This is a genomic window from Massilia sp. CMS3.1 (assembly GCF_051262535.1).
GTDB lineage: Bacteria > Pseudomonadota > Gammaproteobacteria > Burkholderiales > Burkholderiaceae_D > Telluria.
The window spans coordinates 168,787-210,524 of sequence record NZ_JBIMES010000010.1 but is presented as its reverse complement, the minus strand read 5'-3'; the positions used below and the strand labels follow the sequence as shown (position 1 = coordinate 210,524).

Genomic DNA, 41,738 nt, shown 5'->3' with positions numbered 1-41,738 from the left:
CGTAGATATGGTTCAGAGTACGGACACAGGTGTTGAGTTCTTCAATACGCTCCGACGGAAGCGTGACCAAGAGGGAAAATAATTCTGAATTGGCCCAAGCCTTGTAACCAAACAGCGAAATGAGGGTAGAAGTAGACATGGTAATGGAGAAGTCCTGAGGTTTCATCAGCAAAATTTGCAGGGGGCGAAAAACGCCGGTGTGACATCTGACGTTAGGGTCCCGTCTTGGCCTGTTGCGGACCTATTTAAGCGTCCGCTAACGACCGACCCAAACCGGTCACTCGGGCCTGTGAATGCTCTCGCCAGCCTGTTCCCTTAGTCGGGAGTTAACGATATCAGGAGGTCGGCAACGACATCACCCCGAAGTGGGCCATCTACAAGTTCAGAGAATTCACGCATCTGATTTCGCAGCTCGACCATGCGTGCAGTAGGCTCGGGCTGTGTGGCCCAGAAGAGTTCGGACGGCCATTGGGCATACGCAAAATAGTGGCCGTCGGCGCACCGATGCAAACGCGACCCTAGACCGCCTCGCTCATCGCGTATAAGTTTGGTTAGTTCCAGCCAGGCGTGCTCAAAGTCTGGCTCACGACCAGAGGCTACTTTCCATCTAAAGTAAATCGCGTACATAGAATCTTGTCGGGTTGTGGCCGATCTCGGGCGTTTGCGAAGGACCGCTTGTGGCCGATTGCGGGCCTATTGTAGCGTCAGCTAACGGCCCCAAAGCGGACGGCGTTGTAGAGTGCTCCAGTGCATTAGGTCAATCAATATTATGTGGAGTTCAAAAAACGAGCGACTGTTTCGGTCGCCCACTATGACAGGCCGTGCGCGTTCTCAAGACTCTGTCCAATTCTCCAGCGAGCAATGTCTATTATACGTAACTAACGAGTTTTCCTGAATAACGAAGGTTCTATACGCTTGATCTTTGGCCATAGCCGCCACGACCATTTGATACTAAGTGCCGGAAAAACCCGTGAAGCTAATCCTCATTACCACTGAGCCACTTGCTCCGTATACAGCCTGTTGACGCCACGGTGCCCCTAAAACAGAAACTCCTCGAAAACGGGCGCTTTTGTGGTAGCAGTTTAAGGTCTGCATGGCAAGTCCGCGAGACTTGAACGCAACTGTTGTATGTCAACTTGTCCCGGTTCGTTATACTGCTTGACCGCTTCTGCAGTTGCCTGCGGATTCTTCAACGCAAGCGCTAAAATCATTGATACGGGGTCCATTGGCTATTAACCGTCTTTATGAGCGTGGCTGAAAAACCGTCAGACTTCGGTTTTAGGAAGATGAAGCATCAGAGCCGAGCGAATCGCGTCGGAATGATTGTAGAGGTCTTCAACTTGCGATAGGGGAAACCGCTCCTCATCCTTATTTTCGTTAAACAAGCCAACCGCCAACTTTTCAGTATTGTTGAAACGCAAGCGACAAATCGGCTTACGATTGTTATCGTCCAGAAGAATGGCGCAGTAGGTTTGTGCATCGCGCATATGGATACGCTTCAGGGGCACACAGTCTCGGAGGATAGCCCGGACAATGTGGAATCCCTCGATCTCTTCCGCAGTAGTAACGATCTGGTCCCCGTCCTTTCCCTTTACTACTGCCGGGGAAGGAGCTGAAGGTGGTTCTTGGGTTAACGATAGCTCTGGGGTCATCGCTCCCTTCAAACGTTCATTGATGCGTTCACTTATCAGAGATTCGAATGCGCGTTTAGTAATCAAAGTAAACTGGTCTTTAACCACCGGCGTGAAACGCTTCCCACCAAGCAGGTCACCCGAGAGGAGTCGAACTAGTTCCTCGGACGGGTTAGTCATCCATTCAGCTAACCGCGACTGAATGATTCGGGTGAACTTAAGATCACTGGCGGTAGTCAGGATCGTATCAACGTTAAATAGCGCTTTCGCAAATTTCTTGAGTTCGTCTACATCTCGATCTTTGAAGTCAAGGATGTTGAACTCGAAGAATGGCTTCTCGTCCATCTTGTTAGGCTGCTCTAAATCGGTAAAGAAGCGGTAGACCAGCCCATTGGTCAAGACGCCAAATCTCGCCTCAGTAACATGGAAGTACCGAAAAAGTTGGCCCGCGTGGTTGATGCTGAGGTCACCACCGCTCTTCTTGCACTCGAACAAAATGATGGGCTGCCCACCCTTGAGGATGGCATAGTCGACCTTCTCGCCCTTTTTTGTTCCCACATCCGCGACAAGCTCCGGCGTGACCTCTGTCGGGTCAAAAACGTTGTATCCAAGTGCTTGGATAAACGGCATGACCATCGCGTTTTTGGTAGCTTCTTCGGTACTGACCATATCTTTCGTCAAAGCGATGCGCGACGAAAGCGCTCGAAGCTGATCAACTAAATCCATTTGTTCTACCCTCAAATCTCATTTGTCGGCTCTGACCGTTTCGTGATGGACGGAAGATTCTTTCACTATTGACCACAGTTTTGCACGAAATGCATCCAAAAAGCAACTTTTGTAGAGCCTTAACTCCGGCTTGTGCAGCAGCTTACGAAGTACGAGGTGACACGTCAGTGAATTGCCACGGGTTTTATGGACACGGCTCAGTTCGGACGCGTGTTCTGATGTGGCCGATATTAGTCTGGACGCTGATTAATTAGCCTGCCTCCCACCGATGAGAACGACGCCGCCCACTGTCAAGCTCGGTAGCATGCTTGTGCTGGCAGCATGTGGGACCGCACTGCTCGTTTATTGCATCCCGAGCGATTGCGTGCGCCTGCGTGGGTCGCGTTCACGGTGCTTGGGGTGTTCGGACTTGATGGGGTGTGCGTGATTGCGCGGGCCTTGCGGTTCGATGGAGTGGTGCGCTGGCTGGTCTGTGGTTTGTTGGGGATGATGAGCTTTGTTTCGGGCTGGATTGCGTTTGGGGAGGGTGCGCGGCGGTGTGGTTTGATTCGTTGGGGGGAGGGTGGCGGTGTCGGATCTTGGTGCCGCGGGCCTTCTGGGATGGGGGCGGCGGTGTTGGTTGTGATGTTTGGGGTTGCGGTTTGGGTGGAAATAGATCAGAGGGAGCGCGCGCGCCCTCGGCGCGCGGGGCCGTCGCCCTTGGGCGACGGCAGATGGACGATTCGCCCACGTCCCGCGAGCCCGCCGCGCCCTGCAGGGCGACGGCTTTCGAATCCCCCGCGCAGAGCCCGCAGGGCTCTGCTTCTCTCCGCCATGAAACAATAAAAAAAGCCACCCGAGGGTGGCTTTTTTATTGTATTCCTGGCGGAGAGAGGGGGATTCGAACCCCCGGTAGGCTATGAACCTACACACGCTTTCCAGGCGTGCGACTTAAACCACTCATCCATCTCTCCTGCATGCATCGCTTTCGCGAAGCCGCCTATTATAGCAACAAATCTCGGCAGTTCAAGCACATTCCCCGCACTCCCCGCCTCACCACCTCTACAAACACCAACTGGCAAATAGTTGATCTTGTCATTTTGTTGTCATCGAACGGTAGTTTTTGGCTGTTGTAATGAATGCATCCCCGCTGCGCAGCAGGGCGATACCGCACCTCAGACCCGACACCCGCCGGATCGACCGGCACGAACTACCTACTCGAAGGATGCCCAGCATGACTAACAAAGAACTCTCGCCGTCGCGGCGCAATCTGCTCAAGGGCGTCGCCGGCGCTTCCGCTTTGCCGTTCGTGGGCGCGTTCATGGCGCTGCAGTCGCAGCAGGCGCGCGCTGCGAATGGCGCGACCGCGCTGATCGACAGCCCCTACGGCGCGATCCGCCCGGTGGCCGACATGACGACCGGCCTGCCGCTGCTGCAGCTGCCGCCTGGCTTCACCTATAAAAGCTTCGGCTGGCGCGGCGATACGATGGCCAACGGCCTGCCGTGTCCGGGCGGGCATGACGGCATGGGTGTCGTCGTCTCGCGCAAGGTCGGGCGCAGCACCGAGCTGGTGCTCGTGCGGAACCACGAAATCGGCGGCACCTCGGCGGGCAACTTCATCAATGCGCCAGGCGTCTACGACAATGGCACAACCAGCACCACCTCCGCCAACAAGTTCGGCGGCGGCACGACCAACCTGATCTTCCGCGATGGTAACTGGCTCAGCATGACGCCGAGCCTGGGCGGCACGCAAACCAACTGCGCCGGCGGCATCACGCCCTGGGGTACCTGGCTGACCTGCGAGGAAGTGAGCTCGGATGCGGTCAGTTCCTCCGGCCGCAAGCATGGCTATGTGTTCGAAGTGAGTGCCGACCCGGCGCGCACCACGGGCCTGCCGATCATCGGCATGGGCCGCTTCGGCCATGAAGCGGCGGCGGTCGATCCGGCCAACGGCAACGTCTACCAGACCGAGGACAGCTCGGGCAAATCGGGCTTTTACCGCTATGTGCCGGACGTCAAGAACGGTGCCCTTGGTTCGCTGGCGATGGGCGGCGTGCTGCAGATGGCGAAGGTCAAGGGCATGCCGAACGTGAACCTGGGCACGGCGCCTTTAAACGCGCGCTATGAGCTGGAATGGGTGCCGGTCGCCGATCCCGACGCGAACCGCGGCAACGCCGTCGGCCAGACTGGTGTCGCCATCACGAACGCGGCAGGTCCGTTTGTGCAGGGCTGGCAGCTGGGCGCGCTGCGCATGAACCGCGGCGAAGGCATCTGGTATGCGCAGGGCAAGATGTATGTGATGGATACGTCGGGCGGGGCGGTCTCGCGCGGTGCGATCTGGGAACTCGACCTGGCAAGCCAGGTGCTGACCTGCATCTATTCGAGCCCGAGCCAGCTGGTCGGCAACATGGGCGACAACCTGACGGTCAGCCCGCGCAACGCGATCCTGATCTGCGAAGACGCCTCGACCGCCGCCACCGACCCGTTCGGCTTCGGCCAGCGCCTGATGGGGATCACGGGGCAGGGCGATGCCTATATCTTCGCCAAGAACAACGTCAATCTGAGCGCAACCCAGCTGCAGGGTGCGGGCAAAGCGGCGGGTCTGGCGGGTGACCACCGCGCCAACGAATTCGCCGGCGCCTGTTTCGATCCGACCGGACGCTACCTCTTCGTGAACATCCAGACGCCCGGCATCACCTTCGCGATCGCCGGCCCATGGGCCAACGGCCCACTGTAAGCAACAACCACCAAGGGGAATCGAATGCATCTCGCCAAATTTACCGCCGCGCTCGTCGCCGCGCTCGCCCTGTCGTTCACCAGTGCCGGCCCGGCCAACGCCGCGCTCCTGTTGAACACCAGCGGTTCGTCCGCCAATACGGTGACCGACTACAGCGCACCGGGCGCCGTCTCGTTCGACCTCGACCTGCAGAATTTCAATGCGACCAAGCTGCGCTTTGAAATCCAGGCCGAAGACCTGCTCGGGCCACTCAGCCTGAACGCTATTGTGCGTAACCTGAGCGGCGTCCCGCTGAACCATTTTCACGTCAACCTGACCGGCATTTCCTTCCTGTCGGCAGGCAGCGCCACCCCGATCTTCGGTACGCTGGGCGGGGTCAACAGCGGCCTCGACTACGCCGCGATCACCTTCGCCTTGCCGGAGCCGGCCGAGTTCCACTTCGGTAACCCGCTGGCGCTGGCCGACAAGACCGACTGGTTCCTCGACACCCGCGGCCTGGCCGTCGGCGACACCTTCGTCATCAGCGCCGACGTTCCCGAGCCGTCGAGCCTGGCGCTATTGCTGCCGGCCCTGTGCATGGCCGGCCTGATGGCGCGCCGCCGCAAGAAGGGGTAAGCCGATTAATCTGGTTCAATCGGCATACGGTGTCACCAGCTGGAGCTGGTGACACCTGTAAAGTTTCCTGCGAAATTGGAAGTCCCGACCGACACCCCGATGCGCCATCGTCCTACCAGACCACGGGCATTGCTTAGTGGTCAGCCGGGTCCGCGATGACTAGGATGGTCCTGTCTCAGCCGACACAGGCGAGCACTTCACTTGATAACAGGAGGCACCTATGGCATCAAATAATCAGGGCGGAAACAAGGGTGGAAGCAAGGGCGCTAACGAGGGCGGCAATCAGGGAGGCCAGGGCAGCAAGCAGAGCGGTAATGCCAGCAATCGCGGCTTCGCGTCGATGGATCCACAACGCCAGCGCGAGATCGCCAGCGAAGGCGGCCGTGCCGCGCACGCATCGGGCAATGCCCACGAATTCACGTCGGAAGAAGCACGCCGTGCTGGCTCGATGAGCCACAAGAACGACGGCAGCAAGCAGTCCGGTGGCGGCGGCAGCCAGGGCGGCACCGAGGGTGATGGCGGCAAGCAGAGCACCCGCGGCGGCACGCTAGAACAGCACGCGAAAGCGGGCGCACAGAGCCGCAAGAACGACGGCAAGTAAGTATTCGTCTTGCGGCGCTTCGTCTTTCGACGGGGCGACTCTGGCACAATCGTGGTTTCGCGGCACGCCACGGGGCACCGCATGGGCATGGGAAGCGATTGTGTTGACTGGAGTGTTGTGCGGCGTGCTGGCGGGCGCCTTGTGGGGCATGGTGTTCATCGTGCCGGAACTGTTGCCGAATTTTTCCCCGGTCGAGCTGGCCGTGGGACGCTACACGGCCTATGGCGCGATCTCGCTCGGCCTGATGCTGCCAGGCTTGCGCCATCTGCTGCGTCGCCTGGCGCCGCGCGACTACCTGGCCCTGCTGCGCCAAGCCCTCTCCGGCAACCTGGTGTATTACATGCTGCTCGCCCTCGGCGTGAAGCTGGCCGGGGTGGCGCCGACCTCGCTCATCATCGGCCTGATTCCGGTTGCGGTCACCTTGCTGGGCCGGCGCGACCAGGGCGCGGTGCCGCTCAGGCGCCTTGCGGCGCCCCTCCTGGTGGTCGCGATCGCCATCGCCTGCATCAATGTCGACGCCTTCCGTCATGCGCAGTCTGGCGGGGCGCCGCTGTCGTCGACCGTGCTCGGACTTGCTTGCGCGGCCGGCGCGCTCGCCTGCTGGACCTGGTACGCGCTCGACAATGCGCGTTACCTGAAGCGCAATCCCCAGTTCAGCGGCGGCCAGTGGTCCTCGCTCTACGGCCTGGCCAGTGGCCTGGTGGCACTGCCGATCGGCGCGCTGGCGATGCTGCTCGCGCACACGGGCGTCGCCGAAGCCGCGCCCGGGCGCGACTGGCTGCTCTTCTGGTTGTATAACGGCTTGCTGGCGCTGGGCGCTTCGGTGATCGGCAACCAGCTGTGGAACATCGCCAGCCGGCGCCTGCCGGTCACCCTGACCGGCCAGCTGATCCTGTTCGAGACGGTGTCGGCGATGCTCTACGGTTTCGTCTGGCGCGGGCAGGGGCCGCGCACGCTTGAGCTCATTGCCATCGTGCTGCTGGTGTGCGGGGTGACCTGGTCGGTGCACCTGCATGCCACACCCGCTACGCCGGCCGTGGCAGTCTGACGACAGAAGGGTACAATTTTAACTGGCGAAGTGTTTCAATCGCCGGATGGTTCCGTAACGCCGATTATTCCGGCGTACAATAATTTCTTTCGTTACGGCAACGTTAGAATATGGACAGATTCCCCGTTACGCCGCAGGCGCCGGCCGGCGCGCTCAAGCTTTCCGAGCTGATCGGGTCGCTCAGCTATGCCCTCGACCTGACCGAGGGCCAGCCGGCCGGCCATTGCGTACGTGTCTGCTGGATCGGCATGAAGATCGGGCGCGACGCCGGCATGAGCAGCGAGCAGCTGTGGGAACTGTATTACATGCTGCTGCTGAAAGACGTCGGCTGCAGCAGCAATGCCGCGCGCATCTGCGAGCTGTACATGACCGACGACCGCCTGTTCAAGCACGACTACAAGACGGTCGGCGACAGCCTGCCGCAGGCGCTGTCCTTCGTGTTCAAGCACGCCGGCATGAAGGCCGGCATGGCCGAGCGCTTTCGCACCGTCCTCACGGTCCTGCGCGACGGCCGCAAGACCGGCAAGGAATTCATCGCCACCCGTTGCCAGCGCGGCGCCGAGATCGCGCGCCTGCTGCGCTTTCCCGAGCGCGTCGCCACCGGCATCTACAGCCTGGACGAACACTTCAACGGCAAGGGCAGCCCGGCCGGCCTGAAGGGGGAAGCGATTCCGGTCTACGCACGCATCGCGCTGCTGGCGCAGGTGGTGGACGTCTTTCATACGGCCGAAGGACGCGCCGCCGCGCTGGCCGAAGTCCGCAGCCGCGCCGGTACCTGGTTCGATCCGCGCCTGGTGGCCGCCTTCGAACGGGTGTCGGCAAGCGACTCCTTCTGGAGTACGCTCAAGTCTTCCGAGATGGACCAGATCGTCTTCTCGATGGAGCCGGCTGAACACACCATCGAGATCGACGACGACTACCTCGACGACATCGCCACCGCTTTCGGCCAGGTAGTCGACTCGAAAAGTCCGTACACGAGTGGCCACAGCAGCCGCGTTGCGCTGTACACCGACATCATCGCCGAAGAGATGGGCCTCACGCCCGAGCGGCGGCGCTGGTTGCGGCGCGGCGCGATGCTGCATGACGTCGGTAAACTCGGCGTCAGCAACAGCGTGCTCGACAAGCCCGGCGCGCTCGACCGCGAGGAATGGGCGGCGGTGCGCCAGCATGCCGAGTTCACCGAATCGATCCTGTCGCGCATCGGCGCCTTCGCCGAACTGGCGCGTATCGCCGGCGCCCATCACGAGCGGCTCGACGGCGGGGGCTATCCGCGCGGCCTGAAGGGCGACCAGATCGACATCGAGACCCGCATCATCACCACCGCCGACATTTTCGATGCGATCACGGCCGAACGCCCGTACCGCGGCGCGATTCCAGTGCCGCAGGCACTCGAGATGATGGAAAAGACGGTCGGCAGCGCGATCGACGCGCGCTGCCTGGAAGCGCTCAAGCGTGGCCTGGAGCGGGTCCCGGATTAGCGCCGCACTGAGGTAACATGGGGCACTCCCCATCAACCGACGACGACCAATTCCGATGCGCTTTCGCCCCCTGATACCCGCAGCCTGCGCTGCCTTTTCCCTGTCCTGTTCAGCCCTGGCCCAGCAGGCGCCCGCCGTGTCGGAGGCGGCGCTGCGTGCGCATCTCTCCTTTCTTGCCGACGACCTGCTCGAAGGCCGCGGCACCGGCCAGCGTGGCGGCGCGCTCGCGGTGCGCTACCTCGAAACCCAGGCCGCCGCCATTGGGTTGAAGCCTGTCCAGGGGGGCCTCTATCGCCAGAAGGTCGCCATTGAAGGCTCGCGCCTGCTGCCGGGCAGCGAAGTAGTCTTCAATGTGGCGGGCAAACGCATCAACCCGAGAATCGGCCAGGGCATCGTCTTCGGCACCGGCAGCGGGCAAACCGCACTGTCTTTCGAGGCACCGCTGCTGTTTGTCGGCTACGGCGTCTCGGCGCTTGAAGAAAAATGGGACGACTACAAGGGCGTCGACGTCAAGGGCAAGATCCTCGTCATGATGGTCAACGACCCGCAGCCGACCCTTGAAGAGCCGAACCGCTTCAGCGGCAAGGCCTATACCTGGTACGGCCGCTGGCTGTATAAATTCGAGGAAGCGGTGCGCCGCGGCGCGGCCGGCGCGCTGCTGATCCACACCACGCCGTCCTCCTCGTATCCGTGGAGCGTGCCGGCGAACGGCTTTTCGCACGAGCGCTTCCACCTGGCCGGTCCCGGCAACCGGATCGAAGGCTGGCTGCACGAAGACACGGCGCGCGAACTGTTCGCGGCCGGCGGTTTTGACCTCGACACACTGCGCGCCCAAGCCGAGCGGCGCGACTTCGCCCCGGTCGACCTGAAGGCGGCCGCCCGCGTCGAACTCAAGTCAAGCATCCGCCAGGTCGAGGAGTTCAACGTGGTCGGCATCGTGCCGGGAACCGACCCGGCACTGAAGGACCAGGCGGTCGTGTACTCGTCGCACTGGGACCACCTCGGCATCGACGAGAACCTGCCGCAAGGGCGTGACCGCATCTTCAACGGCGCGGTCGATAACGCCACCGGCAGCGCTGCGCTGCTGGCGATGGCAGCCGAAGCGGTGAAAAGGCCGGCGCGCCGTACCCAGGTGTTCCTGTGGCCGGCGGCCGAAGAGCAGGGTCTGCTCGGCAGCGCGGCCTATGTCGCCAATCCGGTCGTCCCGCTGGCAAAAACAGCCGCGAACCTGAACCTGGACAGCCTGAACTTCGTCGGCCGCACAAAAGACATCGGCGTGCCGGGCGCCGAGCGCAGCAGCCTGTATGGCACCGCGGCGGCGGTGGCAAAGAAGATGGGTCTGAAGCTGGCCCCGACGATTCCCGATTTGTCGGGCGCTTACTTCCGCGCCGACCACTTCAATTTCGCCAAGGCGGGCGTGCCGGCCTTTAATGTCGGCTCGGCCGTGTTCTCGGGCGACGGCCATTTCGAGTTCGAGCATGCGCATTCGCATGCAAGCGCCAAGATGGTCGGCTTCAAGGGCGACTACCACCAGGTGACGGATGAATACCACGCGAACTGGGATCTGTCGGGCATGCTGCAGCAGACCCAGTTCACGCTGAACCTGGGCTATGCGGTGGCAAACGCCCCGGCCATGCCGGCCTGGCGTCAGGGGGATGCGTTCGGGCGCGTGAAGCGCTAAGTTAGATACAAGGGTCGGCCGCGTGATCCGGCAGGGGAAACACCTGTCCCTTGCCGGCCCGCTTGGCGGCATACATCTGGCGGTCCGCTTCCTTGATCAGCTCTTCCGCGCTGGCCTGCCCGTCCGGGGTGAAGATCGCCACGCCGATGCTCGCTCCCACGCTGGCAAGAGCGTCGCCGATGGCAACCGGACGGCCCAGCTCCTCGAGGATCTTGTGCGCCACCTGGTGCGCATCCATGAAGGTGTCGCTCATCGCCTCCAGCACCACCGTGAACTCGTCGCCGGCCAGGCGAAACACGCTGTCGGTCTTGCGCACCACGTCCAGCAGGCGCGCAGCCACGGCGCGCAGGACGGTATCACCGGCGTCGTGGCCGAGATCGTCATTCACCGCCTTGAAGCCGTCCAGGTCGATGAACAGCAGGGCCATGCTTTTTCCTGTGCGCGCCGTGCGTGACTGCGCGATCGGCAGGGTGTCGAGCAGGGCGCGCCGGTTCAGGAGGTTCGTCAACATGTCATGTCGGCTCTCGTATTCGCGCCTGGCCTCGGCTTCCTTGCGCGCCGAGATATCGTGCAGGAAGGCGGAAAACGTCTGCTGGCCATGCAGCTCGCGGGTGCTCAACCGCACTTCGACGATCAGCGATGACCCATCCTTGCGCACCGCCGGCAGTTCCAGGCGCCTGCCGAGCACCGTCGAGATCCCGGTTGTCAGGTAGCGCTGCATGCCGTTGCGGTGTGCGCTTGCCATCGCCTCGGGGATGATCAGGTCGTCGAGCGATTCCCCGATCGCTTCACCGGCGCTATAGCCGAAGGTCTGCTCGGCCGCGCGGTTCCATACCGTGACGACCCCGGCCTGGTCCAGGCCGATGTAGGCATCGTTCGCGTTCTCGATCACGCTGCGCAGTTCCTGCTCGCGTTCGCGCAGTTCGTGCGTGCGCGCGGCGACACGTGCCTCGAGGTCGGCATATAGGGCGCTGAGGGCGGTTTCCGCTTCTTTTTGGGGGCGAATGTCCTTGATTACCGAAATGTAGTATTCGAGCTCGCCGGCCTCGTTGAGCTTCTTGCTGACGCTCAAATTGACCCAGACCACCCCGCCATCTTTGCCGATATAGCGCTTTTCCATCTGGTACTGGTCCAGCTCCCCGTCGCGCAGCTTGCCCAGCAGGTCCAGGTCTCTGCCCAGGTCGTCCGGATGGGTCACGTCCTGGAAGGTCAGTCGCTGCAGTTCTTCCGGCGTATAGCCGAGCATCTTGCTGACTGCGCCATTGGCGCTGATCCAGCCGCCGCTTGGCGATACGAGCGCGATACCGATGCTGGCCAAGTCGAAAATCGAGCGAAACCGCGCCTCGCTGGCGCTGAGTACCGCTTCCGAGCGCAGCACGTGGCGTCCGGCGACGGCCAGCCGTTCGCGCAGCTGCACTTCCTGCTGCACGATGTCGGCCAGGTCCAGCATGATGCACAGCTCGTCGGCGCTGAGCATGCGCACCTGCTCGTCGATCGCGCACAGGGTGCCGATCGTCAACCCACCGCTGGTGCGGATCGGCACGCCGGCATAAAAACGGATGTGCGGATCGCCCGTGACGAGCGGATTGTCTGCAAAGCGCGCGTCGCTGGTGGCGTCGGTGACGACCAGCGGCGCGTCCTGCAGCAGCGCGTGGGCGCAGAAGGCATATTCGCGCGGCGCTTCACGCGCGTCGATGCCGACGTGCGACTTGAACCACTGGCGGTTTTCGTCGACCAGCGAAAACAGCGCAATTGGCACTTTCAGCAGCCGGCTCACCAGTCTGGTGACACGGTCGAAGACTTCCTCTTCGTCGGTGTCGAGCAGGTTCAACGCCTTGAGCAATTGCTGGCGTTCGAGTTCATCGGGTGGATTGAGGGCTGCTGGCATGGTTGCTGGTCCTGGTGCGACGTGTCCGCATGCGTGGTGCATGCGTTGTGCATGTTAACGGGTATCTGCATGACTGTAGCAGATCGAGGCGGGTGCTTCGTTCCGGTGCGGTTCGCCACAGCCATGGCGCAAGCGCGAGGGATGTCGCGTTTGCGCCAACATGGTGCGCGAATTCACATTTTTTTCGCCGGAGTTGACAAATGGCCATCGAGTTTTGTCTTTACGCGCCGTAACATACTTTCCATATGGCAATTGGCCATCCATCGTCATCAGCGGGACGCATCAAGCCCGGACCGCTTCCTGGAGTTAATGTGCTCGAGCAAACAAACAATACAGGCGACATCGAAGTACTGTCGTTCCGCCTGGGGTCGGAAGAGTATGGGATCAGCATCCTGACGGTGCAGGAGATTCGCGGCCATGAAGCCGTCACCCGCATCGCCAGCGCACCTGCCTGGTTAAAGGGCGTGATCAACCTGCGCGGCCAGATCGTGCCGATCGTCGACATGCGCCTGCGTTTCAAGCTCGGCAGCGCGCACGACGATGGCTTCACCGTCGTGATCATCCTGAACATCGGCCAGCAGGTGATCGGCATGGTCGTCGACAGCGTCTCGGACGTCGTCACCCTGACCCGGGAACAGGTGCGTCCGGCCCCTAGCCTGGGCGGCAGCATCGACGCCGACTGCCTGCATGGCCTGGGCACTGTGGGCGAACGCATGCTGATCCTGCTCGATATCGAGCGCCTGATGACCGCGCCCGAGATGGGGCTGGTGGGCGCCGAAGCACTGCCGCTGGCCGCCTGACGTTTTTCAACCCATCCTTCATCTTTCATCTTTCATCTTTCAAAGCATTCCATGAAACTCGCTAACCTGAAAATCGCCCAGCGCCTCGCGCTCGGTTTTGGCGCCCTGTGCGTCCTGCTCGTCGCCATCCAGGTGTTCGGCATCAACATGCTGGGCAAGGTGAACGAAGGCACGGCCGACCTTGCCTCGCGCCGCGTTCCGAACGTCGTCATCACCAGCGCCTTGCTGTCCGAAGTGAACGATGTCGCCATCGCGCTGCGCAACATGATCATCAGCGCCGATCCGGCCGACCGCCAGAAGCAGATCGAAGAGATTACCGCCTCGCGCCGCATGACCCAGGAAAATCTGGAGAAGCTGCGCGCCATGCTGGTGTCGGAGGCAGGACGGGCATTGCTGGACCGGATGACGAGTGCCAACGAGCGCTACGTCAAGGGGCAGGACGAGATGATCAAGCTGATCAACGCTGGCGACCAGGCCGAGATCGCGCGCTACATGAATGACGTGATGCGCCCGATCCTGCCCGAACTGAAACAGGCCGTGAGCGAGCAACTGGCGCTGCAGACCGAGATCGCGGGTAAAACTGCGGCAGACGCGAAAGCCACCTTCGAATCGACGCGACTGATGATGATCATCCTGGCTGTGGCCTCGCTGGCGCTGGCCGCCTTGATCGCATGGTGGATCACCCGCTCGATCACCCGCCCGATGGCGCGTGCGCTGGAAGTGGCCAATACCGTGGCCGCCGGCGACCTGACCAGTCGCATCGACGTCACCTCGAACGACGAAACCGGCCAGCTGCTGCAGGCCCTGAAAACCATGAACGAAAGCCTGGCGCAGACCGTCGTTGCCGTGCGCACCGGCACCGAGACGATCGCCACCGCGGCCAACGAAGTAGCGGCCGGTAACCTGGATCTCTCCAGCCGTACCGAGCAGCAAGCCGGCTCGCTCGAGGAAACCGCGTCCTCGATGGAAGAACTGACCTCGACGGTGAAACAGAACGCCGACAATGCGCGCCAGGCCAACACCCTGGCCGAAGCTGCCTCGCAGGTAGCCGAACGCGGCGGGCGCGTGATCGGCGACGTGGTCGGCACGATGGACCAGATCAACAGCTCGGCCGGCAAGATCTCCGACATCATCGGCGTGATCGACGGCATCGCTTTCCAGACCAACATCCTGGCGTTGAACGCGGCCGTGGAAGCGGCGCGGGCGGGCGAACAGGGACGTGGCTTCGCGGTCGTGGCGTCCGAAGTGCGCAACCTGGCCCAGCGTTCGGCTGCGGCGGCAAAGGAGATCAAGGGCCTGATCGGCCATTCGGCCGAGGCCGTGCAGGCCGGCAGCAAGCTGGTCGGCGAAGCCGGCGCGACGATGCAGGAAATCGTCGAGAGCGTGCGCCGCGTGACCGACATCATGGGCGAGATCACCGCCGCCAGTGCCGAGCAGACGGCCGGCATCGAGCAGATCAACGAAGCCATCAACCAGATGGACCAGGTGACCCAGCAGAACGCGGCGCTGGTCGAGGAAGCGGCCGCGGCGTCCGCCTCGATGCAGGAGCAGGCAGCGAACCTGACGCGCGCAGTGGGCGTGTTCCAGGTCGGGGGTGGCGAGCTTGCCGTCCCTGCCGGCGCGCCGCGTGCACGCGCTGCCGCACCGCTTGCACCGCGCACTGCGCTGGCCCGGCCAGCGGCGCCTGCCGCAGCTGCCGTGCGCAAGCCGGCCGCGAAACAGGCCAAGGCTGCCACCAACGAAGCGGAGTGGGAAGCGTTCTGACGGCCCGGGCAGGCCCCGCAAGGCTGCGGGGCCTGCCTCCATGCCCGTGCTAGGATCGGGCCGACAACGACAGATCACAAGGACACGACAAGGTGCACTGCGCAATCGAACAAGCTCCCTTCGCCCAACTGCCCGACGGCAGCCAGGTCAACATCTTCACACTGACGAACCGGTCCGGCATGACGGTCAGGATCCTCGACTTCGGCGGCGTCATCACCGAGATCCACGTGCCCGACCGCGAGGGCGTGTTCGGCGACGTGGCGCTCGGCTTCGACACATTGGCTCCCTACCGCGGCGACAGCCCGTATTTCGGCGCCCTGATCGGCCGCTACGGCAACCGCATCGCGCGCGGGCGCTTCACGCTCGACGGCCAGGCCTATACGCTGCCGGTCAACAACGGCGCGAACCACCTGCATGGCGGCGTGCCCGGTTTCGACCGCGTGCTGTGGCGCTCGCGCATCGAGGGCGAGGAACTGGTGCTTCAATACCGCAGCGCCGATGGCGAACAGGGCTACCCGGGCACGCTGGACGTCACGGTGCGTTATCGCGTGAGCGAGGACAACGACATCGTGGTGCGTTTCGAAGCCGTGACCGACCGCGCCACGCCCGTCAACCTGACCCAGCACAGCTATTTCAACCTGGCCGCCGGCGGCGATATCCTTGGCCATGAAGTGACGATCGATGCGGACAAGTTTGTCCCGATCGACGACGGCGCAATCCCGACAGGTGGCCTGGCGCCGGTCGCCGGCACGCCCTTCGACTTCCGTACGCCAGTCGCGATCGGGGCGCGCATCGGCGAGCCGCACGAACAGCTGCTGCACGGCGGCGGCTACGATCACTGCTTCGCGCTGAACGCGCCGGCTCCCGGCGTACTGGCGCGCGCGGCGCGCGTGCGCGATCCAGGCTCCGGGCGCGTGCTCGAGCTGTTCACGCAGGAGCCGGGCGTGCAGTTCTACAGTGGGAATTTCCTCGACGGTTCGCTCGAAGGCAAGGGCAAGGTCTACGCGCACCGCAGCGGCTTTTGCCTGGAGCCGCAACACTTTCCCGATTCGCCGAACCAGCCGGCCTTCCCGAACACGATCCTGCGTCCCGGCGAGCTTTATCAAACCGAGTCGCGTTTCCGGTTTTCAATCGAGGTGTGAGGCAGGGCGGTGCAGGCCGGGTGAGTGCGCGCCGCCACGTTTCTGATGCACTGCGCATGGATTGTATTCCCTGCGCATGATCCGGTCACGCCGGCGTGCATGCTGCTTTTTAGGCAAGCATTTGGCCGCTATAATCGGCAGATTCACCACCTGCGGACCAGCGTCCGGATCAGAATGAACCGAGCGATGCGCGCCTCTCCCCTCGACGCCGACAGCGATGGTGTGCGCGCGCTGCTGCGCACCGCCGTGCCGGCGGGCGGCAAGTCCTGGCCGCCCGCCATGCGCGTCACCGTCGACCTGATGCTCGGTTCGCGCTTTCCGATGTTCGCGGCCTGGGCGCCGGAGCTGCGCCTGGTCTACAACGACGCCTGCATCGACCTGCTGGGCGAGCGCCATCCGGCGGCCCTGGGACAGCCCCTGGCGCAGGCATTCACCGATGCCTGGGCCAGCGTGATGCCGGTCTTCGACGCCAGCCTGGCGGGCGAGGCGGCACTGGTCGAGGACCTGGCGCTCGAGGTCGCGCAGCATGGACAGGTGGAGCGCTGCTATGTCACGCTGTCGGCCTCGCCGCTGCGCGAAGGCGGCGAGGTGATCGGCGTGGTCTGCATGCTGACCGACACCACCGCACGCGTGCTGGCCGAACAGCAGCACCGCTTCCAGTTGAAACTCGGCGCGGTGCTGCGCGAACTGCTCGATCCGGTGGATGTCATGGAAGTGGCCAGCGCCCTGGTCGGGCGGCACCTGGCGGTGGGACGCGCCGGCTATGGCGAGATCGACCGGGACGGGCTCATGGTGACCGTCGGGCGCGACTGGACCGACGGCAAGCTTGCCAGCCTGGCAGGCGAGACGCGCGCGCTGGACAGCTTCGGGCCGGCGCTGATCGAGCGCCTGCGCCTCGGGGAAATGCTGCAGCTCGACGACACCAACGCCGATCCCCTGGCCGTACCGTACGCGCCCGGGTATGCGAGCATCGGCGCGCGCGCAATGATCGTGGTGCCGATCATCGAAGCCGGGCGCCTGGCCGCCATCTTCTACCTGCACGAGGCGGCGCCGCGCGACTGGACTGCGCGCGAGGTGGCGCTGGCCGAGGACGTGGCGCGTCAGACACGCGAGGCGGTGCGCCGCGCCCGCGTCGAGGAAACGCTGCGCGACGAGACGCGCATCCTCGAAGTCCTGCACCACACCGGCCAGGCGCTGGCCTCGACGCTCGATGGCGACATGCTGCTGCAGGCGATTACGGATGCCGGCACCCAGTTGAGCGGCGCCCAGTTCGGCGCGTTCTTCTACAGCGCCCAGGACGAACGCGGCGAGAACCTGCTGCACTACACCCTGTCGGGTGCGCCGCGCGAAGCATTCGAGAAGTTCGGCAAGCCGCGCCCGACCGCCATCTTCCACCCGACCTTCCACAACGACGGTATCGTGCGCAGCGACGACATCACGCTTGACGCGCGCTACGGCCAATCGCCGCCGCACTACGGCATGCCGCAAGGCCACCTGCCGGTGCGCAGCTACCTGGCCGTGCCGGTCGTGGCCCGCTCGGGGACCGTGCTCGGCAGCCTGTTCTTCGGCCATCCCGAGCCAGCCGTGTTCAACGAACGCACCGAACGCATCGTCGCCGGCGTGGCCGCGCAGGCGGCGGTGGCGCTGGACAACGCCCGCCTGTACGAGGTGGCGCGCAAGTCGGCGCTCGAGCGCGACGCGCTGCTGCAGAGCGAGCGCGCGGCGCGGGTCGAGGCCGAGCGCCTGTCCCGGATGAAGGACGAATTCCTGGCGATGCTGGCGCACGAGCTGCGCAACCCGCTGGCGCCGATCAGCAGCTCGTCGGCCCTGCTGGGCATCCAGTTTCGCGACGAGCCGCGCGTGCGCCAGGCGAGCGCCATCATCGCGCGCCAGGTCAAGCACATGAGCCGCCTGATCGACGACTTGCTCGACGTCTCGCGCGTCACGCGCGGGCTGGTGACGCTGCAGGTGGACGAGGTCGACCTGGTCGAGGTCGTGCGCAGCGCCCTCGACCAGACGCACCCGCTGATCGAGGAAAAATCGCACCGGGTCGAGGTCGACCTGCCGCATGGTCCCGTCTACATGCGCGGCGATGCGACGCGCCTGATCCAGGCCATCGCGAATATCCTCAACAACGCGGCGAAGTACACGCCGCCGGCCGGCACCATCCGCGTCGTGCTGGCGCTGCAGGACGCACGCGCGCGGCTGCAGGTGCGCGACAACGGCTCGGGCATGCCGCCCGACCTGCTGCCGAGCGTGTTCGAGCTGTTCACGCAAGGCGCCCGCACGCTGGCGCGCTCGCAGGGCGGGCTCGGACTTGGCCTCGCGCTGGTGAAGAAGCTGATCGAGCTGCATGGCGGCGAGGTGAGTGCGCACAGCGATGGCGTCGGGCTGGGCAGCGTGTTGACGATCGACCTGCCGTGCACCCGGACGATGGATCCGGCCTCGCCCCCGGCTTCCCTGCATGCGGCGGCCGCTGGCGCGCAGGCCTTCCGTCCGCTGCGTGTGATCGTGGTCGACGACAATGCGGACGGTGCCGACAGCCTGGCCATGCTGCTTCGGGCCCAGGGACACACGGTGACGGTCGAATACACGGGACGCGGCGCGCTGCGGCGCGCCATGCGCGAGGCGCCCGATGCAATGGTGGTCGATATCGGTTTGCCGGACATGGATGGCTACCAGCTGGCCTCGCTGCTGCGGGCGCAGCCCGAGACGCGTGCCGCGGTCCTGATCGCGGCCACCGGTTACGGCCAGGAGCGCGACCGCGAGCGGGCGCGCGAAGCCGGGTTTGTGCAGCACATGGTCAAGCCGGTCGATATCGCGGCGCTGGTGCGCATCCTGCAAACAGCGGCCAGCGCTTCATGAATTATCGGTCGCTGAGCGCGGCCATATGGGCCATCAAGGTCGACCTGGCGGCGTCGATCTGGCGCGCATTCGTGCGCGAAGACAGGGAAGCGCGTTCCTTGCGGCCCAGGAAATAAGCGACCCGTTCGGCATTCGCGCCGGACGGGTGGGGCAGGCCGTGCAGGATGCGGTCGCGCCGGATCACACCTTCGCGCACCAGCCAGTCGAGTCCCTCGGCAACGCTGCTGCCCATCGGGATGTAGAGCGCGTCGGGCAGCTGGGTCGCCTCGAGCGCGAAATAGCGCAACACCTGCTCGCGCAGGAAGGGAAGCTTGGCCATGCCCGGTGTGCCGCTGTAGTTGCGGCCGTCGACGAACACCGGATGGCGCAGGATCGCACTGATCTGCACCATGTGGGCATCGGCGTCGAACAGGGAAGCGCAACTGGCGATGCCGAGCCAGCGCTGCACGCCGATGGCGTCCAACAGGGCGACGAAGTTCGGCCGGATGGCGCCGCTGAAGGCGCCGGCCAGGCGCGCAGCGCGCAGTACCTCGGCCTGGTCGTCGCCGGCAGTCATCCGGCGCTGGGCCTCCGACATCGCATTCTTCCACTGCACAAAGCCCGGGGCGATGCCGACGACGACAATGCGCGCCTCGGTATTGACGTGCTCGAACGGAATGTAGTGCATGCTGATCCGGCCCTCGCGCGCCAGCAGGAAGTGTTCGGGCAGGGCGGCAGGCGAGGCGATCGCCGCCACGTCGAGTTCGCGGATCGCGTCCGCGTACGCGGGGAACAGCAGCGGGGTCATGAAACCGATCCGGTGTACATACAATTGAGCAAATACAGTTATATTTTTGAAAATTATAGTTCCTGCAAAAAATTCGGTAAAGAGGGAAATGTGAACTTTCGGTGTCACGCAATGCGACATCCTCCATGACCGCAGGGGCTGGTGGTAAGCTGGAGGTAGGAATCCGCTTCATTGATGAGGCCGTTTCTTACATCCATGGGAGGGCACCATGCCCCAGGTCGCACTGATCACGGTTCACGGAATGGGCGAGACGCCGCGCGATTACGCGGCCGGCGTGTTTGGCGAGATGCGGACCCGCCTCGGACCGGCGCTGCGCGAGCGGGTCGGCTTCTATTCGGTGTATTACCAGGACATCCTGCAAAAGAACGAGCAGACGGTCTGGGACCGCGTCGACGGCGCCAGCGAAGTCCGGTACGACGAACTGCGCAAGTTCATGCTGTTCGGCTTCGCCGATGCCGCCGGCCTGGAAAACCGCAAGGAAGACCCGGGCTCGGTCTACGAACTGGCGCAGAGCCAGATCGCCCGCGCGCTGCTGGCCGCGTGTCACGCCAACCCCGCCAACCCCGCCAACCCCGGCATGCCTGTCGTCTTCCTCGCCCATTCGCTCGGCTGCCAGGTGCTGTCGAGTTACATTTACGACGCACAAAAGGCGCTGCGCGGCGGGCGGGTCGAGGCCGGCATCTGGCGCGACATCGATGCCTGGTCGCGCCCGGCGCTGGGGCGTTCCCTCACCGAACGCGAACAGCATTTCCTGGCGGCGGGCACCTGCACCGGCCTCGTCACGACCGGCTGCAACATCCCGATTTTCGTGGCCGCGCACAAGGACATGCACATCAAGCCGATCGCGCCGCCGACCCCGCTGTTTCGCTGGCTCAACCTGTACGACCCGGACGACGTGCTCGGCTGGCCGCTGCAGCCGCTGTCGCCCGGCTACCGCACGCTGGTCGAGGACCGCACCATCAATGCCGGGCAGGGCGCGGTGAGCTGGCTGCTCAAGAGCTGGAATCCGCTCTCGCACAACAGCTATTGGAAGGATGACGAGGTGCTCGAGCCCTTGGCGGGGATGTTGAGGAGAATGGTTTCGTAGGGTTCACGCTCGCTGCAGCGTAAACATCGGCCGAATATCGCCCGCCACCGTCCCGCGCGCATTCTTGATCTGCGGCTGGCGGAAGCGTTCGAGCACCGCACGCTTGCCCTCGTCGAGCAGCCCCAATTGATCGAGCACGTTGTAGGTGATCGTGTGCAGGCCGCGGTTGTTGCCGTCGGCGATCTTGATCGCGATGCCGATACCGGCCGAGCGGATGCCGATCGCCTGCACCGCGTCGGCGCCGATCTTGGCGACCCAGTCACCACCGCCCGCCGTCATCAGGACGAGGTCGGTGCGCTCGGTGCCCGAGACCATGTCCGGGCGTCCCGTCATCGCGTCGAACAGGGGCCCCAGCGCGTTGCCGAGGCGCGCATCCGAACCGCCCTGCGCCAGGCGCGCATACAGGTGCGCGAGACTGGCCAGCGGCAGCGCATAGTTCGGCGCCGAGCAGCCGTCGATGCCGGAGGGCAGATCCGCTTCCGGCAGGTTCACGGCGTCCGCCAGCGCCGTGCGGATGGCGCGCTGGAGCGGATGGTCGGACGCGACATAGCCGGCGGTCGGCGCGCCATGCTGGCGGCACCAGGCCAGGAAGCCGCTGTGTTTACCGGAACAATTGTGGTGCAGCGGCGTCCAGGCCTGGTCCTGCGGCACCGGCAGGTTGTTGGTCTCGTAGTACAGTGGCGCACCGCAGCCGCATTCGAGGTGCCCGGGGTCGAGATCGATCTTGCCCAGGATGGCGCGCACCCCCGCCAGGTGTTTTTGTTCGCCCGAATGGCTGGCGCACAGCAGCGCCAGTTCTTCTTGCGCCAGGCCGAATCTGGCCGGTCCATCCGATAGAAGGAAGGGCAGGGCCTGGAACGGCTTCAGGGCCGAGCGTGTAAACGTCTGGACCTGCGGGTCGCCGGCCCAGGCCAGCAGGCGGCCCTCGGTATTGACGACCGCAATCGAACCGGCGTGGATGTTTTCGACGGTGTAGCCGGTGTCAGGGTAGCCGCGCGTGGTGGCGACAAGGGGGACGGCGTGCATAGGCGAAACCCGTGAAGTGATTGAACCGGCTACTTTAATCGAGGCCTCGATCATGCGGCGCACCGCCGCTGCCCTACATTGGCGCGCCGAATTTCCCGGCCTGGTAGTCGCGGATCGCCTGTTCGATCTCGGCACGCGAGTTCATCACGAAGGGCCCGTGCGACACCACCGGCGCGCCGATCGGCTCGGCATGGCCGAACAGGATGACGCTGTCTTCGAGCGCCGTCATCTCGACTTCGTCGCCTTCGCCCCCCAGTTCCACCAGATGAAAAGCGCTGATGCGGTCGTCGGCCATGCCGGCCTGCAGCGCGCCGCGCACGACATACAGGAAGACATTGCGCTGCGCCAGGTCGCGCACGCGCAGACGCCCGCCCGCCTTGAATTCGATCGTGCTCATGAAGACGCCGGTGAGCGACTGCACCGGGCCGCGCGTGCCTTCCCATTCGCCGGCGGTCAGGTGCATCGTGACGCGGCCGCCATCGAGGGCCAGGGCCGGGATATCGGCCTTCTGCAGGCCGGTATAGGCCGGCGCCGTCATCTTCAGGTGCGGCGGCAGGTTGACCCACAGCTGCAGGATCTCGAGCGGCCCGCCGCTTTCCAGGAATTCGGGCGGCGAGATTTCGGCGTGGATCAGGCCACTGCCGGCCGTCATCCACTGCACGCCGCCGGCGCGGATGATGCTCTCGTGGCCGGCGCTGTCCTTGTGCGTCAGCATGCCCTCGAGGATGAAGGTGACGGTCTCGAAGCCGCGATGCGGATGCGGGCCGAAAGGCAGGCCGCGGTTGCGCGGCGGGTAGGTCTGCGGGCCGTGGTGATTCAGGAACAGGAAGGGGTCGACCTGGTCCAGGTGCGCGCTCGGCACAGGGCGTTGGGTGATCAGGTCGCCGATATCGTCGCGCAGTGCCGGATGGATCCGGCGTACCAGTTTGTCAGTCATGCTTGTCCTCGATTGTCTTGTTGTCAAGCGCAACGATACCGGAAAAGGCGGCCGGCCCGCGCGCACCGGACGCCGGAAAGGTCCTGTGCTAGACTCGTTGCGCCCTTGCAATGGAGACAGCCGAGACCATGAAAAGAACCATCCTCGCCAGCCTGCTGCTGGCCCTCGCGGTGCACGCCGGGGCCGACGCCGCCCAGGGGAGCACCGCCGCCGTCCCGAGCCCGGCCGCCGTAAAAGCGGCCAAGTACGCGGTGACGACCTACCGCACGGACGTCATCAAGACGCTCGCCGGCCTGGTCAGCTTCAATACGGTGGCCGACCCGAATGTCCCGTCGGACCGGGACCCGCAGCACATCGCCTTCAAGAACTACCTGAAAACCGAGGCAACCCGTCTCGGTTTCGATTTCGCCGACCATGGCTGGGTGTTCGTCATCGGGATGGGGAAGAGCGAAGAGCGCGTCGGCGTCGTCACCCACGGCGACGTCCAGCCGGTCGATCCGTCGAAATGGAAGAAGTCGCCGTTCGTGCTGGACCAGACGAGCGAGCCGGGCAAGTTGCTGGCGCGCGGCGCCGAGGACGACAAGGGCCCGATCGCGACCGCGCTGTACGCGATGAAGGCCTTGAAGGACCAGCAGGTTCCGCTCACGAAGCGGATCGAACTCTATGTGTATATGGGCGAGGAATCGAACTGGCAACCGCTGGTCGACTTCCTGAAAACCCACGAGCCGCCGCAGATGAACATCACGCTCGACGCCGAGTATCCGGCGGTGGTGGCCGAAAAGGCCTCGGGCACGATCGCCGTCACGATCCTGAAAGCCGGCGCCGTGGTGCCGCCGGCTGGCGAGCCGCACATTGCCGCCTTCGCCGGCGGCTTCTTCGGCAGCCAGATTCCGGAAGACGCCAGTGCCACGATCGCCAACGCGACGTCCGCCATCGAGGCCCAGGTGCGGGCACGCGGCGCCGGGCAGGAAGGCATGCGCTACCAGTTCGCGCGCAAGGGCAATGACCTCGACGTGCGCGCGCGCGGCGTCTCGGCGCATTCCTCGAAACCCGAGGATGGCGTGAACGCGGTGGCGATGCTGGCCGATGCGCTGGCCGTCGCCCCCTGGCCGAACACCACGGCTGGCGGCGCCGTGAATTATCTGAACGAGATGGTGGGAACGGGCCTGTACGGCGAAAAGTTCGGCAACATCGCCTACCGCGACAGCTTCATGGGTCCGATGACGGTGGCGCCGACGGTGATCCGCCAGAAGGACGAGGGTATCGAGGTGTCTCTGAACGTGCGCCGCCCGCAGGGCAAGAGCGCCGAGCAGCTGACCAGTGAGGTCAACGCGGCGCTCACCGGGTGGCAGGGCCGCAACCTGGCGCTTGCCAACATCACGGTCAAGACGAGCGAGCCCTGGCTGCGCAAGGATGCGCCGCAGCTGCCGATCCTGATGAACGTGTTCTCGTACTTTACGGGCATGAAGGATCCGAAACCGGTTGCCATCGGCGGCGGGACCAATTCGCGCCTGTTCCCGAACGCGGTCAGCTTCGGGCCCGGCATGCCGGGCAAGGTCTACACAGGCCATTCCGAGCATGAATTCATCACGCTCAAGCAGTTATTGCTGAATTTGCAGATGTACACGGCGGTATTGGCCGAACTGGCGAAATAGACCTGGCGGGCCCTACCACAAGCGCGCGCCAGGGACCGATTCCGCTGGCGACGATCCCGTTGGGGTTGTCAGAATTTGTCTTGCTGGACCCGGTAAATAATTCTAATAGTTTTGTAGGTTTATGCCTACAATAGCCTTGGGGGAACCCGGCAGCGATGCGTTCCGGGCGGCGTTTTCATAGGAGGAACAGGGGTTGGTGACAGCTGCCCACCCCAGGCACTCCGCTGAGTCATTAACTGTTGGAAAAAACATACGTTCCAAGGTGAAACTGTGGCGTAAACGCCATGTTAGGATCATTCCCTAGCCGCGTACGCAGGGATGTGAAAAGCCTGCGCTCGTATGTGATCTGCCGACATAAAGCGATGCCATGCACAGTAAAGAACTGACAAAGCCGGACGGACGACGCCTGACCCTGTACAGCAACCGGCCCATTCCCGACGGGCTCGTGGCGCCCAGCCCGTTCCCCGACCCGATGCATGCCAACCCACATCTGCGCTGGCATCCGCTGCGCGGCGAATGGGTGACCTATGCAGGGTTCCGCCAGAACCGCACCTTCCTGCCGCCGCCTGAATACAACCCGCTGGCGGTAACAAAAGACCCGGCGAACCCGACCGAGCTGCCGCAGGGCGACTATGAGATCGCCGTGTTCGACAACCGCTTTCCGTCGCTCGCGCTCGAATCGCACGATCCGCCCCACCTGACGGTGCCGACCGCGCCCGCGAACGGCCACTGCGAAGTGGTGGTCTTCACCCAGGACCCGACCACCGCACTGGTACACCTGCCGCTGTCGCGCATCGAACTGCTGCTGCAGGTCTGGGGCGAGCGCACGCGCCGCATCGGCGCAAACCCGCAGATCGAATATGTGCTGCCGTTCGAGAACCGCGGCGCCGAGGTCGGCGTGACGCTGCACCATCCGCACGGCCAGATCTATGCCTACCCGTTCGTGCCGCAGGTGCCGGCGCGCATGCTGGCCCAGGAACGCGAATACTATCTCCAGCATGCGACCAACCTGCTGTGCGACATGGCGAAGAATGAAGTGGCCGACGGCCGCCGTGTGCTGTTCCAGGATGAACACGCGATCGCCTTCGTGCCGGCCTGCGCGCGCTATCCGTACGAGGTCTGGGTGCTGCCGACCGCTCCCTGCCAGGACTTCGCATCGCTATCGAGCGTCCAGCGCGCCAGTCTGGCACGTTGCCTGAAAACCGTGCTGCTCAAGTACGAGACGATGTGGAACCGGCCTTTCCCTTACCTGATGGCCTGGTACCAGGCGCCGACCGATGGCGCTGCGCATCCGGAAACCCAGCTGCACGCACAGTTCTATCCGCCTTACCGGTCGCGCGACCGCCTGAAATACCTGGCCGGCACCGAGCTTGGCGCCGGCATGTTCGCCATGGACGTCCTGCCCGAGAATACGGCGGCTGAACTACAGGCCGTTAAGGTGTCGCTGGAGGAGGGCGCATGAGCGGCGCGGAGCGCGCCGCCGAAGTGGCGGCCAAGCTGGCATCCCTGCGCGAGTGCCTGGATGCCACCGGTGCCGCGGCGATCTGCCTGCGCGGCATAGACTGGTTCGCCTGGGTCACGGCGGGCGGATCGAGCGCGGTGCTGCACACGATGGAGACGGGCGTGGCCGAAGTCCTGGTCACGCGCGGCGACGCCGTGATCCTGACCGACGAGATCGAGGCGGCGCGCCTGCGCGAGGAAGAAGTCCCGACGGGATTTACTTTTCACGTCACGCCCTGGGCCCAGGTCGAACTGCGCGCACGCTATGTGCTGGGCGTGGCGGGCGAAGGCCTGGTGCTGTCGGACCGCCCGCACGGCATCGAGCAGCCGCTGCCGAACGCCTTGCGCCAGCGGCGCCTGGTGCTGGTCGACTCCGAGCAGGCACGCTATCGCCTGCTGGGGCGCCAGGCGGCCGAAGCGATGACAGAGACAATGCGCGCCGCGCGTCCCGAATGGACCGAGTACGAGCTGGCCGGGGCCGGCGCTGCTGCGCTGTGGCGGCGCGGCATCCATCCGGCGCTGGTGCTGGCTGCCGGCGAACGGCGCATGCCCGCGTACCGGCATCCGACGCCGTCACATGAGCCGATCGGGTCGCGCGCCATGCTCGTGTTCTGCGCGCGCAAGCACGGCCTGTATGCGAACCTGACGCGCTTCGTTTCCTTCGGTTCGGCGCCGCAGGAGCAAACCGCGCTGATGGAAGTCGAGGCGACCGGCCTTGCCACCGTCACGCCCGGCAAATCGCTGTCGGCCGTGTACCACGCCTTTGCCGCGGCCTACAACCATGCCGACCGCCAGCAGGCGATCAACGAACACCACCAGGGCGGCATCACTGGCTACCTGGCGCGCGAAATCGTCGCCACCCCCAGCACCGCCACCGAACTGGAAGAGGGCATGGCCTTCGCATTCAACCCCAGCTTCGCAGGCCTGAAAATCGAGGATACTTTCCTTCTCGGCCCGCAGGGACTGGACAACCTGACCCTGGATCCGCAGTGGCCGGCCGTGACTGTGCATGGCCGCCAGCGGCCCCTTTGGCTGGAGACTCATTCATGGTGACGACCGATTCCTTCTTCGGCGGCGCGCCCGAGGTCAACGCATCCGCACCCGGACGCGTGAACCTGCTGGGCGAGCATACGGATTACAACGACGGCTTCATGCTGCCGGTGGCCACGCCCCAGCGCACGACGGTGGCGCTCGCTGCCAGCCACGACGGCCACTTCCATTTTTATTCGAGCACGCTCGACGCCAGCGTCACTTTCGCGCCCGATGGCAGCGCGCCCTCCGGCTTCGGCAGCTATATCGAAGGCTGCATCCGCCTGATCGAAGCCGAGGGCGTCAAGGTGCCGCCGCTGCGGGTCTGGGTGGCGACCGACGTGCCGGTCGGTTCCGGCCTGTCGTCGAGCGCCGCGCTGGAAGTGGCGATGCTGCGCGCGCTGCGCCAGATGCTCGGTTTCGAACTCGACGACGTCAAGCTGGCGCGCATCGCCCAGCGTGCCGAGATTGAATACGCGCGCGTCAACTGCGGCATCATGGACCAGATGGCCTCGAGCCTGGCCGACGAAACGAACATGCTGTTCATCGATGCACGCACGCTCGAGCACCGGCTGGCGCCACTGCCCGAGGGGGTCGAGATCATCGTGATTGACTCGGGCATCGCGCGCAAGCTGGCCGCCAGCAAATACAACGAACGACGCGCCGAGTGCGAGGAAGCTTCGCGCATACTCGGCGTGACGGCGCTGCGCGATGTGCAGATTGCTGAATCGGTGGAAGCCCTGCCGGAACCACTGCGGCGCCGTGCCCGCCACGTGGTGCAGGAAAACCTGCGCGTGCTGGAGGCGGCCGATGGTGTGTCTGCCGAGCGCTTCGGCGAGCTGATGAACGCATCGCATTTCAGCCTGCGCGACGATTACGAGGTATCGATCCCCGAGCTCGACGAACTGTGCGCACTTCTGCGCGTGCAGGATGGCGTGGTCGGCGCGCGCCTGACCGGAGCCGGCTTCGGCGGCGCCTGCGTCGCGCTGTGCAAGACGGGCCGGGCGCAACAGGCGGCCGAGGCCGCACTCAACGAATACAACAGGAACGGACGAGAGGGCAGCATCCTGATTCCGGTTCCGGCTGAACGAAAGGAAAACAATGAGTCAATTTGAATATCCACGTCCCCAACTGGTACGCGACCACTGGATCAACCTGAACGGCAAATGGCGCTTCTGTTTCGACGACGAGATGCGCTTCAAGCGGCCGGACGAGATCGCGGAATGGACGCACGAAATCGAGGTGCCGTTCGCACCCGAAACGAAGATGTCCGGGATTGGCGACACGGGCTTCCACCGCTTCTGCTGGTATGAGCGCGAGTTCACCGTGACGCCGACCGACGGCCGCACGATCCTGCACTTCGGCGCGGTCGACTATCTGGCGCGGGTCTGGGTCAACGGCCAGCTGGTGGCCGAGCACGAGGGTGGCCACACGCCATTCTCGGCCGACATTACCGCGGCCATGAAGGCCGACGGCGAGCAGGTCGTTACCGTGTTTGTCGAGGATGACCCGGCCGACCTCGCCAAGCCGCGCGGCAAGCAGGACTGGCTGCTGGAACCGCACTCGATCTGGTATCCGCGCACGACCGGCATCTGGCAGACGGTCTGGGTCGAGCAGGTCGAAGAGACCTTCATCGCGAAGCTGAAGTGGACGCCGATCTTCGAGACCTTCGAAATCGGCTGCGAAGTGTTCGCGGGTGGTGAAATCCGCGACGACATGTTCATCGAGGTCAAGATCTGGCACGGCGAACACCTGATGGCCGATGACCATTACAAGCTGCTGGGCGGGGAAGCGAACCGCAAGATCGCCTTGTCGGATCCGGGTATCGACGACTCGCGCAATGAGTTGCTGTGGAGCCCGGAACGTCCGACCCTGCTCGACGCCGAAGTGACGCTGCGCTGCGGCGACCGCGTCGTGGACCGCATCCGTTCCTACACGGCGCTGCGCTCGTTTGCGATCAACCGCGACCGATTGATGTTGAATGGAAGGCCATATACATTGCGCCTGGTGCTCGACCAGGGCTATTGGCCGGAATCCTTCCTGACCGCCCCGTCAGACGGACACCTGAAACGCGACGTCGAACTTGCCAAACTGATGGGCTTCAACGGCGTGCGCAAGCACCAGAAGATCGAAGACCCGCGCTACCTGTACTGGGCCGACAAGCTGGGCCTGCTGGTCTGGGAAGAGATGCCGTCGGCCTACCGCTTCAGCGCGAAGGCGATCACGCGCATGGTGCGCGAGTGGACCGAAGCGATCGACCGCGACTACAGTCACCCCTGCATCATCGTCTGGGTGGCATTCAACGAATCCTGGGGCGTGCCGAACCTGACGCTGACGCAGGCACACCGCAATGCCGTTGAGGCGCTGTACCACCTGACACGCACGCTGGACGCGACGCGGCCGGTGATCGGCAACGACGGCTGGGAAGCCTCGGCCACCGACATCCTCGGCATCCATGACTACGATTGCGATCCGGAAAAGCTTGGCGCGCGCTATGCCGTCACCGACCCGGTGCGTACCTTGTTCGACCAGCGTCGTCCTGGCGGGCGCATCCTGACGCTGGACGGCTTCCCGCACCGCGGCCAGCCGATCGTGCTGACGGAATTCGGCGGCATCGCGTTCGACACCAAGAGTACGCCCGACGAGGGTACCTGGGGTTATTCACGTTCGACCACGGCCGAGGGTTTCCACGAGCTGTATCGTGGGCTGTTGAAGGCGGTCAACGAGACCCTCATGTTTAGCGGCTTCTGCTACACCCAGTTTGCCGACACCTTCCAGGAAGCCAACGGCCTCTTGAACGCGGACCGCACGCCGAAGCTGCCGTTCGAGGTGATCTCGGCCGCAACGCGCAATGCGCAGTTGAAGACCGTGAAGGCCGGGGGCGGTGTAGACCTTGATCCATCCTGACCGACGAGCCGGCAATCGAGCTGCCCCGTTTGCCCTGCGGCGCACGGGGTAGGCCGTGCGCGCCCGCGTCAGCGCCCGATTGCACCGCCGCTGACGCTCACGCGGTCGCCGCTGCGAAAGTCGGGCGTGGTTTCCTGCGTGACGACCTGGGTGCTGCCGTCGTCCATGCGCAGCGTGACACGGTAGACGCGGTCGGAGCTCATCGAGCTGCCCGATGTGCCTGCTGCGCTGCTGCCGGTTGCTCCGGCGCCGGCACCGCTCGCGCCGCTGGCGGAGCGTGGTACCGCTTCGATCGAGACGATCGTGCTGTTCGGGCTTGATCCGGAGGCGGTGGCGCTGCCGGTGGCGGTGGCGCCTTGTGCGCTGCCGCTTGCGGTGTCGGACATGGTGCCGGTGGAGCTGCCCTTGCTGGTGCTGCCGGTGCTCGCGCTCGCGCCGGTGGCGCCGGACTGGTCATAGCCAGTGCCGCTCGACGTGCCCGAGCTACCGGACGTACCAGAGGTGCCGGACGTACCCGAGCTCTCCGAGGTGCCGGACGTACCGGACGTACCGGAAGTGCCCGAGCTGGTGCCGGTTGCCGTGCCCGAGGTGCCGCCGGCCTCACTGCCGGTGGTGCCGGACGAGCTGCTGCCGCTGGCACCGCTGCTGCCTGTGCCGCCTGCATCGCTGCCGCCGCGCATGGCTGCACAGCCCGACAGGCTGATTGCCATGGCCAGCAAGCCCGCCAGGACCACGCTCTGATGTTGTTGTTTCATGATCGATCCTCCGTTGATTTTGTCAGTGGGTATGCGTGACGATGCCGTCTGCCACTGTGGTAAGAGGCGCAAACGGGCACGACGTTCCAGCTGACTCGTGTGCAGCATGAGCCAGATCAAGCAGAGGTGATTTCAGGAAAACTGGCGGTTCGCCAGCCTCAGCTGCGTTGCAGTGCCGCCTTGGGCAAGATCAACCAGAGGATTGCGCAGGTGACCACGGCCGAGCTGCAGTCGACCATCCAGTCGCGCACGTCGGCGCCGCGGTAGGGGAACATGCTCTGCACCAATTCGTCAATGGCGCCCATGAGCGCAATGGCCAGCACGGTTGCGACGGTGCGGCTGGCCGCGCTGCCGCGGCTGGCGGTAAACCAGAGCAGCGCCAGCACGGAATAAGAGGAGGAATGCAGGAACACGCCAGGGGCATATTGGCCGATTTCGGCACGCGCACCCGGGATCGACCCGGCGACCAGGATCGCAAGGAAAAGGATGATGGCAGTGCTATAGCGCAGCTTGTTGAGACGCGGATCGAGCAGGAGGAAAAAGAAGGACGGCATGGTTGACCAGCTGGAAAAAACGGCAACCATACCACGGTGTGCGGGCGTGTGCATGCACGGTGAATGACAAAGCAATCGTCAGATGGTGAGCGCCGGGGCGCCGTCGGCATAGCGCGCGTCGAAACAGCTTTCGCATTCGGCACAGAACAGGTGCGCCATGCGCACGGAGGTCTGGCGCAGCACGAGCTTGAGCTTGCTTTGCTGGCACTTCGGACACACTTCGCGCACGTTGCCGAAGGTGAGGAGGGAGAGCGTGGCCTGTTCTCCTTCGAGATGGTCGACCACAACCAGTGGATTGAGTTCGCTCAGAACCAGGAAACCGACGTCCATATGCTGGCGTCGGCTGGTGGATGCATGTTCGGTGCGTTTTTCAGAGATTTGAAAATTCATCGGTCCGGCTCCCTTGTCTGGTATGTCACAGCGTCGCCTTGGGTCATTCTGAACATAGATTAGGTAACCCGGTTGCGGCGCACGAACTTCATCATAGTCAAAAGCACACAAGCTGCAAGGTCAGTCTTCATATTTATGCAAGACGGATAAACTTGAGAAAAAAAATGCCCACCGGAGAGAGAGGTGGGCACAACCCAAGATCGGGCCAAGAGACATTGTTGGGTGGGTGTGCAGCACGTTTGCGCTGCACACCTGGCTGCAGTCAGGCATATCGGTTGCGTGTACTGCAGATGAATCCAGTATAGGGACCGTTTGTGACGCAGGTATGACCTGACGCAAGTATTCAAGCTCTGTGGCGAACGATTCGCATATCGTCCACTCTATCAATGTGGAGCGCGGCGGCCTCGTGCGCGGACAAAAAAAAGCCCGCGTTGTGAGCGGGCTTAAAACTATTTTCTTGGAGGAGAATAGTGGAGACAGGTGCATTATGTTGCGATGCGATATGTTTGTCTAATTGTTAAATCAGATACCAGACATGCGAGCCGTGAATGGCTCAGCTTGCCTGGCGCACCGCACCTGCGCCCCGCGCGCTTGACGCTATTCGCGTACAGGCACCGTGTAGTTGAGCGGCATGCGTCCACCATCGGCATACAGGGTCTGGCCGGTAATGTAGGAGGCGTCGTCGCTGGCAAGAAAAGCGGCGATAGCGGCCACTTCTTCCGGTTCGCCGCAGCGCCCCAAGGGCGTGCGCGACAGGATCGTATGCCGCGCTTCCGGGCTCGACAGTACGGCCTGCTTCGCCAGTTCCGTCAGGATCGTGCCCGGTCCGATCGCGTTCACCCGGATACCATGCTGGGCCAGGCCGATCGCCGCCACACGCGTGAGCTGGTTGACGCCGCCTTTCGAGATCACATACGGCACCTGGTTCGGAATCACCAGCTCGGCGTTCACGCTCGACATGTTGATGATGCAGCCGCCGCTCTGGCGCTTCACCATATCGCGCGCGGCCGCCTGGCTGCACAGGAACATCGATTTCAGGTTGACGCGCATGACGCGGTCGAAATCTTCCTCGCGCAGGTCGAGGAAATCGGCCGCGTGGGTGATGCCGGCGTTATTGACAAGGATGTCGACGCGTCCGAAGGCGGCGATGGTGGCGGCGAACAAGGCGTCAACATCGGATTTCTGGCTGACGTCGGCGACGACGAAGCGGGCTGCGTCGCCGAGTGCCGCGGCGGCATCGGCCACTTCAGGACGTACGTCGGCCAGCATGACACGGGCGCCTTCCTTTACCAGGCGCTGCGCACAGGCCAGGCCGATGCCCTGGCTGGCGCCGGTGATGAGGGCGATCTTGTCGGCGAGTTTCATGGGGGGCTTTCAACTGGTTTGGTTGCCGTCATTGTAACGGCAACCCAACCTGCGGAAAGCTGCCGGCTACAGCATGATCGGGCGGTCCGGCAACTCGTTGGGGCGCGCCCCGTGGGCCGGGAAGTGCTCGCGCAGCAGCGCATTCACCTGCCCGATGGCGGCCAGCGTGGCGCCGTTGAAGTCCCCGCGCCTGAAACCGTCGGTCATCGTGCGGCACACGGCCTGCCAGGTGGCCTCGTCGATCTTGCGGTCGATGCCGCGGTCGGCCACGATGTCGACCTTGTGCTCGGCCAGGTTCACGTAGATCAGCACGCCGCAATTGTCCTCGGTGTCCCAGACGCCATAGTCGGCGAACAGGGCCAGGGCCCGCTGGCGGCTGGTGATGCCGTCCCAGACCTCGTCGGTCGGGAGCGATTTTTCAACGATGAAGCGTACTTCGCCGCGGTGGGTCTGTTCGCCCGCCGTGATGGCCTGGGCTGCCGCTGTGAGCGTGCTTTCGGGGAAGGCGCGCTGCGCGTCGGCACGGCTGCTGCGCCAGTGACGCAGGACGCGGCCAATGCGTTGTCCGAATGATTCGTGTGTCATGTGGTCTGCCATTACCAGTCTCCCGAGGCGCCGCCGCCGTCAAAGCTGCCACCGCCGCCGCCAAACCCGCCGCCGCCGCCGAAACCGCCACCGCCGGAAAAGCCGCCGAAGCCGCCGCCGCCACGTCCAGCATTGCTGAGGATGCTACCAAGAACGAACCCGGTTGCGCCGCTGCCCCAGCCGCCGCGCGTCAGGCGCGAGCGGCGTGGCTTGAACATCGAGCGCACCAGCATGAAACCGATCACCAACAATAAGATACCAACCATACCGATCCCGCCTCCTCCGTCTGTGCCCGTATTCGCCGGTGCTATTTGCTGTGCCGGCTCGGGAAATCGTTCTCGGTTCAGCAGGGTGGCAATCGCGCCCACGCCTGCGACCAGGCCCTCGTAGTAATGGTTTTGACGAAAATGTGGTGCGATGACGTCCTGCAGGACGCGCTTCGATTGCGCATCCGTCAGCACGCCCTGCACCCCGCGCCCGGCTTCAATGCGCAGGCGGCGCAGCGAACTCGGGTTGTCGCGCGCGACCAGCAGCAGCACGCCGTCGTCGACGCCCTTGCGCCCGAGCTTCCAGGCGTCGGCCACGCGGATGCCGAACTGCTCGATCGCTTCCGGCTCGGTCGATTTGACCAGCAACACCGCGATCTGGTTGCCGCTCTTCGCCTCGTGCTCGGCCAGGATTGCTTCCAGGCGCTGGCGCTGGGTCGCATCGAGCATGCCGGCGGTGTCGGTGAGACGGCTTGTCAGCGCCGGCACGGGTTTGAGCTGGGCCTGCGCCGGCGCGGCCAGCGCAGTGCTCAGGACAGCGGCCAGTGCCAGCCGCCACAGGGTACGCAATACCGTCATCGTTATTTGCCGAAGTTGACCGTCGGTGCCGTCGAGATCGCTTTCTCGTTCTCGACCGTGAACGACGGCCTGGCTTCATAGCCGAACATCATCGCGGTCAGGTTGGTCGGGAACTTGCGCACGGTGACGTTATAGTCCTGCACCGACGCGATATAGCGCTGGCGTGCGACCGTGATGCGGTTCTCGGTACCCTCGAGCTGCGATTGCAGGTCGCGGAAGCTGGTGTCGGCCTTCAGCTCAGGATATTTCTCGGACACGACCATCAGGCGTGACAAGGCGCCGGACAGTTCGCCTTGCACTGCCTGGAACTTCTTGAAGGCTTCCGGGTTGTTCAGCACTTCGGGCGTGATCTGGAAGCTGGTCGCGGCGGCGCGCGCGCGGGTAACGGCCTCGAGCGTCTCGCGTTCGTGCGAGGCATAGCCCTTGACCGTATTCACCAGGTTCGGAATCAGGTCGGCACGGCGCTGATACTGGTTGACCACTTCGCCCCAAGAGGCCTTGGTGGCTTCGTCCTTGGTCTGGAAATCGTTGTAGCCGCAGCCCGAGAGCAGCGAGCTTGCCAGCGTTGCCGCCGCCAGCAGGCGGGTCCAGCGCGAGAATACGGAAGACGTCATGATGTACTGTCCATTGCGAGTTGTCGAATAGTTAAAAATATACAGTAATCAGTCAATACGAGTCGCACGGACGGGGCCGCGGCGAAGGGCCCATGCCCGGTGACGCGTACAATAGTGGGTTTGCAATGACACTGTTACAAGGGGCTGGATGTGAATTTCATCGACAAACTCTCCGCGGCCTGGACCCGCAACGATTCGCTGCTGTGCGTCGGACTCGACCCTGACCTGGCGCGTTTCCCGGCGCATCTGAAAGATGAAGCGGACGGGATTGTTCGCTTTTGCAAGGCCATCATCGACGCCACGGCCGATCTCGCCTGTGCCTTCAAGCCGCAGATCGCCTATTTTGCCGCGCTCGGTGCCGAGGACCAGCTCGAAGCCATCTGCCGCTACCTGCGCGAGACCTACCCGCACATCCCGCTGATCCTCGACGCCAAGCGCGGCGACATCGGCGCCACCGCCCACCAGTACGCGCGCGAAGCCTTCGAGCGCTATGGCGCGGACGCGGTCACGCTCAGCCCGTACATGGGTCTTGACTCGGTCGAACCGTATTTCGCCTGGCCCGACCGCGGCGTGATCGTACTGTGCCGCACCTCCAACCCGGGCGGTTCGGACTTGCAATTTCTCGACGTCGGCGGCGTGCCGTTGTACCAGCACGTGGCGCGCATGGTGGCTGAAAAATGGAACCGCCATGGCCAGTGCGCGCTCGTGGTGGGCGCGACCTATCCCGAGGAACTGGCGCAGGTGCGGGCGATTGTGGGCGACATGCCGCTCTTGGTGCCGGGCATCGGTGCGCAGGGAGGGGATGTGGAAGCGACCGTGCGTGCTGGGCGTACCGCGGGCGGGGCCGGGATGATGATCAGTTCGTCACGGGCGATTTTGTATGCGGCGGCCGTTGACGGGGAAGATTTCGCCGCGGCGGCGCGCAGGGTGGCGCGCGAGACGCGGGATGAGATCAATCGGTATCGGGGGTAGGGGCTGTTGCCCCACGAGCCTTCAATACCTGGTCGGCGCAATCGCCTCGACATACTCGTACAAGGCGCCGAGAATGTCCTCGCCCCGTTCGTCCGCCGTCTCCGACAGCGCATCGATCTCGCCAAACAACTGGTCCACCGTGCGCGCGCTACCGGCCCCGTCGAACAGGCGCGCTGCGCGGTGCTCTTCCCAACCCTGCGCCTCCTCTTCGCTCAAGGTCTCGGGGAAATTGCGCGCGCGGTAGCGCAACAGCAATTCGGCCAGGCGCTCATCCTCGAACGAGGGCCGCGCCGTTGCCAGTTGCGCCGGCGTCTGCATGCGCAGCGACTCGAGCTTGCGGCGGTCGTCCTTGCTGACGAAGCCGCCGTATAAATCCTCGTCGACGTCGGTTTCGTTCGCGCTGGAGGGCTTCTGGTACACCTGGGCCCACACCGCCGCCATGTCGGGGCCGTTCGCCGCCAGCTGCGCGTTCGCCCGGCCTTGCTCGAGATCGATACCCCAGCGCGTTGCCATCGCGCTGCTCAATGTTTTGAGATTCCCGACCAGCATCGGCGACTTGTTCAGGTGCACGCTCTTGATCGGCAAACGCGTCACGCCCTCGGGCAGGTCGCTGCTGCGTGTGAACATGCGTAGCCGGATCGTCTCGACGTCCATGCCGAACAATTCCGACGGATCGTGACGGCAATCCCAGACCAGGATTTCGTTCTTGTTCGTCGGATGCTGGGCCAGCGGCCAGACCAGGCCCAGGCACCCTTGTTCGGCCGGGAACATGCCCGAGACGTGCAGGAAGGGCTGGCGCGCTCCGCGCTCGAGGTGCAGGCCCATTTCGCTCGCGACCTTGTCCTTGCGCCGCAGTTCGAGGCAGAAGTCGAACAGGCGCGGTTGTTTGGTCCGGATCAGGCGCGCCAGCGCGATCGTCGCGCGCACGTCCGACAGCGCATCGTGCGCGGCGTCGTGCGACAGGCCATTCGCCCGGCTCAGGTCCTCGAGTCGGAAGCTCGGGCGTCCGTCCGGATGGCTCGGCCATTCGATGCCTTCCGGACGCAGCGCATACGTCATGCGCACCACGTCCAGTAGATCCCAGCGGCCGCAATTGTTTTGCCATTCGCGTGCATACGGGTCGAGCAGATTACGCCAGAACAGGAAGCGCGTGACTTCGTCGTCGAAGCGGATCGTGTTGTAGCCGACGCCGACCGTGCCGGGCTCGGCAAAGGCCGCTTCGATCCGGCGCGCGAACTCGTGCTCGGGCACCCCTTGTTCGAGCGCTTGTTGCGGCGTGATGCCGGTGATCAGGCAGGATTGCGGGTCGGGCAGATAGTCGTTGGCCGGCTGGCAGAACAGCATCAGCGGTCCGCCAATCTCGTTGAGGTCGGCATCGGTGCGGATCGCCGCGAACTGTGCCGGGCGATCGCGGCGCGGCTGCGCGCCGAAAGTTTCGTAGTCGTGCCAGAGGAAAGTGTGTGTGCTCATCGTTTTATTGTGAGTGGCGGTCTTGACGAAGCATCAAGGATGGCACGGATTGTCGAGGTCGGGCCGCGTTCCGTCAATCGCGCACGCTCAGACGCTGACGCAGTTGCGCCCGGCATCCTTGGCGCGGTACAAAGCGGCGTCGGCCGCTTCGATCAGGCTCATTTCGTCGCCGTTCGGGTCGAGCACGGCCACGCCGAAGCAGGCGGTGAGGTGCGGCAGCGGCACGCGCATGTCCGGGAACAGCACCGCTTCGCGCATCTGCTGGCAGAGTCGCTCGGCGACCATGTGGGCCAGTTCGGCGGTGGTTTCGGGCAGGACGGCCATGAGTTCCTCGCCACCAAAGCGCACCGCAAAGTCCGATGGCCGCAAGCCGTCACGGATGACGTTCGCGGCAGCGCACAGGGCGGCGTCGCCGACCAGATGGCCGTGGGTGTCGTTGAACTTCTTGAAATTGTCGAGGTCAATCATCAGCAAAGCCAGCGGACTGCCCTGATTGCGGGCGCGGCCCACCAGTTTCGGCAGCATGTCGGCCAGCCAGGTGCGGTTGTACAGGCCCGTCAGGGTATCGTTCAGCGACAGCTGGCGGTAGAACTCGCCGAGCTTCTGGCGCCGACGCAGCAGGGCGTTGGCAGCGCGGATGCGGAACGACATCAAACGCAGCAGGTTGCGCGCCACCGCGTTCGAATGGTCGATCAATTCCCAGGCGAGCTTCGATTCGATCACCAGCAATTGCGTTTCCTCGACCGCCTTCACCGCGTCGAGGTTCGCAGCGTCGTCGAGCACCGACTGCTCGCCCACGCTTTCGCCCGGCATGATGCGGTTGACGTTGCCGTCCGAGGTGCCTGCATGGGAGTCAAGTTCGACTTCGAGCATGCCGGACAGGACAATGTACAGCCGCGCCCGTACTGCATCCTCGATCGGTTCGCCGGCGCCAAGCGCCACCACGTCGCAATCGGCCAGTGCGAGTGCGGCAGCGCGCATGTCGGCGCCGCGAAACAGCTCCAGGTTATCAACCTTGTAGCTTGACTCCCGAAATGGTCCGATAAGTTTCAAAAAATTTCCTCCGCGTGGTAGCTGGTGTCGTGCCAATCAAGTTTGCATGATAAACCATCCTCTGCCCCGTTCCTGCTGGCGTTTTGGAAACAGGAGTGTTCCAATAACACGATGAACGCATCCACCCATCCCCTAGTCGACGCCGTCGGCACAGAACACATGCAGGCGCCAGGCGCGCGTATCGTCTCGCTGGTCCCATCGATCACCGAATTGCTGTGCGACCTAGGCCTGGCCGACCGCATCGTCGGCCGTACCGGCTTCTGCATCCATCCGGCCGAGCGCGTTGCTGCGATCCCGAAAGTGGGCGGCACCAAGGACGTGAATCTCGAAAAAATCCGCACGCTGGCGCCGACCCACGTGATCGTGAACATCGACGAGAACGAAAAGCCGACGTTTGATGCCTTGACCGCCTTCGTTCCCCACGTCGTCGTCACCCATCCACTTGGGCCACGCGACAACCTGGCATTGGCACGGCTGATGGGCGGCATCTTCGGCGTCATTGACGCGGCCGAGCGCTGGTGCGCCGACTTCGAACGCGAGTATGCCGCCTTGCGTGCCGCACCGGCCGGCCCGGCGCGCACGGTGCTGTACTGCATCTGGCAGGATCCCTGGATGAGCGTATCGAGCGACACGTATATTGCGCGCATGCTGGGCGAGATCGGCTGGCACGTGTCGGCGCTGCCCGATGCAAGCCGCTATCCGCGCTTCGACTGGTCGAGCGAACTCGTTGCCGGACTCGATGCGGTGCTGCTGTCGACCGAGCCCTACCGTTTTACCGAGACGCACGCCGACGCACTCGAACAGCAGCTCGGCATTCCGGTACTGCTGGTCGATGGGGAAATGATGTCGTGGTATGGGAGCCGGGCGCTGGCCGGACTGCGCTATCTGCGGAAATTGCGCGCGCTGCTTGAATAATAAAAAAGCGCGGCCAGGCCGCGCTTGTTCTTGCCAAGGGCGTTCTTACATGCCGGTGGTCAGGTTCTTTTCCTGCTCGGGCTCGAGTTCGTTGTCGGTATCGATCACGTCGAGCGGCAGCGGTTCGCGGCGGCCTTTGTCGGCCAGGCGGCCGAGGGCGCTGTCGAGGGCGCGCTTGAGCTTGTTGCCGGCATTCGTGATGGCCTGGTGTAAGTTGATGGCATGTTCGCTGACGACGACCGGCGCATAGCCGGCGACGTGGGCTTCCATCATGCAGCGGTTGCCGCCGTCGAGTTGCTTCTGGCTGTTTTCATTGCTCAGATGAACGTCGATGCGGCTGATCTGCTCGCCGAAGCGGCCGATGGAGTTTTGCACGACGGCCTCGACGTGCTCGTCCAGGCCCTGATGTTTGTCGATGGTACGGTCGGTATTGACATTGATTTGCATAAAGATGACTCCCGTTATCAAAGTACTTGAAGCCGATCTTACACTTTTTGCCATTTCTGCCGCGTCCTGCACGTATCGACACCTAGGCCACGGTTTCTTTCTTCTCGTGATGAGGGAAACGGTCCATCTTCGACAGCACCGGAAACAGCACTGTCCATACTCCTGTCACGACCAGGGTCGCCGCGCCGCCGAGCAGGATTGCGCGCGTCAGGCCGAACCAGCCGGCGGTCACACCGGACTCGAATTCGCCCAGTTCGTTCGACGCGCCGATGAAGACGGCATTGACCGCGCTGACGCGGCCGCGGATCTCGTCCGGCGTTTCGTACTGCACCAGCAGATGGCGCACATACACGCTGACCATGTCGCCGGCGCCGAGCACGAACAGGGCGACGAGTGCGACGGTGAAATTGCTGGTCCACCCGAGCGTGAGCGTGGCGACACCAAAGATGGCGACGCCGCCGAACATCCAGGCGCCGACATGGCGCCGGATCGGGACAAATGCCAGCGCGATCGAACACAGCGCCGCACCGGCGCCGGGCGCGGTGCGCAGCCAGCCGAGCGCGGTCGGCCCCGCCTGCAGAACGTCGTGCGCATACGCAGGCAGCAGGGCGGTGGCGCCACCGAACAGCACGGCAAACAGGTCGAGCGAAATGGCGCCCAGCACGATCGGGCGCGAACGCACGAAGCGCAGTCCTTCGAGCAAGGTATGCCAGCTCACCGGCGCCGTGCTGCGCACTTGCGGCGCGCTTTTCGTGGAGGCCATGAGCAGGGTAGCAATGGACAGCAGGGCAGCCGACACCATATAGACGACGGTGGGACCGAAGGCATACAGCAGCCCGCCCAATACAGGGCCGGCGATGACGGCGACGTGGAAGGTCGAGGAGCCAAGGGCGACGGCCTGGCCGAAATCCTTGTCCGGCACCAGGTTGCGCAGCACGGCTTGCGACGCCGGCATCATGAAGGCACGTGCGCTGCCGAACAGCACCAGTACCGCGAACACGGGCCAGACGACGCTGCTGCCGCTGGCGGTAAAGGCGAGCAGCAGGCTACTAACCAGCAACTGGGTCAGCATGCACAGTACGATGATCTTGCGCCGGTCGTAGCGGTCGGCCACATGGCCGGCCCACAAAATCAGTACCAGGAAGGGCGCGAACTGCGCCAGTCCGATCAGGCCGAGGTCGAACAGGCTGCCGGTGATCTGGTACACCTGCCAGCCGATCGCCACGCTCTGCATCTGGACAGCAAGGGTGCCGAGAAAGCGCGACGTGAGGTAGCAGGACAGGTTACGGTTGCGCAGGAGGCCGAGCCCGCTGGACGAGGAAAGCACGTTCATGAAGGAGGAATGAGACTGGCGCGGTTTCTCTACGCCAGATCCGCTTCCGTCGTAAACGCATCCGCATAAAACTCTTCCGCCGGCAAGCCGCACTGTGCCACGTATTCGTTGCGCGCAGCGTCGACCATCACCGGCGCCCCGCAGGCATACACCTGGTAGGCGGAGAGGTCAGGAATATCCTGCATCACGGCCGCATGCACGAAGCCGCTGCGGCCACCCCAGTGATCTTCCGGCAGGGCGTGGGAAATGACCGGCACGTAGGTAAAATCAGGCAAGGTCGTGGTCCAGGCCTGGCACAACTCGTCCATGTACAGGTCTTGCGGACGGCGTCCGCCCCAGTACAGGACTACCTTGCGCGTCGACTTCAGGTGCATCAGGTGTTCGACCAGCGCCTTGACCGGTGCGAAGCCGGTGCCCGAGGCTAATAACACGATCGGCTTGTCGGATTCTTCGCGCAGGAAGAACGTGCCCAGTGGCCCTTCGAAGCGCAGGATGTCGCGCTCCTTCAGGGCGCCGAACACGTGGTCGGTGAACAGGCCGCCGGCCAGGTGGCGGAT

At 64.0% G+C, this 41,738-nt stretch carries 36 protein-coding genes and 1 tRNA gene (1 of these 37 running past the window's edge); 18 read left to right on the top strand and 19 right to left on the bottom strand.

Annotated features, from left to right (window positions below; genetic code table 11):
- Positions 1 to 315 precede the first annotated feature (315 nt).
- The 3 genes from ACHAC9_RS17470 to ACHAC9_RS17460 all read right to left on the bottom strand — a co-directional run bounded on the left by ACHAC9_RS17470 (position 316) and on the right by ACHAC9_RS17460 (position 3,310).
- The gene (locus ACHAC9_RS17470; protein ID WP_435761662.1) at positions 316 to 627 is read right to left on the bottom strand and encodes an antibiotic biosynthesis monooxygenase family protein; all 312 of its coding nucleotides are present in this window, start codon (positions 625 to 627) and stop codon (positions 316 to 318) included.
- 638 nt (positions 628 to 1,265) lie between these two features.
- The gene (locus tag ACHAC9_RS17465) at positions 1,266 to 2,357 is read right to left on the bottom strand and encodes a type I restriction endonuclease (protein ID WP_435761660.1); all 1,092 of its coding nucleotides are present in this window, start codon (positions 2,355 to 2,357) and stop codon (positions 1,266 to 1,268) included.
- Between the two features lie 862 nt (positions 2,358 to 3,219).
- Positions 3,220 to 3,310, bottom strand: a tRNA-Ser gene (locus tag ACHAC9_RS17460).
- Between the two features lie 260 nt (positions 3,311 to 3,570).
- On the opposite strand from ACHAC9_RS17460, the gene ACHAC9_RS17455 reads away from it, so the two are divergent.
- The 6 genes from ACHAC9_RS17455 to ACHAC9_RS17430 all read left to right on the top strand — a co-directional run bounded on the left by ACHAC9_RS17455 (position 3,571) and on the right by ACHAC9_RS17430 (position 10,496).
- Complete coding sequence (locus ACHAC9_RS17455; RefSeq protein ID WP_435761658.1) at positions 3,571 to 5,073, top strand: PhoX family protein; 1,503 nt, start codon at positions 3,571 to 3,573, stop codon at positions 5,071 to 5,073.
- Positions 5,074 to 5,097: 24 nt separating this feature from the next.
- Complete coding sequence (locus tag ACHAC9_RS17450; RefSeq protein WP_435761656.1) at positions 5,098 to 5,688, top strand: PEP-CTERM sorting domain-containing protein; 591 nt, start codon at positions 5,098 to 5,100, stop codon at positions 5,686 to 5,688.
- A 220-nt stretch (positions 5,689 to 5,908) separates the two neighbouring features.
- Entirely contained in the window at positions 5,909 to 6,289 is a 381-nt protein-coding gene (locus tag ACHAC9_RS17445) for a KGG domain-containing protein (RefSeq protein ID WP_435761654.1), read from the top strand.
- Positions 6,290 to 6,389: 100 nt separating this feature from the next.
- A complete protein-coding gene (locus tag ACHAC9_RS17440) occupies positions 6,390 to 7,337 on the top strand; it encodes a DMT family transporter (RefSeq protein ID WP_435761652.1) in 948 nt (315 codons plus the stop codon).
- Positions 7,338 to 7,447: 110 nt separating this feature from the next.
- On the top strand, positions 7,448 to 8,815 hold the full coding sequence (locus ACHAC9_RS17435) for an HD-GYP domain-containing protein (RefSeq protein ID WP_435761650.1): 1,368 nt from the start codon (positions 7,448 to 7,450) through the stop codon (positions 8,813 to 8,815).
- A 55-nt stretch (positions 8,816 to 8,870) separates the two neighbouring features.
- Positions 8,871 to 10,496 carry a M28 family peptidase gene (locus ACHAC9_RS17430; protein WP_435761648.1) on the top strand — a complete coding sequence of 542 codons (1,626 nt, stop codon included), beginning with the start codon at positions 8,871 to 8,873 and terminating at the stop codon, positions 10,494 to 10,496.
- Position 10,497: 1 nt separating this feature from the next.
- Here ACHAC9_RS17430 and ACHAC9_RS17425 read toward each other — a convergent pair whose 3' ends face one another.
- A complete protein-coding gene (locus ACHAC9_RS17425) occupies positions 10,498 to 12,384 on the bottom strand; it encodes a PAS domain S-box protein (protein ID WP_435761646.1) in 1,887 nt (628 codons plus the stop codon).
- A gap of 311 nt (positions 12,385 to 12,695) precedes the next feature.
- Between ACHAC9_RS17425 and ACHAC9_RS17420 the strand changes: the two genes are divergently transcribed.
- The 4 genes from ACHAC9_RS17420 (at position 12,696) to ACHAC9_RS17405 (ending at position 18,955) form a co-directional block, all read left to right on the top strand.
- Complete coding sequence (locus ACHAC9_RS17420) at positions 12,696 to 13,184, top strand: chemotaxis protein CheW (RefSeq protein WP_435761644.1); 489 nt, start codon at positions 12,696 to 12,698, stop codon at positions 13,182 to 13,184.
- Positions 13,185 to 13,235: 51 nt separating this feature from the next.
- On the top strand, positions 13,236 to 14,948 hold the full coding sequence (locus ACHAC9_RS17415; protein ID WP_435761642.1) for a methyl-accepting chemotaxis protein: 1,713 nt from the start codon (positions 13,236 to 13,238) through the stop codon (positions 14,946 to 14,948).
- A 92-nt stretch (positions 14,949 to 15,040) separates the two neighbouring features.
- Positions 15,041 to 16,090: an aldose epimerase family protein gene (locus tag ACHAC9_RS17410; protein WP_435761640.1), complete on the top strand. Its 1,050-nt coding sequence runs from the start codon at positions 15,041 to 15,043 to the stop codon at positions 16,088 to 16,090.
- Between the two features lie 186 nt (positions 16,091 to 16,276).
- A complete protein-coding gene (locus ACHAC9_RS17405; protein ID WP_435761638.1) occupies positions 16,277 to 18,955 on the top strand; it encodes a GAF domain-containing protein in 2,679 nt (892 codons plus the stop codon).
- A 1-nt stretch (position 18,956) separates the two neighbouring features.
- Here ACHAC9_RS17405 and ACHAC9_RS17400 read toward each other — a convergent pair whose 3' ends face one another.
- The gene (locus ACHAC9_RS17400; protein WP_435761636.1) at positions 18,957 to 19,742 is read right to left on the bottom strand and encodes a hypothetical protein; all 786 of its coding nucleotides are present in this window, start codon (positions 19,740 to 19,742) and stop codon (positions 18,957 to 18,959) included.
- Between the two features lie 208 nt (positions 19,743 to 19,950).
- Here ACHAC9_RS17400 and ACHAC9_RS17395 point away from each other — a divergent pair, with 208 nt between their 5' ends.
- The gene (locus ACHAC9_RS17395) at positions 19,951 to 20,829 is read left to right on the top strand and encodes a hypothetical protein (RefSeq protein WP_435761634.1); all 879 of its coding nucleotides are present in this window, start codon (positions 19,951 to 19,953) and stop codon (positions 20,827 to 20,829) included.
- A 3-nt stretch (positions 20,830 to 20,832) separates the two neighbouring features.
- Here the strand turns inward: ACHAC9_RS17395 and ACHAC9_RS17390 are convergent, their stop codons facing one another.
- Both ACHAC9_RS17390 and ACHAC9_RS17385 read right to left on the bottom strand, forming a co-directional pair.
- Positions 20,833 to 21,855, bottom strand: coding sequence for an asparaginase (locus tag ACHAC9_RS17390; protein ID WP_435761632.1), 1,023 nt, complete (start codon positions 21,853 to 21,855; stop codon positions 20,833 to 20,835).
- Positions 21,856 to 21,928: 73 nt separating this feature from the next.
- Entirely contained in the window at positions 21,929 to 22,792 is an 864-nt protein-coding gene (locus ACHAC9_RS17385) for a pirin family protein (RefSeq protein ID WP_435761630.1), read from the bottom strand.
- Positions 22,793 to 22,920: 128 nt separating this feature from the next.
- Between ACHAC9_RS17385 and ACHAC9_RS17380 the strand changes: the two genes are divergently transcribed.
- The 5 genes from ACHAC9_RS17380 (at position 22,921) to ACHAC9_RS17360 (ending at position 29,883) form a co-directional block, all read left to right on the top strand.
- Positions 22,921 to 24,447, top strand: coding sequence for a dipeptidase (locus ACHAC9_RS17380; protein WP_435761628.1), 1,527 nt, complete (start codon positions 22,921 to 22,923; stop codon positions 24,445 to 24,447).
- 367 nt (positions 24,448 to 24,814) lie between these two features.
- Positions 24,815 to 25,909, top strand: coding sequence for a galactose-1-phosphate uridylyltransferase (galT, locus tag ACHAC9_RS17375; protein WP_435761626.1), 1,095 nt, complete (start codon positions 24,815 to 24,817; stop codon positions 25,907 to 25,909).
- Positions 25,906 to 27,000 (top strand): M24 family metallopeptidase, encoded by a 1,095-nt coding sequence (locus tag ACHAC9_RS17370; RefSeq protein WP_435761624.1) that lies wholly within the window; start codon positions 25,906 to 25,908, stop codon positions 26,998 to 27,000. The genes galT and ACHAC9_RS17370 overlap by 4 nt, the downstream gene beginning before the upstream one ends.
- Positions 26,994 to 28,091: a galactokinase gene (gene galK, locus ACHAC9_RS17365; RefSeq protein WP_435761622.1), complete on the top strand. Its 1,098-nt coding sequence runs from the start codon at positions 26,994 to 26,996 to the stop codon at positions 28,089 to 28,091. Before ACHAC9_RS17370 ends, galK begins: the two co-directional genes overlap by 7 nt.
- On the top strand, positions 28,078 to 29,883 hold the full coding sequence (locus tag ACHAC9_RS17360; protein WP_435761620.1) for a glycoside hydrolase family 2 protein: 1,806 nt from the start codon (positions 28,078 to 28,080) through the stop codon (positions 29,881 to 29,883). The genes galK and ACHAC9_RS17360 overlap by 14 nt, the downstream gene beginning before the upstream one ends.
- A 68-nt stretch (positions 29,884 to 29,951) precedes the next feature.
- On the opposite strand, the gene ACHAC9_RS17355 is transcribed toward ACHAC9_RS17360, so the two are convergent.
- From ACHAC9_RS17355 to ACHAC9_RS17325, 7 genes are all read right to left on the bottom strand, one after another.
- A complete protein-coding gene (locus ACHAC9_RS17355; protein WP_435761618.1) occupies positions 29,952 to 30,638 on the bottom strand; it encodes a hypothetical protein in 687 nt (228 codons plus the stop codon).
- A gap of 158 nt (positions 30,639 to 30,796) precedes the next feature.
- A complete protein-coding gene (locus ACHAC9_RS17350) occupies positions 30,797 to 31,192 on the bottom strand; it encodes a VanZ family protein (protein ID WP_435761616.1) in 396 nt (131 codons plus the stop codon).
- Between the two features lie 78 nt (positions 31,193 to 31,270).
- A complete protein-coding gene (locus ACHAC9_RS17345; protein WP_435761614.1) occupies positions 31,271 to 31,582 on the bottom strand; it encodes a hypothetical protein in 312 nt (103 codons plus the stop codon).
- A 597-nt stretch (positions 31,583 to 32,179) separates the two neighbouring features.
- Positions 32,180 to 32,947 carry an SDR family NAD(P)-dependent oxidoreductase gene (locus tag ACHAC9_RS17340; RefSeq protein ID WP_435761612.1) on the bottom strand — a complete coding sequence of 256 codons (768 nt, stop codon included), beginning with the start codon at positions 32,945 to 32,947 and terminating at the stop codon, positions 32,180 to 32,182.
- A gap of 66 nt (positions 32,948 to 33,013) precedes the next feature.
- Complete coding sequence (locus ACHAC9_RS17335) at positions 33,014 to 33,532, bottom strand: TPM domain-containing protein (RefSeq protein ID WP_435761610.1); 519 nt, start codon at positions 33,530 to 33,532, stop codon at positions 33,014 to 33,016.
- 11 nt (positions 33,533 to 33,543) lie between these two features.
- Entirely contained in the window at positions 33,544 to 34,377 is an 834-nt protein-coding gene (locus ACHAC9_RS17330) for a TPM domain-containing protein (RefSeq protein WP_435761608.1), read from the bottom strand.
- A gap of 2 nt (positions 34,378 to 34,379) precedes the next feature.
- Positions 34,380 to 34,991: a LemA family protein gene (locus ACHAC9_RS17325; protein WP_435761606.1), complete on the bottom strand. Its 612-nt coding sequence runs from the start codon at positions 34,989 to 34,991 to the stop codon at positions 34,380 to 34,382.
- A 150-nt stretch (positions 34,992 to 35,141) separates the two neighbouring features.
- On the opposite strand from ACHAC9_RS17325, the gene pyrF reads away from it, so the two are divergent.
- The gene (gene pyrF / locus ACHAC9_RS17320; RefSeq protein ID WP_435761604.1) at positions 35,142 to 35,963 is read left to right on the top strand and encodes an orotidine-5'-phosphate decarboxylase; all 822 of its coding nucleotides are present in this window, start codon (positions 35,142 to 35,144) and stop codon (positions 35,961 to 35,963) included.
- Positions 35,964 to 35,984: 21 nt separating this feature from the next.
- Here the strand turns inward: pyrF and sbcB are convergent, their stop codons facing one another.
- Both sbcB and ACHAC9_RS17310 read right to left on the bottom strand, forming a co-directional pair.
- A complete protein-coding gene (gene sbcB / locus ACHAC9_RS17315; protein ID WP_435761602.1) occupies positions 35,985 to 37,433 on the bottom strand; it encodes an exodeoxyribonuclease I in 1,449 nt (482 codons plus the stop codon).
- A gap of 87 nt (positions 37,434 to 37,520) precedes the next feature.
- Entirely contained in the window at positions 37,521 to 38,486 is a 966-nt protein-coding gene (locus tag ACHAC9_RS17310; RefSeq protein WP_435761600.1) for a GGDEF domain-containing protein, read from the bottom strand.
- Between the two features lie 111 nt (positions 38,487 to 38,597).
- On the opposite strand from ACHAC9_RS17310, the gene ACHAC9_RS17305 reads away from it, so the two are divergent.
- Positions 38,598 to 39,401: a helical backbone metal receptor gene (locus ACHAC9_RS17305; RefSeq protein WP_435761598.1), complete on the top strand. Its 804-nt coding sequence runs from the start codon at positions 38,598 to 38,600 to the stop codon at positions 39,399 to 39,401.
- 45 nt (positions 39,402 to 39,446) lie between these two features.
- On the opposite strand, the gene ACHAC9_RS17300 is transcribed toward ACHAC9_RS17305, so the two are convergent.
- From ACHAC9_RS17300 to ACHAC9_RS17290, 3 genes are all read right to left on the bottom strand, one after another.
- Positions 39,447 to 39,848, bottom strand: coding sequence for an HPF/RaiA family ribosome-associated protein (locus tag ACHAC9_RS17300; protein ID WP_435761596.1), 402 nt, complete (start codon positions 39,846 to 39,848; stop codon positions 39,447 to 39,449).
- A gap of 82 nt (positions 39,849 to 39,930) precedes the next feature.
- Positions 39,931 to 41,181 (bottom strand): MFS transporter, encoded by a 1,251-nt coding sequence (locus ACHAC9_RS17295; RefSeq protein WP_435761594.1) that lies wholly within the window; start codon positions 41,179 to 41,181, stop codon positions 39,931 to 39,933.
- A 29-nt stretch (positions 41,182 to 41,210) separates the two neighbouring features.
- On the bottom strand, positions 41,211 to 41,738 hold the 3' portion of the coding sequence (locus tag ACHAC9_RS17290; RefSeq protein WP_435761592.1) for a CDP-6-deoxy-delta-3,4-glucoseen reductase. Its footprint extends 495 nt past the window's final position; only the last 528 of its 1,023 coding nucleotides appear in the window; the start codon falls outside the window, past its right edge; it ends in the stop codon at positions 41,211 to 41,213.

What these genes read in the sequence shown, in the direction of transcription:
- ACHAC9_RS17295 (WP_435761594.1), bottom strand. Translation starts at nt 41,181, where the DNA reads ATGAACGTGCTTTCCTCGTCCAGCGGGCTCGGCCTCCTGCGCAACCGT.
- ACHAC9_RS17370 (WP_435761624.1), top strand. Translation starts at nt 25,906, where the DNA reads ATGAGCGGCGCGGAGCGCGCCGCCGAAGTGGCGGCCAAGCTGGCATCC.
- ACHAC9_RS17465 (WP_435761660.1), bottom strand. Translation starts at nt 2,357, where the DNA reads ATGGATTTAGTTGATCAGCTTCGAGCGCTTTCGTCGCGCATCGCTTTG.
- ACHAC9_RS17345 (WP_435761614.1), bottom strand. Translation starts at nt 31,582, where the DNA reads ATGAATTTTCAAATCTCTGAAAAACGCACCGAACATGCATCCACCAGC.
- ACHAC9_RS17305 (WP_435761598.1), top strand. Translation starts at nt 38,598, where the DNA reads ATGAACGCATCCACCCATCCCCTAGTCGACGCCGTCGGCACAGAACAC.
- ACHAC9_RS17445 (WP_435761654.1), top strand. Translation starts at nt 5,909, where the DNA reads ATGGCATCAAATAATCAGGGCGGAAACAAGGGTGGAAGCAAGGGCGCT.
- ACHAC9_RS17425 (WP_435761646.1), bottom strand. Translation starts at nt 12,384, where the DNA reads ATGCCAGCAGCCCTCAATCCACCCGATGAACTCGAACGCCAGCAATTG.
- ACHAC9_RS17350 (WP_435761616.1), bottom strand. Translation starts at nt 31,192, where the DNA reads ATGCCGTCCTTCTTTTTCCTCCTGCTCGATCCGCGTCTCAACAAGCTG.
- ACHAC9_RS17380 (WP_435761628.1), top strand. Translation starts at nt 22,921, where the DNA reads ATGAAAAGAACCATCCTCGCCAGCCTGCTGCTGGCCCTCGCGGTGCAC.
- ACHAC9_RS17395 (WP_435761634.1), top strand. Translation starts at nt 19,951, where the DNA reads ATGCCCCAGGTCGCACTGATCACGGTTCACGGAATGGGCGAGACGCCG.
- ACHAC9_RS17430 (WP_435761648.1), top strand. Translation starts at nt 8,871, where the DNA reads ATGCGCTTTCGCCCCCTGATACCCGCAGCCTGCGCTGCCTTTTCCCTG.
- ACHAC9_RS17360 (WP_435761620.1), top strand. Translation starts at nt 28,078, where the DNA reads ATGAGTCAATTTGAATATCCACGTCCCCAACTGGTACGCGACCACTGG.
- ACHAC9_RS17340 (WP_435761612.1), bottom strand. Translation starts at nt 32,947, where the DNA reads ATGAAACTCGCCGACAAGATCGCCCTCATCACCGGCGCCAGCCAGGGC.
- ACHAC9_RS17405 (WP_435761638.1), top strand. Translation starts at nt 16,277, where the DNA reads ATGCGCGCCTCTCCCCTCGACGCCGACAGCGATGGTGTGCGCGCGCTG.
- ACHAC9_RS17330 (WP_435761608.1), bottom strand. Translation starts at nt 34,377, where the DNA reads ATGACGGTATTGCGTACCCTGTGGCGGCTGGCACTGGCCGCTGTCCTG.
- ACHAC9_RS17355 (WP_435761618.1), bottom strand. Translation starts at nt 30,638, where the DNA reads ATGAAACAACAACATCAGAGCGTGGTCCTGGCGGGCTTGCTGGCCATG.
- ACHAC9_RS17435 (WP_435761650.1), top strand. Translation starts at nt 7,448, where the DNA reads ATGGACAGATTCCCCGTTACGCCGCAGGCGCCGGCCGGCGCGCTCAAG.
- galT (WP_435761626.1), top strand. Translation starts at nt 24,815, where the DNA reads ATGCACAGTAAAGAACTGACAAAGCCGGACGGACGACGCCTGACCCTG.
- ACHAC9_RS17400 (WP_435761636.1), bottom strand. Translation starts at nt 19,742, where the DNA reads ATGACCCCGCTGCTGTTCCCCGCGTACGCGGACGCGATCCGCGAACTC.
- galK (WP_435761622.1), top strand. Translation starts at nt 26,994, where the DNA reads ATGGTGACGACCGATTCCTTCTTCGGCGGCGCGCCCGAGGTCAACGCA.
- ACHAC9_RS17450 (WP_435761656.1), top strand. Translation starts at nt 5,098, where the DNA reads ATGCATCTCGCCAAATTTACCGCCGCGCTCGTCGCCGCGCTCGCCCTG.
- sbcB (WP_435761602.1), bottom strand. Translation starts at nt 37,433, where the DNA reads ATGAGCACACACACTTTCCTCTGGCACGACTACGAAACTTTCGGCGCG.
- ACHAC9_RS17325 (WP_435761606.1), bottom strand. Translation starts at nt 34,991, where the DNA reads ATGACGTCTTCCGTATTCTCGCGCTGGACCCGCCTGCTGGCGGCGGCA.
- ACHAC9_RS17390 (WP_435761632.1), bottom strand. Translation starts at nt 21,855, where the DNA reads ATGCACGCCGTCCCCCTTGTCGCCACCACGCGCGGCTACCCTGACACC.
- ACHAC9_RS17415 (WP_435761642.1), top strand. Translation starts at nt 13,236, where the DNA reads ATGAAACTCGCTAACCTGAAAATCGCCCAGCGCCTCGCGCTCGGTTTT.
- ACHAC9_RS17455 (WP_435761658.1), top strand. Translation starts at nt 3,571, where the DNA reads ATGACTAACAAAGAACTCTCGCCGTCGCGGCGCAATCTGCTCAAGGGC.
- ACHAC9_RS17385 (WP_435761630.1), bottom strand. Translation starts at nt 22,792, where the DNA reads ATGACTGACAAACTGGTACGCCGGATCCATCCGGCACTGCGCGACGAT.
- ACHAC9_RS17300 (WP_435761596.1), bottom strand. Translation starts at nt 39,848, where the DNA reads ATGCAAATCAATGTCAATACCGACCGTACCATCGACAAACATCAGGGC.
- ACHAC9_RS17335 (WP_435761610.1), bottom strand. Translation starts at nt 33,532, where the DNA reads ATGACACACGAATCATTCGGACAACGCATTGGCCGCGTCCTGCGTCAC.
- ACHAC9_RS17470 (WP_435761662.1), bottom strand. Translation starts at nt 627, where the DNA reads ATGTACGCGATTTACTTTAGATGGAAAGTAGCCTCTGGTCGTGAGCCA.